We start from the raw sequence: 57,402 nt of genomic DNA, 5'->3' as shown, positions 1-57,402 counted from the left end.
CCCTGTGTTGTCACTTCTCGAAAGGTACCTACATTACGTCAAAGTAACGCCTTGTGTGATACGTTTTCTGAAAAGACTGAGAAGAGGTGACTTAATCGCAGGCTCCCTAGGCACATACCACCAGCGTCAAAATAATTTACCTTGATGGTTAACACTGCTTCTTGCTTTTTAATCACTGTTTTAGGGTTAATTAGATCACATAGTATTTTATTATTTTGACTATCAAATTGATTAGCTAATAGCTGAGTCATTTCAAAATCATGGGGTTGGGTAGAAAAGCTAACCCCTTGGTTACGACAATCAATACAAAAGTCACCATCAAGATAACTTAGCCTACCAGCAAAGATATCATACGACTCAAGAGCGGCCTCTAACGCGAATTTGAGCTCTTCTGTTTTTAGACTTTTTTTATAAAAAAAAGCGACCGAAACAGGCACTTCACGTAATACTTCATCAAAAACATTACAGTAAATAACCCTAGGTGTATGCTGGTGGACCTTCACCAAGCGAATAGAATGTGTGTTTTGCATTAGAAGCCTCTCCTATTTACTAAATTGACAAATCAATTGCCGTTCATATCTTGTAAACAAGAGAGTAACTGGACTTTCTTATGGGGCGCTTAAATCGCTTGTTAGAGCTTGGTTTTAATTAACCAATAGACAAAGGTATTAACTGGACGGGTTTCATATTGACTAACTGAGCATTTTTTAGGCTCTGAAGTATCTGCGGGTATCAAGGGTGTTTGCGTCGTCGAGACACCAGGTTCAGCAATTACAGGTACAACTTCTTTTGGTTTCTGGTAACCATGGACATGTGTTTCAAGAGCAAAACCTTGGGTTGAACCAACACCATTTTTCTCACCATTTCTCGCCCCTACTCTGTTATCTAGACTCCCTTTATGACGTTCGCCCTCATCCACACCTCGTAAAAACTCTCCCCTTAAATCCGGTAGATTAAATCTTTGTCCACTACCACCATAACGATAACCTAGCGCAGAAAATAGTTCAGGGTACTGAGCAATCTCTAAGCTTGATCCATCACACTTAAGCCAGTTAAACATAGGTAAATTCGTTTCATGAGGCCTATCACCTGAAGTACGTATTTCCCCAGCAAAAGCGATGACAGAGCCAACCGGCATAGCATCTCTCATAATAGCAGGTGGCACTAATTCAGGCAGTTCAGGATGTTGAGCGCTGGGGGCGTGTTGTGAGTACTCGTGTTTCTTCTCCATGCTAACTTACTCCTTTAGCTTTCATGCCTAACGATTGTTATCTAAATGGCTCGCAATATTATCTAAGCTTGTATCTTCGTCTATCACAGACATCACAGTCGGTAAGCACACCTGCCAATCTTTCACTCGCTTCTCTCCCTCTAAATGATTACGTAACCCTTTATAATCATTAATCAAGGCTAAAGCGCCCTGATTAATCGGTACTAAACTCTCTTGTCCATGCCAAATTCGCCCGGTTTCATAGAAGTACATAAAACGTTTTTCAAAACCTGGTTTCACAGGAATAAGAAGCTTGGCTTCTTGTGCTTTGATAAAACGATATAAATAGAGCTCTGAATCTAACTCAGCTAAAACAGGTAAACTTTGTGTTTCTAGCGCCTTTTCATGAGAAATATCACTCTGAGCCTTCTCTTTTAAAGAAGGTGCCACACTTGTAGTAGAAGATGTCTGTGATGCAGAAACGGAAGAATCTGCCGTAGAAATGTCGCGCTTAGAAGTATTTACGTCACTGGTTTCATTTGTTTCAGAATCAGGAGTATTGCATGCTTGATCGTTTATCAACTTACAATAAAGTTGATCCCATTCTAAGATGTAATCAAAGTATTGCTGATAAGCAAACAAGTCCTTGGGCTCACCTGCAACCCCTTGTACAAAGACCATACTGTGATCAAATAAAGTTTTAATACTCATCTTAATCAGCTCACGGTTAATCAAACTCAGAGTGACTTTATTATCCTCTTCTTTTAACTTGCCTTTTAACGTCTCTAAAGACACTTTATATTCAGCACATTGCAACCGATACGCTTGCTGGCATGCCTCATAAACTTTAAGTTGCCATTGATTTAAGCGCTCTTGTGTTAAGGCCAGCTCCAAGTTCATGCTAATGACTTGTGTATGGGCACTGATACTAACGGCTTGTTTACCACTACAATTTTGCTTTGCACCTGTATTTGGACAAACGCCTGTTTCAAGATTTGCTAAGAATGAAACCTCGATCGCGTCTTCAATCTCTCCTTCTAATACAATGGTTTGATTAGTCTGTCCGTTTGATAAATGCATTGGATAAACCTTACCCAATAACAGAATAGTTAGCCCTGTTACAGAATCTGCCACCAAAGCACTCACTGTTAGCTTCTTAGCAGAATACCCCTTAGGGATAGTGAATATTTGTGAAGAGGATGCTAACTGGGAGCGAATACTCTTATTAAGGGAAGGCTTTAACCTTGGGGCAGGTTCAATACAGTCTAAGTTATATGCTTGATAAAGATTTAAATAATAAGCTGAGGATAAATCCGCATAGTTCTCGCCCTTATCATCAAGACTGGTATCAAGGTTATTATTAACATTATGAGACGTATTATTCGCGCTTTCTTGAGGATGTGTCTGCACATTCGAAGTATCAGGAAGTTCAATCAAGATATCTGAATATTGATTAACCCCATGCTCGCTTAAACTCATTGGTTTAGCCTGATCTAACTGAACTAGTTTTTTCAATTCTCGCTGTAACTCATCACCACCAAGGTCTAAGTTTATCTCTATCATCAAACGTTTTTGAGATTCTAAAGCCTGTACCCGATAACGCTTATTTAGCCAGTAGTAAAAACCATTAAGGGGTCGATCTTTGTCATTATGAAAACGCTGACTTTCCTTATTAACTTGCTCATAACTAAGTTGTACCTGTTTTACTTGGCTAACATGACGAGACACTCTCTGTTCGGTTTTAGCCAATACATCTTTAATAAAGTCCGCTGACGCTTGGTTATCGCCCCCTCTAGGTTTTTCATCAATCGTCCAACTTCCTGATGTGCTGGCGTTCGCTGATGTGGCGATATATTGGGTGGCATACTTATCTAGCGTATTAGTAACCTGCTTGTCAGCAAGCGTATGTTGTACATGGGCTAATAAATCTTGCTCTTTATGGGACGCCAGTGTTTTATCTAAAGCTTGCTTCTCTTGCGACATACTCAACTGAGAGTCAGACTTAAACGTGAAATCCAATTGGCTCTCTCGTGATTCACCGGATAAAACAGATTCTACTTTTTGCAACTCTCCTAGTTCGTAGCCAATTAACTTGTACTCTATTCTGTGTAACGTCCCTATGGCATAAGGTCTTACGCCCGATGCAGGCAGGCTTGAAGATATGGACGTGTCAGCTTTGACTTCTACTGTACTTTTCTCCTCATCTGTTATTCCAGAACAAGGTAAAGGGAAGACACTAAGAGGCAGTAAAAGATCAGCATTCAACCAAAGTTCAGTATTAAATTCTGACCAAGTCTGATTATTCTTAATCAAGCCCAAGGCTTTATCTATGAAGTTTAATCTTTTTAAGATACGAATTAACTGATCAAGCCAGTTGATTTCATAGTCCAGAATAATAATGAGAGAAAAACAACTTAGCCAAATACGAGTAAGGCTTTCTTGAAAATCAGGGGAGGCAAGAAGCTCAACTAAGTTATCCGAAGAGGAAAAGTACCGATCAATTACACTAATTAGATCCTCACGACTTTGTAATCGAGAAAAGTCTTCATCTAATAATTTAATTAAAGGCAAAGATAATTGCTGAGGGTATCGAATAAAGTTTGCGCTATTAATGTAACTCACAGCAGAGGCTTGAGCCTGAGCCCTATCCCCAGCCGTTTTCGCTTTTACCCATTGCTGGAATGTAACATTTTCATTAAGACTATCCGGGCAGGTAAAAAAGCTATTATCCAGTTCTAACTGAGTAATTTTAGGGCCATTCTCTAACTCTAGATAAGGAAAAAGCAGTTGATAGTAGTTTGATCTTTCTTTCACACTCAGATCGATTGAAGATGAATTAACTGGCATAGTGTTAATTGATGATGCATTAGACATAAGATGAACCTTCTAAGAATGAGTTCACTTACCTTAAGGTCATACCTAATTAACGACTTGGCGCAAATTCTGGCTTTTTGCCCCAAATCCAGCAGAGTGAGTTTGGGGCCTACCTCTTATAACGCTATTTATTTTAGCGCGATTAATTTCATACTAATTGTTAGTGCTATTTACCATAGCGATAGTCACTCACCGTTCGATGCTCCAGTCCATTTAAGTAAGCATGCCCTGCATGGTTGTTCCAAATCGCTCGCTTGCTATCCCATGAATAGCCACCTGTTTTAGCATCAAGTTTGTTGGTATACACACGTATGTTACCAAAAGGTGCAATATGGCTACCTTCAGAAAAGACAAAATCATCTGCATGCCCACCTCCTAAAACCCAACTTGAGATATCCACCCAAGCAGGGCTCAAATTAGTGATCTCAACATACTCGTCACCTTCTGAATATCTATCATTGCCATCAAATGCAATATGAGAAATATACACATCCTGCTCTGCTTCACGGCCATACCACCACTGACTAATCAAGCTTGCATCTTGATCGTATAATTTGGCTTTATCTCCGCGGTTATTCCAAATCGCTTGATGACTTTTAAATGAGAACTCTCCCTTATCAAACGTATAAATGCGAATGGTTTGACCACTTGCTATCATGGTCTTTTCTTTAAATGTCATCGTTTGATTAGGGCCAGCTTCAATAGACCAACCACCTAGATCAAGAATGGCCGGACCTTGGTTGGTTATTTCAATATATTCATTTTCCTCTGGCTGGCTCTGATTTGCGCTTGACCCATTAAAATTTACATCCGTTATCATCATCTGTTGATTAGCATAAAGACGATAATTAGCCTGCCACCAAGCAACAAAAGCACTCGGACTTATCTCATCCGCATTATCCTTTAAAATTTGTTCGGCAAGCTTTAAGCTCACGTCAGAAAAAACAGACAAAGCGCGATCCTGCTCTAGGCTGAATTGATGCTTATAGATGGTTTGTTTAAGCTTATTAATGGTATTTGATTCCATCACTAGATTCCCTCTTCTTCCCATAGTTAATAGTGTAATTAATTGCAATGTTTCCCCATAAACATCTCACTCAAGCACAAAATTTACTCGTTCAAACGCATTATTTTTGCAGGCTATTCTTACAAATTTAAGGCAGTTTTGCTCACGCCTTTATCTCTTGATCTGCAAAAAACGCCCTCAACTAAAGCCCTATAAATATGCAGAAGAAAGAAATAAAAAGACCTTTTTTTCACAGCTTTTGTCATTTTTCTTGCCGCGTTATCTCAACGTCTTCTGGTTAATATTTTCACACAACTTAAAAACCCAAAAGACACTACGAATAAACAATCTCACCTTAGGGCGAGGGAAAACATCACCAAATATGACTGAGTAAAGGTGATTTATTCGTGGGCCCTATAACCAAAAAAAGAGTTTGCCATGATTAAATTTAAAGCCTTAATGAACGCTATACACCAAAGTATTCACAGTGCAGCACAAGCTGTAGAAGCAGAAGGTGTTAAGCACATAGAAACCTTCTTTGATGCAATAAAGCACGAAGAGCTTGATATCGATGACCAAGGTATTGCCCCCGAATCGTATATCACCCACAGACCCAAAATGGTCGCCATGGCGTTTCCAAGCCGGACTGAAAAAGGGGTCGAAACCGTCATGGTGAATGTCCCTTTAATCACCCTTTCTCCTGTCAGCTCACCGAGAATTCAAGAAGTAAAGTTTAAAGCAGAATTAGATGTCACAACCAACGAAGATAATGAGCTTATGGTGGCATTTGCCAACTCTAATAAGCGCGGTTTGTTAACTAACTGCGACCATAAAAGCACTAATACTGCGATCGAAATCACCCTGAAAGGCAATGAACCGCCAGAGGGTCTCCAGCTTGTGATTGAAGGGTATGAAAAGGCCCTAAGATCGCAAATCCCAGGCTAATTAAGCCAAACATTAAAACCTAATAATTGATTCAAGGAGAATCTTATGTCAGCACCTGGACCAGGATTACTATCCATGGCGCAACAGTTCAGTGGTTTACCAATGAAGTCTTTAATTGGTGCTCCACTAAATGCTGCAGCTGAAGCAAATGCGATGATGGGTAAAGCTCAAACAAAATACCTTTTATCAACCTGCTTCACAGAACCAGAGACGGAAGGAGGACCTCGTACTCCCATCATGATAGAAATGAACATCACCCGTTCATTAATCAAAGCTAATGGCGAAAAAGCGAGTCCAGATTCAGTCACAACAACGATGAACTTGCCAATTCTAACCATACTTCCTCTCAACTCATTAGCAGTAGATGACGTTTCTGTCGATTTTGAAATGGAAGTTAAGAGTTCGTTTTCAAATGATAAAGAAACCTCACAAGAATCTGAAGTTGTTGCAGAGGCAGGATTTGAAGCAAAAATTGGTTACGGATGCTTTTCAGCTGAGGTGCATGGTAGTGTGAAATCAACTACAAAATCAGCCTCTTCAGATAAATCTCATTACGAAAAATCAAATAGTGCCAAGTACACGGTTCATGTTCATGCAGGCCAACTACCTTTACCACAGGGTGTAACTACCATCATAGATGCTTACTCAAAAGCAATCGAACCAATAATTCTGAAAGCTGAAGCAACCACTTAAAATATTTATAGCAGGTTTAAGGACCTGCTTTTTAAAAACTTTTAAAAGATAAAAAGGAATTAATAAATGACCAAATCTCAGCAGCTCCCATGTCCAAATTGTGGCTCTATGATACTTTTCGACGCAAAATTATTTGTTACTGGTATGAGCTTTAGTTGCTCAAATCCAACTTGCCACACAAGCGTAAGCATAAGTCCCACAAGCTTAAATCAAGCAAAAGACGTATTCGAAAGCTATGAATCACAAAAGCAAACAATTTTGCAAAAAAGTCACTCGAATTAGCCGATCAATAAATATCCTCATCGCCTACTCGAACAGTGCAAGCCACTGAATTTACAGTGGTTTCCCCCGAGATAGAAAAATTACTCTTCGCCAAACTATAAGCCTAATCCTGAATCCATCAAGCATTTGAGGAAGGTAAAAAGTCGTGTTATTCGCTTAAGAAATTCGTGTTAAGCCATAACAGGAGACAAGACAGATAAAGGCTTTAAAGGAAGAGTAATCATGAATAAGCATTATGAAAAAGATATGGCCGAGCAATACAATCAATACTATCAATCCGGTCTGTATAAAACCCGATACCCAAGTGCGAACCCTAATGTACTTAGCTTTATTCATACTCAGCTAAGCTTGCTCCCTATTAATCCCAAAAGCCAAGTTCTTGATTTTGGCTGTGGACAAGGACGCTATCTTTTAGCATTAGCAAATACCTATAACTTACACTTTATTGGCTACGACATTAGTGAAAGAGCCATTTCAGATTTAGAAGAGTTACTTCTGCTTAACCATAACACCAACAACAAAATTCATTTATTTTGTAAGAAGCAAAAACTCAAAAATTATTTAGAAGATTCCAAACCTATTTCACTTAGTCTCATGATGTTTGGCGTGCTTTCTCACATCACTCAAGCCTCAGAAAGGGTTAAGGTTTTAAAAGAAAACAAAGCACAACTCGCCTCTCAAGAAGGTGCTATTTTGCTGTCAGTACCTAATCGCAGCCGTCGTTTTCTATTTAAACAAGCTTGGAATATTGTCAAAAATATCAGCTTAAAAAACAGTGAATCGATCCAATACCAGCGTAAAGGCAAGATTAAGCTCAACTACCACTTATACACCTTATCTAGCCTAAAGCAGGAACTAGCACTTGCAGGGCTAGAAGCCATCATCAGCCAAGCAGAAAGTATGTTGCCTGAAAAATGGGTGCTCTCTCACCCTCTTTTAGCCAAATTAGACAAGGTTTTATGCCACCTTTTACCCATTCAATTTGCTTACGGTTTTCTCGTATTAGCAAAACCAAAACTTAAAAACCGCACTCAACAAAATAAGGAGGTTAGATGATGTTAAGGACCTTGATTAATCTATTTTTATTCGCCCTTTTATTCGCTATTTCTGGTTTATCTAGCCAGCTATATGCAGATACTTTAAGCCAGATCCAAGATAGGGAAGTCATTAGAATTGGGGTTAAGGTGGATTATCCTCCTTGGGGGATGCTATCACCTGAAGGTGATATTGTTGGTTTTGAGCCAGACCTAGCGGCATTAGTGGCGAAAGAACTAGGGGTAAAAGTTAAACTCAGATCGGTTACCAGTGGCAATCGCTTTCAATTGCTCGAAGAAGGCGAAGTAGACATGCTGATCGCAACCGTTGGAGATACCCAACAAAGACGAGAAAGAGTAAGCATGATAACCCCTCATTACTATCGTAGTGGGGTTACTGCATTAACGGCCAAATCATCCAATATCAAAAACTGGTCAGATTTATCCGGCGAGAAAGTCTGCCTATATGGCGGCTCATATTTTAACAAAACCCTCATTCAAGATTATCAAATCGAGCCCTTAATTCTATTTAATACAAGGGATGCTCAATTAGCCCTACTCACTAAAAAGTGTGTTGCTTGGGCCTATGATAATTCAGCCATCTATCATTTATTAAAATCGGATAGCTGGAAGGACTACCAGGCAGAACTACCAATTATCTATCCTATCTTATGGTCCTTAGTCGTCAATAAAGACCTCGATAGCCTTTCTCTAAAAAGGAAGCTTGAGAGTATCACTGTTAAATGGCAGCGAGATGCAACACTTTATAAATACGCCACTAAATGGCTTTTACCTGATAGAGCCTATCTCGCGGATAGAACAAAATTATGGAATCAAAAAACTGACAAGGGAGATTACTTATGCCGTTTTAATGCGGATTACCATCTCCCTGAAGCTTGTGATCAGTACCCAAAAGACAAACCCGTTGAAAACAACTATTGGTGGCCATTTGATCAACACGATACAAATTGGCTTATCTTGGCTTTCACTCAAACCTTATTATTTACCTTGGCAGTGGTCATACTCACCTTGGTATTTGCCTATATCTTTACCCTCTTTTCTCTGCTTTCTAACCCCTATATACGTAAGACGATTAATAGCATCATCAATGTACAACGCAGCGTTCCACCTATTGTCTTGTTGTATCTACTCTATTTTGGGTTATTTTCTTATCACTATAGCCATCCCTTGATGCTAGACCTTCTTTCTGGAGGAGCAGTAACAACAGCACTGATCGTACTCTCGCTTTATACCGCAGCAGGGATAAGCAGCTTGCTGGAAGATGCCATAGCATCACAAAATAAAAAACGCCAATTAAGCACACTGAATACTGCTTTTCTTGAAGGAAAACACGGCATTATTGCCAACTTGATTAACTTGGTAAAAGCCTCAGCTATGGCAAGCGCCCTTTCTGTACCCAATGCCATTCTTGTCACTACCAGTCTGGTTGCCTCTCAAGGCCATACTCTGTTTTTAATGACGCTACTTATGCTGTTTTACTTCTTCGAGGTCATGCTTTTTAGCAAAACAATAGAGTATTTATTTAGGCTAATTCCCCAAGCGAAGCGCCCTCAATTAGAAAACTAACAACATAGTATTAATTTGTTTAAAGGATGAATCATGACAATTTACTATCTCATCAGTTTATTTCCCGTTTTTATGCAAGCATTTAGCTTAAACATTGTGATTACCTTGTGTGCCATGGCTCTTGGCATAATGACAGGCTTATATATTACTAAACTCTACTTAAGCCGATTTAAGCTGATTCAGCTAATCGCCAAAAGCTTTCTACTTGTGTTTAGAAATGTGCCAAGTTTTGTTTTGCTCTTCTACCTTGCGCTTATTATTCCAACGCAATTTAGTCTGGCTAGCATGCACTTTCAAATCCCCGTCATAGCAAAAGCCATTTTTGCGCTAGGCGCTCCTGTAACCGGCTTTGCTTGCGGTTATTTTTTAGAGGCTCGAACACAAAATAAAGCCTTTCAACTCGCTCCTTGGAGCCAATACTTTATTGTCATCCTGATGGCCTCAACGACCTCATCCATCATAGGCGTAAAAGAAATCATGGCCACAGCAAATGCCACCATTGCGATTTCTGGGGATAGTCAAATGGTCATTCCTATTTATAGCTTGGTTGCACTCTGGTTTATCAGTTGTAGCTTAATCTGTTCTTGGTTAATCAAGCGTTTTGATCAGGTCTTACTCCAGCGCTTTAATAACAAGGCCCAATTGAATGCTCAGGAGGGTGACAAAGAGTGAAGCAGGGAGGACTTAGCCAGGATGGCATCACAACTCACCAAAGATTAAACAAAAGACGGATTAGATACTGGCAGTTCAGTTTATTGCTGGCTGCTACTCTGTTTTTATCTGCTGGTTTGTATATACAGCAAATACAAAAACACACTGTATTAACTCAAGATGCTCTATTAATACAGGCGATTGTAGAGCAAGGAAATAACGCCAGTTTAGAGATTAGCCAACAATTTAATACCATTAAGCAAGCCACTTCAGATATTGCTTATCAGCTTTCTCAAAGCAACTTAAGCGATAACCAAATTAGAGCACTCATTAAAGACAAGGTGCTAGCAACCAAGGGAGCTTTTAGAGGTGGCGTTGTCTTTAAAAAAGATCGCTTTAACCCAGCAGTACCTCTGTACTCTCCGTTTTATCAAAAAGGAGCCAATAACCAGCCAAAACAGGCCTTATCTGATAAGTATGATTATACCCTTGCCGATGATGCTAACTCCGGCAGACCTAGAACCTTTTGGTTTCATCAACCTTTAAAAGAAGGCCCTATGTGGTTAGCCCCCTATTACGGCACTTCTGCTAAAAGTTGGATTGCAGAGTTTATACGGCCATTTTCATCAAACTATGACAACAAGGCTGACAATGGCTATGACGGTATTATTTTCCTTAATTTATCATTGTCTGGCCTTAGTCAGATCGTTTCACAATTAGACCTCGCACAAAGTGGCTTTGGCTTTATTCTAACGGTCAATGACGAACTCATTTCTTACCCTGTAGCAGATTATCTAGGGCAGGATATTCATAAACTTAAACAGGATGATAGTTTTTTTAAAACCATTCTCGCCCAAAGAGAAAAAGGCCCTATTACCTCCTTCATCCACCCCATAAATAAAAAAGAATGCTGGTTATTTTTTAGTGAAGTATCAGGCACTAAAGACACTCTAGGCATACTGGTTTGGGCAGATGAGTTAAGAGCCGAACAAGCCCTGAGTAATGGTTTGTCATCGCTACATAAACTGCCTCAACTCTTATTTCTAATCTCTGGCATCTTGTTACTCAGTTGCCTCAAGTTTCCCCATAAACTCATTAATCTAGGGTATCGTTTTTCTATTCTTATCAGCTTTGTCATGTTCATAAGCTTAATTAATATGTGGGGGGATAAACTGAATAATGAACTTAGTTTAGTCACAGCGAACCAAGTCTTTGAAAAAGTAAATGTGAATAATTTCATCTTAAAACACGCCCCAGATCCAAGCTTAAAAAGGCCTTCTCTTTCACAAACTGAAGTCGGCTTTAATATCAATGCAATCACTCAGCTAGATCCAGGTACGATTCAAGTATTGGGAGATATCAGCTTATCTAAACTAGATAATGAGTATGAAGAACCGCCCGTCTTTTTCCCGCTTGCCATAGACACACAATGGGAGAAGCTAGCAAGCAAAGAAAATCTGCAGAAATGGAAGTTTACCTCTGAGATAAGGCAACCTTTCAATTACGCCTCTTTCCCCTTTGATATGGAAGAAATCAAAATCCAAATTGAAGGAAAAAACCAAATAGCCAAACATATATTAGTACCAAAATTTAGCATGTATCAGAGCATGAAACCTGAAGATTTACCTGGCATTAATCAAAATGGTTTAGAGCTTAGCGGATGGCAAATAAAGCAAAGTTACTTTAGCTATCAGGATCTTAATGAAGACTTAGATCAAAAAGCATTACTCTCTTTCAACCTTGTGATTAAAAGAGTCATTACAGGCCCCGTTATCACCCACCTACTCCCGCTTATCATGGTTAGTTGCTTGGCTTTTTGCACCTTACTCTTATGGACTAAAAACGAAGCCAAAATCACGCTTTGGGGCTTTAGCAGCTCAACGGTACTTGAGCAGTGTGCCGCTTTGTTTTTTATACTGGTCATTTCGCATGTTTCATTAAGGGACGAGCTAGAAGCAAAAGACATGATTTTTCTTGAGTATTTCTATTTCGGAACCTATGCACAAATTGTCTTCGTAGCTGTCGCTGCCATTCTTTATACCTCAGATATACAAAGTCGAATTCTCGACTTTAAAGAAGGACTCATTTTAAAGATGCTCTATTGGCCTATTTGCTTCGCTTTTTGCATCGCAATCACGCTCATCAACCTACAATAACCCTTTGCTTACAAAGGTTATAATTGAATTCATATTTAAAACGCTATTGTTCAGGTTTTGTTATTAAGTTGATGGGGCTGCGATTTTAGTGGCACGAAGTTATTCTTTATCTTAATTCTTTCGAATATTTCGTTACGAGATGCATTAGAGGCCAAAGGAATTATCTTTTTAGAGTTCTATTATTTACCCAGTTACAGCTTGCTTATATGTGTCACTATTTCGTCAATGCTTTATCTTTCTAATAGCAGAAACTATCTCATTGATTATCAAGATGGCCTACTATTAAAAGTCTTGTATTGGCCCTACTTCTTATTATTTTGCATTATGACAACGCTTATTCAATAGCAATAAAGTAATATATAAATTAAGAGCTATTTTTAACTAATTGATATAATAGAAAAAACCACCGAATATGTGGTTTTTTCTTTAAGCCTATAAACATTTAATAGCTAATTAATCGATGTACGCCACTTTCCATCTTTAAAGGCAGATAAGAGTTTTTTGGCTCTGCCTTCATCCAACTCTACAAAGGTATTGTTAGTTTGGAAGAAGTCATTTAACCCATCAATACTTTGCAAATCACTTCTTGAGGCGCCAGAATATCCCATAGTCCACTCTGAAAAATCCCTTTCCTCTATATCTTCGTAAATAATTTTGACGACTTTATCATGCCTTTTGTCATTTTGGATTGTTTTTAGAAGTCGTGCTACAACTTGCGGGTCACCTTCTAGTACTTGGAAAAATGATCCTTCGTCATATAACAACATACCCGAAACACCTAATTTATCATTGTTTCTTCTAGCCTTTTCAAGCAGCTCGGTAATGTCTTCTGGTGTAAACTCAATTGTTGATGCACTAGTATAAATACAGTGAACTAAATCTTCTTTTTTTTCTTCTTCAGCTTCCATATAAAACCTCCATCATCACTAAAATCAATTTGGTTTGTTCTCACTCCCGATTAAACCAATAAGCCAACTTATGTCAGTTTAATAAACATGAATTAAAGCAAGAGCTTACTTTAATTCTAAAAAGTATAGTCGATTAAAAATATAAGACTTTAAATTTATGTAAGAAAGCATCAAAGCAGGAAACACTGATTAAGTTGATCGACCTATCATAACGAGGAGCTAACACTCGCAGGCTTTAACTAAAGACTTTTATAAGTTCAAAACACTTTTCCCTCAATAGCTCTCTAAAGATGATTACTGAAGGTGTTACATGTGCCTTATTTGGACAGATCAAATAAAGCTCAACGGGTGGAGACTCATAGCAGGTTAGCAAAGGTTGTAATTGACCTAACTTTAGCTCTTGCGCAATATCAATTTCAGATCGATAAGCAATACCATGGCCAGCAAGCGCCCATCGCTTTACTATATCCGTATCATTACAAACTCGGTTACCTGATACTTTTACTTTATAGTTTGAAGCTGACTGACTATATTCCCAATGGTCAAATAATCGATCATTTATTCGGTACAACAAACAAGCATGGTCTCTAAGCTCCTCTGGATGCTTTGGCTCACCATAAGTGGCTAGATAATCAGGAGAAGCGCAGGTTATTCGTTTTAAAGTTGCTATATGAAACGCGACTAAGTTCGAGTCCTGAGGCTTGCCATATCTAAGAGCTAGATCGACCTTATCCTCAAAAAAGTTTGAAAGGGTATCACTTACAGTTAAATCAATTGCCAAAGCAGGATATTGCCCTAATATCTCATCTATCCATGGCATCAAGATATTTCTACCTAAATCAGATGATACAGACAACCTTAAATTCCCCGCTATGCTTCCCATAGACTCATTGGCATTCACAACACCTAGCTCTAAAGAAGCTAGCGCCTGCTGGCAATGAAACAGGAATTTTTCACCTGCAAGCGTGATACGTAACTGCCTAGTACTACGAATAAAAAGCTGCACCCCAAGCTGTTGCTCCAAACGTTTAAGCGCAGAGCTTGCTGCTGCTGTTGTAATACCAGCCTGCTTGGCCGAAGCCGTAATACTGCCAGATTGAGCTATTTGCACAAACAATGTGAGATCAGATGTATTCATTATCAACTTATTTTTAACAGTCTATTAATCATTACCCTGTTTTTAGTTTATCTAAAAATATCAATAATAGCGCTATGAAACTATTTGGCTCCCACATACAGCAAAGGGCAAAGCAATGGATAGAATACACACCTTACTTGAGCAACCTCTTACCCTACCCTGCGGTGCGGTATTAAAAAATAGATTGGCAAAATCAGCTATGTCTGACTCATTAGGCGACGGTCAAGCCAATCCAACACAAGCTCAGATAAGGCTTTATGAAAGATGGGCACAAGGCGGTATCGGTTTATCCATCATAGGAGAAGTGCAAATTGACCCAAGATACCCTGAAAAGCCAGGTAACCTCAGTCTCACAAAACATTCGGATAAAGAAGCATTAAGGCGACTCACTCAAAGGGCAAGTATTACAGGCGCACATATATGGCCACAACTTGGCCATGCTGGAGCCTTATCTCACGCGCCTATCAGTCAAGCTAAAGGCCCATCTGCACTAGATGTAGGGACACTTCACTGCGAAGGTATGACGATAGAAGAGATAGAGAGCTTACCTGCAAGTTATGCCAAGGCTGCCAGCATTGCCAAAGAGGTCGGATTTACTGGCGTACAAATTCATGCAGGCCATGGCTTTTTATTAAGCCAATTCATTTCCCCTTTGTTTAACCTAAGGGACGACAAATACGGCGGTAGTATCAAAAATCGCTGTCGTATTATATTAGCTATTATTGAGGCTATTCGCCTCAAAGTCGGGCCCAACTATCCCATTGGTATCAAAATTAATGCATCGGATTTACTTGAAGGCGGCTTAACAGAAGAAGATGCCTTGGCACATGTTAGCTTGTTAGAGAAAACCAGTTTGGACCTGATTGAAATTAGCGGAGGCACCTATTTTCCTGGTGCAAAGTCTAGCTCAGATAGCTCAAGCAAAGGGGTTTATTACAAGACCTTTGCTAAAAGAGCAAAAAACCTTACCTCTATTCCCCTCATGGCGACAGGTGGCGTCAAGTCTTTATCCGATGCCAGCACCCTGTTGCAAGATAAGAGTGCAGACCTAGTAGGCTTGGCCCGCGCTATGGTGCTCAACCCGAACCTCCCTAACGATTGGTTTGCTGGCATCCATCAAACACTGAATTTTCCTCGTTTTGATTCACCACCAACAGAAGGTATTACTGCTTGGTACACAATGCGAATCAATGCGATCGCCATGGACGAAGAGCAAAACTTTTCTCCACCTTTAGCTCTCGCACTAAAGCAGTATTTAGAAAGAGATGAACTTAGAAGCATTAGCTGGAATGCGTTTTTTAATCCATCAAATTAAATCGGCTTAAAAATCTTCACGACCTTTTAACTCACTGTAATCACTCATAATCCAAGCTTTATAGGCCGGTCTTTTGCTTAATTTGTCAAACCATTTTTGAGTATTTGAGGGTAATGAGATAGAAAGCCCCTGTGTCGTCAAACGATACAGGACTGCTCCAACACAAATATCGGCAAGAGACATTGATGATCCTGCAAGATAATGCGTTTCTTTTAATTGAGCTTCAATTTGTTCAAGGCATTGTTTACATTTAGCTAGATTTGACTCAACTGTTTTCATATCTCTTTTAGCTGATGGCATTCGATAGAAGCCCCAAAAAGTTGCCATAAAAGCAGGTTGAAATGTCACCTGAGACCAGTCCATCCAACGCTCATATAAAGACTGGCTATAAGGGCTTCCCTGACACCATAGCTGTGGTGAGTATTCAGCGATAAGGTATCTCATTATGGTATGAGACTCCCAGATATGCCTTTCACCATCAATTAAAACTGGAACCTTCTTCATAGGATTTAATTGCTGAAAATCCTCAGTATCCAGCCCACCAAAACGCCCACCTAATTCCACGAGTTCATAATTTATGCCAAGCTCTTCAAGTAACCAGAGCACTTTTTGAACATTAAAAGAGGTGATTCTTCCAAACAGTTCCATGCAAATCCCTTTTTATAAAAACCTTCACACTGAATTGTCAGTATGAACTAAACAAGACTGCTGGCCACATAATGCTATTGACCACGTAACCCAATCAAGTTACCAAAAGGGTCCTCGATTTGGCACATTCTAAGCCCTTCTTCTATCGCTATAGGCCCGCGATATAGCTTTGCACCAAGAGATTCAAAGTGTTCTAAGGCGTCATTAACCGACTTAACCAGCCAATATAAAACACTCCCCGCTTTTCCTGATCCAACCTTAGCGTCAGCTTTGACTATCTCGATCATGAATCCATTAATATCCAGTAGCTTCATGTCAAACGCTTCCAAATACCTTTCCTTCGCATTAGGAAAAGCTTTTTTATACCAATCAAGACCTTGGTCTACATCAGGGACATGAATTAATACACTTACTGGTTTCATATAAGCACTTCTACAAAAAAAGTATCAGTTGCAGCAAAGAGACAAGCTTTAACTCACTCGACCGCCAATTGATAACTGATAAATTTATTACCATATAGTTCGGTTTTTTGGACGGATTTAGCTATTTTCTTTAAGAATTTGTACTCGGGGCGAGTATGTAAAAAATGAATGTAGACCTCTTCATGTTTGAACTCTCTTGCCCACTGCATCATATCTTTAAACACGCGCTTTCCTAGACCCCAATGGCTGTCATCAATAATAATAGCGATTTCATACTGACCCTCTTCGTATTGGATCGCGCACCAACCAGCCAGTTTTCCATCACACAAAATCCCTCTCGCTTTACAGCCAGCTTCGCTATCAAGTGCACGTTTCGTTGCCATCCATTGGGTTAATGTCTCGGGCGTAAAAAGAGCATGTTCCATCAGATGCTTTCTCACCCTCTGACTATTTACTAAGGGGAGGAATGCTTCCTGATCAATGTCATCGAATTTAATATATTCTATTTTTTTCTTCATAGATTTCCCCCTAATAAACAAACTTTGCTTTATCTATTTTTAAACCAAGCCAATGCCTCTGCTTCGTGCTTAACAACAAAGTCGTTTTTATGCTCACAGTATTGATCAATACTATGGGAGTATAAGGTCGCACCTTCTTTTTTGATTCTTGCATAGGCCTTTGCAACCTCAGGAAAAGCCGTTAAATAATCACGGAATGCAAGGTGTCGAATACCATGGTCTGACCCCTTTAGAAACGCATGTATTTGATGCGTGCGCTCCGTTTCACCTCGTTGAAAATAGCGACGCCCCTTAATGCCATATTCACCTTTTACTTGATAACCAATTGCAGCAAGTTTGTCTGAATCAAGATCAAGCGATTCCAAGCTTTCTACTTCTAATAGAATATCAATAATAGGTTTAGCGCTAAGCCCTACAACAGAGGTACTACCAATATGGAGTATATTAAAGGGTTGAGAGTACACTTGGACGCCTTCACCCGAAAACTGAGATAAGATCAGCGCCTTTTCCTTTTCAAACTCATTTACCCAGTTCGGGTTGTAATCCACCACTTCGATAATACGCAAGGCCATTCATCCTTCTTTAAAACCTGTTTAATTAGACTTTTCAGACACTAAGCCTTTCTAGCCACTAGATTTTTTGCTTCGCCATTTGCAAAGGCTAAAACATTTTCAAATGCTATTTTGAAATACAACTCATAGCTCTTCTGCTCTACATAACCTAAATGCGGTAAAGCGGTGACATTTTCTAATCCAATTAATGGCTCGTTTTCAAGATTTGCGGGTTCATTTTCATAAACATCAATAGCCGCTTTCTTTGACGGATTCTGACTGAGCTCTCGATATAAAGCTTCCTTTTCAACCAGTTCTGCACGGCTAATATTGACGAATAGGGAGTCTGACTTCATCTTGGCAAGATCAGCAGAAGTAACACATTCTCTGGTTACCTCGTTTAAACGCAGATGCAAGGTTAAAATATCCGCGCTTTCAAAAAGCTCACCTTTTGACTCTGTTGCATCAAAACCATCTTCAATCGCAGCTTGGCGTGAGCTTTCACTCCCCCACACTAGCACCTTCATATCAAATACTTTGGCATACTGGGCAATACGTTTACCGATTTTACCGTACCCCCAAATACCTAAGGTTAATCCGTTTAAAGATCGACCCAACCCCAGGTTTCCCGAATCTTGCCATTGGTTATTTGTTAAATTCGCACTATAAGCAGGAATATGACGAGACGCTGTCATAATCAAGGCCCAACACAACTCTGAAGGGGCAACCGGAGAGCCAACTCCTTCTGCCACTTCAACCCCATACTGATGACAAACACTCGGGATAATATGATTACTAACCTTGCCGGTTTGGCTAATCAATTTCAAATTAGGCAAGCGAGATAAGAGAGATTCAGTCATCTCAGTACGTTCTCGAATCAAAACTAAGATCTCAACGTCCGCTAGCTTTTGTACTAGCTCATCTTCAGGCAATGATTGCTTAAGCACTAATACTTTGTGCCCTTCTAACATGGAAAAACAGCTAAGTTGCCTAACTACATCTTGATAATCATCTAAAATTGCAATCTTCATTAGTATCCCTATTGTTTAGGTATTTATAAGTATTAAATCAGCCAAGCTAACACTTTAGGCTTTAGCTTGATTAAAGCGCTTGTCTCTTAATAACACTCTAGCGCTAAATCGAAGGTTACAACTCAACAAGGCGATACTCTTTGCCGCTTTCATCCACATAAATAGCACCTTCAATTTGAGTCAGTTTAAGTTCAACTGGCTGACTCTCGGCCTTAACATTTGACTGATTTTGTAATTCATCTTCTAGCTTGTGCTCTGATTTTTTATCTAACTTAGAGAAAATAGGAATCAGCAAACTTACCAGTGCCACTATGATGGCTAAGGTAATTAATAACCTAAAGAAGGCTTCAAAAGCGCTATCATCACGCCATATAAGAAGCAAAATTAGCGATGACATAAGGCCAATTGAGATATTAGCAAGATGGCGCAACCAAAGATGTTTCTTATTGAGAGAGGGTAAATGCAATAAGAGCACATGAGCCAGTGCAAAAGTTATCAGCAAAGAGCTAAAGCAGGTTCGCCAAATACCCTCTCCTTTTACCTCAGTCCAAATTAACACTAAGGTAAGCATTAAACTCACAATGGCTGAGAATATGCCGATACCACCCGCCAGTTGAACCTTAGCCTTTTCAATGTGAGCGCCACATGCCATCGCACACATACTCGCCATTGAAATAGACAGAGTTGTTAACAATACCCTGATTTCAAAGTCCCCAAACTCTCCGAGTAACACTATCCAAATAGAAAATATTGCCGTTAGAATAAGAAAACCAATAGTGACTTTAAGTGCGCTTTTTTTGATTTCCATTCAAATTCCCTTTTAGCGTAAAACATGCATGCCGCTTATCGTTCAAACAATTCGTCAAGGCGATAAAGAGCCAGTTTAGGTCCAGATTGAGAGCTAACTAAGTGCATTTTTGTTGCGACTTGCTTACCTGTAATAGGTCGATAACGTCTAAGTCTAGGAATGAGACATAAGCTAGGTAATAACCAAGAACCTAGCTTTTCAGCCAAACGAAACTCTTTCCTATCACCCATTAGTAGAGAAGGCTGAAAAATACTGATACGTTCAAAATTGAGTAACTTAATCCGCTTTTCCAACTCCCCTTTCATTTTTAAATAAGCGCTAGGGCTTTGATCATTCGCACCACTTGAAGAGACAAGAAGGTAATGAGAAACCCCTTTTTCTGCAGCCAATTCTGCCGCTTTTAATTGATACTGGAAATCTACTTTGCGTTGAGCACCAATCGAACCCGCTTGTTTAAGCGTGGTACCAAGGCAGGAGAACATAAGGTCAGCCTGAAAGAGGGAGGCATGCTGCTCAAGCTGATCAAAATCCACCACATAATTCATAACCTTTACAGAAGCATATTCAATTGGCCTTCGAGTCAGAGTAATGACTTGGCTAATCTCTTCAGCCGCAATCAGTTGCTCAACTAAAGCTTGACCAACCAAACCCGTCGAACCTATTACTAGGGCAATTTTTTCCATAAAAATCTCTTTTTATACTTTTGGTTCATCCGTCTTTAGATACAGGGCTTTTATCTGCTAAAGACAATACCAATGACATGATCTCCTCTGTCATTGCTTCTGGATCAATTGTCTCAGGTGTAAATGAAGATCGATGCAAAGCCAGCGCTGGGGTAAGGTCCGTTAACAAATCCAAATGAGGATGCTCTTCTCCTAATATTCGAGCAATACTCTGTCTAAAGTTTTCTAAGCTAAAGCCTTCTTTAACAGCTAACTCTATTTCGTTGTTTGAACGCATAGCTGAAATGAGCCCTGGTACTAAATCAGGTTTATTTGCAGCGCTTTGACATCTTGGCGCCACTATCGCTCTTAGGTCAGCGACTGGATCATCTGTTTGAAACGTTTTTGGAAGAGGCATGCTCCTGATAGCTTCAGTAATCAAAGCTTCTTTTTTTGGCCAGCGACGATAAATTGCCCCAGTACCAGAGCCAGCTCTTTCTGCCACATCTTGAATCCGAAAATTATCGAACCCTACCTCCAACAATAGATCGGCTGCGGCTTTTAAAATCGCCTCAGTACGGCCTGTATCACGCTTGCGCCCCCTGACATTGTCTGGGCGTCTTGAAGTTTCATTTGTCATAAAGGGCATGCTAACAGAAACCCAATAATACGGAAATTACAAAAACCGGAATGGATAAGCGGTTTAAATCAACGACAAAAATATCGGAAATTTAAATTACCACAAAAATTAACGGAAATATTGATTTCCGGAATTTTAAATTCCATAATGCATTTTCTTAATTTGGCGACCTAACCTAAGCGCTTCAAACAAAGTTACATAAACAATTAACGGAGAAAATCATGTCATTCGAATTAAATTTGCTAAAAGGTACTTATATCGATTTTGCTGTCGGCACTGTCATAAAGGGAAAAGAGATGCAGGTTTTTACTGAATACTTCCCTCTTATCAGACCCGCTCTTGAAGCGTTAAAAATTCAAACTTTGCTACCTTTTATCATCCTTGATACCAATACATCCGGCCCAATACCTGAGCAAGGCGCACTTACTCAGGTATCTAGCCCAGATAACTTTGCTAAATTTCATGAAGACCCAAGGTTTATTCAGGCAAAACCATTACGAGATGAAGCAATGACTTTTCTAAATGATGGGAATTTTTTCCATTCACGTGATTGCAAACTGAGTTTAGAAACCGACACTGATTATGCTTTTATTTTAAGCTCCGAGAGCACAGCTAACATTGAGCCTATTATTAGCTTACAAGCTGCCGAGAATAGCCCTCAAAAGCGTTATGAAGCAAAATCAGTGATGCTGACTTTATGGAGTGATGAAGCAGAACAATTGTTGGCAAATAAACACACAGATGCACTGGTTTTTAAGGTTCGTTTCCCTTCAAATCAGGGATAAGTTAAAACCGCTCTTTCGCTACTAAAAGACATTTATATAACGAAAAAGGAAGAAGCGATGACGCAAAAAAAGAGCAGCAGCCTGACTTAGACCTTGCTGCTCTTAGGCAAATAAAGGTCAAAATTTTGAGGAAAGCTAGCCAGAATCCCCTGTTATCAATGGTTTATACCACTACTTCATTAGCTAAACGTTTTTAATGCAAAGTTTATAAAACTTCTGGTTCTAGGGGTCATATGCTGATCTTGATAATAAATCATAGATAACGGTTTCTTTCCTAATTCCCAATCGGGTAATAACTGGATAAGACGCCCTGCTTTTATATCAGCATCAAGTAATGCTTTTGGTTGAATAACAATGCCTAATCCAGCCAAAGCCGCATTCAAAATCGCATGACTATTGTTAACTTTTACCATAGAAGTGGGTATTACCTGCGCAGTAACATCCTTCTTATAAAAGGTCCAAGATAGCCTCTGGGATGGCGTAAATGTTATCAATTGGTGTGTCGCTAAATCATCAGGGAGGGAAGGTGTTCCAAATTTATCTAGATAATCAGGCGAAGCACATACAATCACCTCATAAGGCATTAAATTTCGCTGAATTAAACGGCTATCGGGTATATCACCAATTCGAAATGCGATATCAAAACCTTCCTCTATCAAATCCAGATTACTATCACTCAAAACAAGATCGATTGAAACAAGAGGCGAAAGGTCACGATAGGACTTTAATGCAGGCATAAGAACTGAAGAACCAAAGGTAATTGGTGCTGTAATTCGTAAATTGCCTCTTGCTTCATAATGCTGTGTTTCTGCTGCCAGTTCAGTTAAAGCAACTCGCTCTAAAATATCCTTACATTGAGCTAAGTAGCTCACACCAAAATCAGTCAAGTGTTGGCGCCTTGTTGTACGGTTAAGCAAACGTGCTTGTAATCTAGACTCTAATGCTGCGATATGTTGCCCAACCATCGCAGGCGATAGATTAAGTTGATTTGCAGCAGCACTCATAGAACCAGACTGTACTGTTGTTACAAAAACCTGCATCGAGCGAAATAAATCCATTTGATAGTCTCACTTTACAATGAATAAAGAATAACAGTATTTAATTACTAATTTCATGAAATTAAGATCTTTTTCACACTAATCAAATGAGGAAAAGGTCATGCAAGCATCACAATTCAAAAACAAAACAATTTTAATTACAGGCGCTGGTTCAGGGATGGGCAAAGAAACAGCAATTAAATTAGCTTCTGAAGGAGCGCAACTAGTATTAGTTGGACGGCAACCAGCACCTCTTGAAACACTGTCTAATGAATTACAAAAACAAGGATTAAAGCCTCTAACTCTGACATGCGATATTAGTATCGAGGAGTCGGTAATTATGATGATAGAAAGGGTTAAAGCACATTTTGGTAAATTAGATGGGGTGTTTGCTAATGCTGGAATACTTGGCGACTTTAAAGCATTAGCAGAAACTGAAACAGATGACTTCATTAGCCTCTTTAATACCAATCTTCTTGGTACCTTTTTTACTGTTAAACATAGCCTTCCTCTGATGGCTCAGGGATCAATCGTCATCAATGCTTCTTGGACTGCGAATGCGGTTATGCCGGGCGCTGGTGCTTATGCGTCTACCAAAGGTGCTATTTTAGCCATGATGAAAACCTTAGCTGTTGAACAAGGTCCTAATAACATTAGAGTCAATGCGATTAACCCAGGAATCATACTCACGCCAATGGCCGAAGAAGTACTTGATCAAGCATTATCTGCACGGCTGGCGCAACAAGCTGCATTAAAACGTAATGGAACTCCAGAAGATGTGGCAGGTACCGTCGCTTGGCTTCTTTCTGATAACTCACCTTTTGTAACAGGGCAAGAAATAACCATAGATGGCGGATACTCAATAGGTGGGGTTCGACTATGAAGTTAGCAAGATTAAAGGTGTAAGCTAGCTTTTCTAATTAGATTGCTTGAACTTAGAAATAGTGCTTTGAGAAGAGAGTTACCCACTTTGATTGTATGGGGTTAAACCAGTATAAAAATCAAACAAGGGAGCTCTCAATTCTCAAATTACTAATTCGTTTATTTAACGTTATCAGTGGTTTATATCACTACGTCGAATAACTCTAATTGAGGTGGCCCTAAATAAATTTCGCGTCGACTACCAGCATTAGCATGGGCTTTTCTAAAAGCTTCGGATTTAGTCCAAGCTTCAAAGTCTGCTTTAGATTCCCAAGTTGCATGAGAAGCAAACAAGGTAAACTCTTCATTCGTCTCAGCTTGTAAGAGGTTAAAGCTCACAAAACCAGGCACGGTTTTTAACAGGCTGTCACGCCCTTTCCAGATAGCTAGAAAGTCTTCTTCAAAGCCAAGTTTGATCTTAAAACGATTCATTGCAATAAACATTTCGACCTCATTAATTGTAATTTAGTAGCAATACTTAGAGAAGGTTATTTAATGCATGCTGCCTGCATCTACATTAATTTGCAAAGTACTTTAGCTATTTCCAAAAGTGATTTACTCATAACCCGCCCCGCCAAAAGCAACCTCAAAAAGTTTGGTTTGATATAGGTATTAATAGGCTATGGTAACTTGCGGATATACTGATTCAAAACTAAGCTTCAGCCTAATAATCATCTAACAAATGAACGAGTTAATCATGTTTCATTGCACTTCCCTCTTTAGCCAATCTTGTTTAACTTATTTATCTCAGCCTTACTTCAATTGCAGAGCTACTTTAGGTTTAGTCTGGAGCCATATCATAAAAACAATCACTCAGACAAAAAGTATAAATAAAGCATTATCATGCTTGTGTAGCACTCTTAAAGCTTTAAGAGCTTCAACAAGAAAACAGCCTAAACTCATCCTTTTACCTTCATTTATTCCATTTAATTTTGCTAAAGCGAAAGCACTATGTCTTTTCGCCTAAAAACCATATTAGGATTAATTCTAATCCAAACGACAGTATTCACTATTTTGTATTTAGTTAGCATGTCTGTTTTACAGAACTCATCTGAAAAAGCCATTCAAAAACGTATTTATACTGTTTCTAACTTATTTTCAGCCATGGCAAAAGACAGTGTTCTTTCTTACGATTTAGCCAGTTTAAAAACATATGTGGATGAGATCATCAAACACCCTGATATGGTTTATGTCAGGGTGTTTGATGATCATACTAACTTACTAGCAGCAGCAAAAAGAGAGAATGAACAGATAAAACCATTCATTCAAGACCAAAATATCCAAGCTGTTAGCGACGGCATATTTGACACCTATACAGAGATAATCGAACAAGAAACTAGTTATGGTAGAGTTGAGTTTGGCTTAGATATAAATTTTGCCAGAAAAGATTCTGCTGAAGCACAAAATATATTGGTTTTAATTTCAATTCTCTCTATAGCTGTCACCGTCTTATTTTCTTTCGTTTTAGGTAAGTATCTTACACGCCAATTAACAGCACTTGCACAAGGCTCTAAAGCATTATCAAAAGGTGATTTAAGTTATCGAGTAAAGGTTTCTTCTGGTAAAGATGAATTAACCAAAACAGCACAATCATTTAATGAGATGGCCGATAAGTTAAATACTTTATATTTTGATGTTCAGCACGAAGCAAGTTTCAATAGAGCCATTTTTTCCACCTCCCCAAGTGGCATCATTATTGTTGATGAGAACGGTACAATTAAACAGCTTAACAAGGCGGCAGAAGCCCTTTTTGGCAATGCCGAAAAGCAAATAATCAATAACAACATAGATACGCTTATCTATAGTGCCAATAAAGAGAATAACTACTTTCTCAATTCTAATATTAAAGAAAATGGCAATCTAATGAATGAAGCAGAGGCGATACGTCAAGACAATAGTCGTTTCCCCATATACCTTGCAATAGGCAAAATGGATGTCACAGAAGAAGCGATGTACATTGTAATTGTCAGTGATTTAACAGAAAAGAAACGGCATGAAAAAGAGCTAGATAAGTATCGTAAAAACCTTGAAAAAACGGTTAAAGAAAGGACTGAGGAGTTAATTCAAGCACGTGATTCAGCCGAAGCAGGCGCACGCACAAAAGCCGCATTTCTTGCGAATATGAGCCATGAAATTCGCACTCCGATGAATTCAATTATTGGTTTTACAGAAATGCTATTGTTAAAGCATTCTCTACCTGAAAAAAGCCGTAAACATTTAAGAACAGTACTTAATTCAGCGCAGTCTTTACTCGTTATCATCAACGATATTCTTGATATATCTAAACTCGAAAGCGGAAAGTTTGTATTAGAGAAAACCTATTTTCATCTACCAAATGCACTTGCACTCACCTTGCAGACAGTTGATCAACAAGCGAAAGAAAAAAATCTCGATATCAAACTAGAAATAGATGCGAACCTACCACACAAATATCTTGGTGATCCTACCCGTTTAAGGCAAGTGGTTTTAAACCTAGTGAGTAATTCAATTAAATTCACACAAGAAGGCCATATCCGCCTTTATGTCAAAATGGATTCTAAGAATAAGTTACATTTCATTGTTCAAGATACTGGCATTGGGATGAGTGAAATACAGGTTAAAAGTGTATTTGATTCATTTGTACAAGCAGATGAATCAACGACTCGTTGCTTTGGTGGAACTGGACTCGGTACAACCATTAGTAAGCAAATCGTTAACATTATGGGTGGTGATATTTGGGTTGAAAGTACATTAGGTGAAGGCTCAGCGTTTCATTTCACTTGTATATTAGATGTTGCAGACGAAGAGTTGGAGCAAGAATGTCTATACGAAAGTGACAATATGGAGGTAAATGAATATAACTCCCCGCGTAAATTTAAAGTGCTGTTAACAGAAGATATAGATGCCAATGCAGAGTTAGTTACCATTCGCCTTGAGCACCAAGGGCACACCGTTGATTGGGCAAAAAATGGGCTTGAAGCGGTTGAAGCGACTCAAAAAACCAATTACGACATTATTCTGATGGATGTAATGATGCCTGTGATGGACGGTTTTGAAGCTAGCCGTGAAATCAGAAAGAATGAAATTGGAAGTGGTCAACATATTCAAATTCTTGCTTTAACAGCAAGTGTAATGAATGAGGACTACCAGAATTGCCTAGATTCTGGCATGGATGCGGTTGAAGCAAAACCTATCAATTTTAATCATCTATTTTCTGCGATGGAAAATATGGTTCCAAGTGAACTAGGCGAAATCAATGACACCAAAGACATAGAATTTTATCAGCAAAACAATATCGATTTTTCACCCTTAAGAGAAATCGCAAACTACACCAAAGCAATTGAAGTGTGGCGATCAAATGACGTATATGCAAAAGCATTAAAAAGCTTTGCCAATGAACGAAACAGTGATGCACTCCAAATAGAGCAGCTTTTACAGCAAAACAAAGATGATATACAGCCAGCGAAAGCCATAGCTCATGCTTTGAAGGGCTTAGCGGGAAACCTATACTTAAGTCAGGTAGCAAAAATCATCACTGAAATTGATGCTGATCTAAAATCAAATGACAGTGAAAACGCAATTTTAAAACTTGATTCGTTAATGCAAGCACTTGATGACGCTTGTGGAGCCATCAGCCAATTAAACCTATCCCACCTCAACCAAACCAATCAACCTAAGCCTCTTGATAAAGAAGCCATGGGACCTCTGCTATTAGAGTTAATTACGGCTTTAAATACTTTAGACCCTGATGTTATAGAACCTTTGTTAGATAACTTAACTCAATCAATTGGTCATAAAAAGTTACATGATATTCAAAGGGAAGTTGATGCATTTAACTTTGAAGGTGCAATACTTAAGACTCAAGAAGTTGCTATTAATCTAGGAATCACGTTGGAGTGCGACTAATGCTGAAAAAAATATTAATTGTTGATGACGAACCTAATAACCTTAATTTATTAAGACAAGTTCTTAAAGGTAAGTTTCAGCTCATTTTTGCCAACTGTGGTTTGAAAGCACTTTCAGCAGCGAAGGAGCATAAACCAGACTTGATCTTACTCGACATAATGATGCCAGACTTAAGTGGCTATGAAGTTTGTGAGAAATTAAAAAAAAATCCACTCACTAGAGATATTCCTGTTATTTTTGTCACAGCCATGAGCGATGCAGAAGACGAAGCTAAGGGCTTTGACGTTGGTGCCGTGGACTATATTCAAAAACCAATATCTGGTGCAATTGTGCTTCGTAGAGTTCAAACTCATTTATCTCTGGTCAAAGTAAATGAATTAGAAAAAGTCCAAAAAGCAGCGGTTTTTATGCTCGGTGAAGCAGGTCATTATAATGACAATGATACGGGGGATCATATTTGGCGCATGGCGGCGTACTCAAGATTACTCGCATCTGCTGCGGGTTGGACAGACGAGATGGCCGGATTAATGGAACTGGCAGCGCCTATGCATGACACAGGTAAAATAGGTATTCCAGATGAGATTTTAAAAGCACCTCGAGAACTCACACCTGAAGAGTGGGTAATAATGAAACAGCATACCCAAATAGGCGCAGATATCTTAAATAAAAGTGACTCTAAACTTATCAATTTAGCGTCTGAAATAGCCCTTTCTCACCATGAAAAATGGGATGGGAGCGGTTATCCAAATAATCTAGTGGGTGAAGCGATTCCTGAATCGGGTCGCATTGTTGCCATAACAGATGTATTCGATGCTTTAAGTATGAAACGACCCTATAAAGATGCCTGGCCGATTGACGATGTCATAGAAGAGATTGTTAAAAATGCAGGGTCTGCATTTGATCCAAGGTTAGTTGATATTTTCCAACAAATTCTCCCTCAAATTTTAGAGGTTAAGCAAACATGGGATAATAAGAATTAGGCTATCAATAGTCTTTTTTGCAAGTTACTTGATCGATTATAAATGTTCTAAACACTTCAAACTTCTCCTAATTTCTCCTTCCTTCTGACAAATATAAAACACATCTTATACAAGCTTAGCCTTAGCTAATAAAAGATAAAAAAGGGTTAGTAAGCTCAGCCTTATAAACCCTTTTCATAGCTCTTTAAATTAGGTACCTTTACTCGTCCACTATGGTTTGAAAACCACCATAGATGAGACGGCTCCCATCGAACGGCATCATAAACTCTTTCATTCGCTCATCTTGCATCATGCCCTCCCAGCCTTTGTCTCGAACCGCTTTAGAAGGCCAATTAACCCAAGAGAACACCACAGTTTCATTATCTTCACACTTAACAGCCATAGGAAAAGACGTCTTCTCCCCTTCTGGAACATCTTCACCCCAGCATTCAACAATACCCAAGGCACCATACTCCTTAAAAAGTAATGCGGCATCCTTAGCATGCTCAATGTACTTTTCCTTATTTTCTGTTGGCACAGCAGCGACAAAACCATCAATAAAATTCATTTTTATCTCCTCAACAAATTCTTATGAGTAAGAAACAATCCTTCGCAAGCCCAAAGAGCCAAAGTTTGACCCTCTTTTGTCATCCCTCTTTAACACTAGCCCTTATCCAGCAAATTTTCTTATCGGATCCCTTTATGAGCAGTTTTCTTATCACCATTCTTTCTGATGCCAGATAGCAAAAACCAAAGTAGTTGACATATATCTACAAAAATAAATAGAATTCAAATAATTGACAAATGTCTACTAAATTAATAATTCTTATCTGGATCAAAAATGAAGATAAAAAAAACTATTAGGATAGAACGCAGTCCACAGGATGTTTGGCACCTAATTGCAGAAGAGTTCGATCAAGCTTATGTTTGGATGAACTTTGTGACCAAGTCTTACCCTCTTAATGAGATAGAGCAAAACCCTAAGTTTCCTGTTGTAGGCCGTGTTTGTGAGTTTAGCGAAGACCCAAACAGCCTAAAGGCCAAAGAGAAAATTCTGACATATTCAGAACAAGACATGCGCTTTTCATTCAATGTTTTTCCCATCAATGCTCCGAGCTTTTTTCCTATTAAGGAAAACCTAGTCACTATGTCAGTTGTTGCCTTATCTGATCAGGAAAGTCAGGTCAGCTGGGAGTCAGAAATACACCTATCCCCTTTAGGGGTCGCGCTTTATCCCATCTTAAAAAGAGGCTTATCAAAGAATTTTTCTGGGGTAATGAAAGATCTGAAAAAGCATTTAGAGCTCACTAACCATGCTGTTTTATCAAACTCGGCTTAATAGCTTAAGGTCTTTTTACCTTCGCTAAACATTGAACTTTAAGCAAACTCATTAATCACTTATGAAAGGAAATTAACCATGGTTCGTCTTGCTAACATAATAGCGTCTTTATTTGTCATCATTTTTTCTGCGGCAGGTATTACTGCCACCTTCTTTCCACAGATTTTAGGTAATACAAGTGGCTTTAATCCCATATCAGATTATGGACTCACTAATATTCGCACTCTAGGTGCACCTCTATTAATGATGGCAGTCATCAGTGCTTATGCCATTTTCGCTAAAAACTGGATATTACTGGCTCCTGCCTGCATTTACTTTTTATTTAATGGTATGACACGTCTCATTTCACTCTTCAATGAAGAATATGATCCTGTCATGTTAAGAGGCATTATTCTGACATTTAGTCTTTTCTTATTAGCAAGTTGGGTCATTAAAACACTAAAAGCATCTCAAGAAGGTGATCCAAAATTAAGCTAAAGCGTTAAAGTTTTCGATACAGAAATAGGGTTACAAGGACGTTTTTAATAAGTGGGAATATGGTGAAGCTAAGGCTCCACCTCATTATTTGTATTACGTAAGTTAGCCAAAAGCAGATTAGATACTTTAAAGAAGGTTTCTAAATCTTCTTCATCAATACCTTGAGTTAGCTGCTCTGAGAATGTCATTTCGACCTTTTCGACATACTCAAAAAAGTCATGCCCTAACTGGGTAAGTAGCAGCAACTTGCTGCGCTTATCATTAGGGTTTGGTTCACGCTTAACTAAACCAAGTTCGTCTAGTTCATCAACTAAGCGCTTTATCTGGCTTTTGTCGCGCTTTAAAGTATTGGATACATCTAACAAGGTGGACTGTCCCATCACTTTTATCATACGCATAGTTCGAATTTGCATCTTGCTAGGTTTTGCTGGTAAACCACCTAACTTAGGTTCCATTCTCATCTGTAAGTCATAGCTTAAAGGGAAGATAGCCTGATGTATTGTTTGCTTAGACTTCATATTATTTGGTCTTACTATATCCTGTTATGGTTTAAATCCAGTCTTGGGCATCTTTAGAAACCGTCATCTCTGTTTCTAATTCTCCCGTATGAGCCGTACTTGCAGGTTCTATCATCATAAAATGTGTGTCCGGTGTCGCTATAGGACAGTGCTCAACACCTTTTGGAACTACGTACATTTCCCCTGCGCCCAGCTCAATATTTTCAGTTCTAAGCTGTAAGGTTAATTGCCCTTTAAAAACGATAAACAATTCGTCTTCATTATCATGTTTATGCCAAACTAGCTCACCACTGCCTTTAGCAATTTTAACTAATTGGCCATTTGATTCTGCAAGTACCTTGGGGGTCCACTCATCCGTAAATAGTGAGAACTTTTCACTAATATTAATCTTACTCATGACATCTCCTAGCTAAAACCAAACAAAGGGAAGTTTGAGCATCCCCAGCTAACATTAGAGCTGTTTCACCATAAAATACTGACAACCCGTTTTTGGATAGTTTTCTTGTACCCATTCTACCTGATAACCCTTTCTCTCATAAAAAGGTTTAGCCTGAAAATGCAGTGTTTCTAAAAAGCACTTTTTACAACCTCTTGCTTTGCCCGCCTCTTCAACTTTGGCTAGAATTTTACTACCGACATCTTGGCCTCTTAATGTTTCAGAGACCCATAAGGTATCCAATAATAGCCAATCACCAAAAGTACGAGCTGCGGCACCAGCGACGACCTCACCAGAGTCATCTTTAATTTGAACGGCAAGAGGAAGTCTTTCACTCACCTCCCAGTTTTGCCAATTCATCTCTTTGATTTTCTTATCCAAGAAATCAATCAAGTCACTATCTGGCTTTTGTAATACTTCAATATTCATCTAGGGTTCCTAAGGAATCTGCGATTAAATCACCTCGTCTCAGTCTTTTCAGAAAAAGTATCACACAAGGCGTTACTTTGAAGTAATGTAAGTACCTTTCGAGAAGTGACAACATAGGGTGTTACTTTTTCTAGAAGACCCGAAGGGCGTGGTCTAAAAGCCCTATCTTTATGTTGAAGCGCTTTTTAATAGAATAACTATTAAGTTTCGCTCATCGCCATAAACCTAGGGGCTTTTATCCACACGCTGAGGCGGGAGGACTTATTCGCAGGTTCCTAATATTCAGCTTTCTAAAACAACACCAATATTCTCTAGTTTAAATCAAACAGAGAACGCTATCCATTAACATAAACAAGGTAAAGGCTAGGTAAAAATTAAGGTATTAATATCAAAAGTTATTCATTTAGTTAGACCAAATCACGCCACTTTTTAGTAAAAGATGACAAAAATAAATGCAGCAAAAAAAACGTATACTCACACAAACAATTATTTTATGATCCTTTCAACCTTATAAATGAACCCTTAAACATCGAGCACTCAAAACAGTTAAATTATTTACGTTATTTTACTTTTTAACACTTTACTTAATACAAATAAAAACAAAATCCGCTCAGTATAAAAGTCGTGATGTAATTTAAGGCACAGTAATGAAAAAGCACTTCATTTTAAAATTCAAAATTGATAGTGGCATCAAGGTTTCATTTTTCTTTATATCTTGTTTAGTCTTATCAATGGCAATCTTGTTGCCTTTTTCCTCTCTCCATTATAAAAACCTCACTCAGGGTTCCGCTCACTACTTAGAGACAGAATTAAGCAATATCAAAACCTCTTTTACCCCTTTCTTAGATACCAAATTCACTCAAAGTAGTTGTGCTTCTTTCATACGTGAGTTCCGGCAGAAAGTATTTAATGAAAAGATAGTCAAAGAGTCTGGTATTTTTAATCAGCAAGACCATTTCTTTTGCTCGACAACACAAGGAGATGTTTCTTTTAACCTATTTAAAAGTATCAGAAAAAGGCTCAATGAGAACCCAGTAAACACCACACTCTCCTACACAAAAACGGCGATAACGGGTGAAAAATCAGTTTTACTAATATTCTCAAAACCCGAAGTTGGCGGCATAAGTAGCTTGATACCACCGCAATACCTAGTTGATATGGTAAAAACAGAGCTAAGTCCTTACGATATAAGCTTCAAGTTAGAAGTGATTAATAGGGAATTAACACAAAATATAGATGATAGATCTTTCGCAAAATACTATTACCAATCAAGCAGATACCCTTTTTCTATTACGGCATATCTAGGCTTATCTTATTATTTAAACTTCCTGCTTAACTACCTTTGGTTTGGTTTCTTGGTTGCAGGAGTAAGTACCAGTTTGCTCGTATTCTACAAACACAAAAAGCTCTCCCAAGGCAGCTTAGGCTTCTCCCTATCAAACGCCCTTGATAAGCAGCAGCTCTACATAAATTACCAACCTATTGTCGAGCAGAGCCACAGCCATTTTGGTTATAAGGTAGTTGGCTGTGAATCCCTATTACGATGGAAAGACCCTCAACTTGGCAATGTTCCGCCAGATGTTTTTATTCCATTGGCGGAGAGATCTGGGTTAATACAAGATTTAACCTACTTTGTTTTACAAGAAGCTCTAGGGCTGCTCAAGACACATAAAAGTACATTTCAAAGCCAATATATCAGTGTCAATATCAGCCGAAAAGTTATTTGTAGAGATGACTTTATTGAGCGAGTTAATGCTATTTTCAAAAATGATAGGCATTTCTTTAATCAAATCATGTTTGAAATAACTGAGAACACAGAATGTAGTGAAGCCGAACTTGAGGTTATCAAAGAAAACCTTAAAACCTTCTCAGACCTAGGTGTAAAAGTAGCAATTGATGACTTTGGAACAGGTTATTCTGGTTTAGATTTTATCCGTAAATTCCCTTTCCATGTTTTAAAAATTGACAAGGTATTTGTTAAAAATATATCAGACGAATCCAGCTATGCCATCCCATTAATTGAGTCAATTATTCAGATTTCAAATAGCCTAAAAACAAAAATTATTGTTGAAGGTGTGGAAAATACAGCACAACTTTCTACCTTAAATAATTTAGGAATTAACTGTATTCAAGGCTTTCACTTTTACAAACCTGTTCCGAAAAAAGATTTAATTAATATCTTGCGAAGGCAGAAGCTCATTAAGAAATAATCAACATTATCACCAATATAATTTGATCGTTTTTTATACTGACTTGTTTTATTTCTCAAACAGTAAATATTGAGTATTAAGGAACCTGCGAATATGTCCTCCCGCCTCAGCGTGTGGATAAAAGCCGCTAGATTTATGGCGAGGAGCGCAACTTAATAGTGATTCTATTGATAAGCTCTTCAACGTAAACATAGGGCTTTTAGACCACGCCCTTAGGGTCTTTGAAGAATACCTAAGCGGCATTTCAGAAAAAAGTATCACCCTGTGTTGTCACTTATCGAAAGGTACCGACATTACGTCAAAGTAACGCCTTGTGTGATACTTTTTCTGAAAAGACTGAGAAGAGGTGACTTAATCGCAGGTTCCTTAAGCTTCAACAGCAACTAAATTGGCATTGTCTAGTAGAAAGTCAATCAGTACTCTTACCCTTCTCGCTTTTTGGCTATTCTGACTGAAATACAAGTACAAACCAGGATACGCATGCCAGTAGGGTTTAAGAATCGGTATTAAGTCCCCCTTTTCAAAATATCGTTTCATAAAAGGGTCTAGAAAGCGTCCTATGCCAACGCCTGCAAGTGCTGCATCAATAATCAAATCCGTATCATTAACTACCATGGCTGTGGGCATATCTAGCGTGACTGTACTTCCATCTTGCTCTAAGTAGGTAGGCGCTAAGCGGTTCGAGGTGGTAAACCTATATTGAATCAGTTTATGGCCTTCTAGCTCTTTGAGGGACTCTGGCATACCAAATTTTTCTAAATACTCTGAGGAGGCAAAAACAGCCTCTAGCAAGGGTGGTGTTAACTTTCGCGCAACCAAACCTTCCTCGACTCTATCCCCAAAGCGAATACCTACATCTATCCCTTCTTTAATTATATTTACAGACGCATCTGAGATAGAAATTTCTAACTCTATATTTGGATATCGACGGCAGAATTCAGGGAAGATAGGACGAATAACATTCTGATAAACAAAGCGAGGCAGAGTTATGCTCACTTTTCCTGAAGGTGCATGGCTCAGATCATGCACTCCTTCTAAAGCATAATCGAGTTGAGAAATCGCATCAGTCGTATTATCCAGTAGATACTTGCCAGCATCCGTCAGGCTCATTTGCCGTGTTGTTCGACTAAATAAAGGAAGGCCCAACTTAGTTTCTAACAACTTAAGAGATTGGCTAATAGAAGGGGGTGCCATTTCTAACTTACGGGCAGCAGCTCTAATACTCCCTTCTTTTGCAATTGCATGAAAAATCACAATTTGGTTATAACTGGCTCCAGACCCTTTCATATCACAAACAACCTTCATCTTCTGTTAGGAAAAACCTAACAGTTTAATAAGAATTTATCATCTAGAAATTAACAATAAGAAATCTAAAATAATCATATTCACTAATTGAAAACGTCGCCTTGGAGTAAATATGAGCAAAGTTTTAGTCATTTCTGGCCATCCTAATTTGGAAGACTCTTGGACAAATAAAGTCATCCTGAAGCAGTTATCACAAAAAGTTGAGTCGATAGAAATACGCCGTCTTGATCAACTTTATTCAGACTACAAAATAGATATTGAAGCAGAACAAAATGCCCTTTTGGAAGCCGATATTCTGATTTTACAATTTCCTTTTTATTGGTATTCCCTACCTGGTTTGCTAAAAAAATGGGTTGATGATGTCTTTGCGTTCAACTTCGCTTATGGCCCAGAAGGAAATAAATTAAAAGATAAGCCGTTTATATTGTCTTTTACTGTGGGTGGTCCAAAGGACTCTTACGATCCTTTAGGTTATAACCACTTCACCATAGAAGAGTTAATTCGCCCACTCCAACAAGTTTGCTACCTGAGTGGCATGGTATATCAAGACCCTATTTACACCCATCAAATGGTGTATATCCCTAACATTTACAACACTCAAGAAGATGTCGAACGAAGAGCCAAACATCACGCCGATCGTCTAATAGATAAAATTGGAGTGCTCACTGGAGAGTTAAGCTCCAAATTCAAAGCATTTGTACATGAATGGTTTAAAAACTTTGATGAACTACCTGAAGACAATCACTATTTTTTAAAACACCTATCTGAAAAATTCGAACTGGATGCCGCAGGCGATATTTTCAAAGGCAAAGCAGGCTTTAATGACTGGTACAAGAGCTTACTAGGAATGTTTAAACCAGGGGTGGATCACTTAATCGAAGAAGTCACACTAGCGCAAATTGAAGACAATCTATTTGAGTCCAAAATTAGTGTGCGCTTAATAGGAGAGCTTACCAATGGCGAATCAATCAATGCACTGTTTCATGAGAATTGGCAGGTATCTGTCAATAGTAATGATGGTTTCATGATTCATCGTTATCAGGTTCTACCTTCATAACCTACTACCTAAACTTAGAGAGACTCCTTATGAAAGCACTCATAATATCCGTATTCTTAGGCTTTATTTCAAGCACACTGTTTGCCGACACAATGATTAAGAACCCAAAAGCAGCGTTAGATGCAATCGAAATAAACCAACCCTCTTTATGGCCAAAGCCAGAAAACCCTGTTGCAGCAGGCTCAGAAAAAAGTGCCGCATTACACGTTGTCCAAGGCTTTTTTGGTGCCTACAGCAAAGGTGATATGGAAGCCATCAAACAATTTGTAGATAAGGACGTTGAATGGCACATACCAGGACAACATATTCTTGCAGGTACAAAACGTGGTTTAGATGAGTTCGTTTCTTTTTTCGGGCAGCTAGGTAAAGCGGGGTTTGCAGCCGAAGTCATGATTCTAGCGGCAAACGATACCTATGTCATCGATGCCCATCGCGGCTGGAGCACGAAAGCACAAGACAATATAGATTTAAACTGGATACTACTTTATCAAATAGAAGATGGAAAAATTAAGCGAGTACAAAACTTTTCCGGTGATCTTTACCTATCTGATCAGTTCTTTAATCAAATATTAGAAGTAAAGAGCCAAAAATAACTGCCAGCAAACATCTGGCTAATTACAAATAGCTAAAAAGCTTAGGCCCCTATTTTGTCTATCAAACGCACTAATAGGGGCAATCTTTAAAAAGAGAAAGTTTAACTTAGCTGGCTAAAGGCTTACCTTTTAGTGAAGACTTACGCAAGAATAATTCGGCTCCAATAAATGCGAAAGGAACAATAGAAGCGATAAATAACCCACCTCTTGCCTGTTTCGACCACCCTTCTTTCTCAGAAACTAGGGCCAGCAATACTAGGTAGATCATAAATAAAATACCATGGGTCATACCTATCATAGAGACATAGTCTCGGCTTAACAGCCCCATACTAATTGAAAGAATCATGACATACGAAACACCCTCAGCAAAACTGAGTGCTCGAAACAAACTGAGCATAACCAAAACCTTCTTTTAAACTTTTCTCTATGAATAACGCCCTATTAAAGGGCAACTGATGTTATCAAACTTAAGATGAAGGTGAAATGAATCAGTGTTCAGGAATATGTTTTAACGCACTTTTATCAATAAAAGCAGCGATAACTAAACCACATATAGGTCAAAACCCTATTTAAAAAACTCATAAGAAGTACCCATATCAGTAAAATAGAGCGTTTATCAGGCAGGTTTAAACGCTCTTTAGAGGCTATAAATGAGTGTGCATTAGGGTGAGAAGAGGAATGTTTACCTCTCTTTCTGCCGCCTCACCCTGGGCTCTTTTTTCAACATCGTCAGGGTGTAAGGAAGGCACTTTAAAAGACACCATTTTGGGGCGCCCTTCTTCATCAAACCATTCATTAATATTGTCTAGCGTTTGCTGTTCGATTTGATCTTGAGCATCCGCAATTGAATTCATAATGGCTTCTACAAGATTTTGCAGTGTCAAATTAGACCCAGACATTATGTCCCCTTTCTGTATCAAGTTATTTGTTTTAGTTAAGTAAGTGTTTAAACCATAACGAGGAAATCAATCAGAAACGCGGCTTAATCTGTGTATAAAATTTATTCTAGAAATAGCCTGTAGAAAGCGGCGAGCACAAAAAAAGCAGCGCATAGGCGCTGCTTTTCAAACCATACTTAATCTGGCTTAAAGCCTTTCAGGTTGGTTTCTTAAGGCTATATTTCAGGATTAGATACCCCACTATTCCTGAGGTTAACGACCCCATAATAATACCCAGCCTTTCATCAAAAATAAGGTTAATGCCTGTGGCCTCAAAGGCTAAGGAGCCGACAAACAAGCTCATGGTAAAGCCAATGCCGCACAAGGTTGCTGTACCGTATAAAGCGCTCCAACTCATGCCATTAGGTAAGCTTGCAAACTTCATTTTGATGGTTAAGTAACAGATCACAAATATCCCAATTTGCTTGCCAAAGAAAAGGCCTAAAGCAATACCTAAAGGCACATTGTGGAATACTTGATCTGAGTTAACACCGGTTAGATTGAGACCCGCATTTGAGAAAGCAAAGATGGGTAAAATGACAAAAGCAACAACAGCATGGAAGTCATGCTCCATTACTCTAAGGGGGGAAACATGGCTGCCCTTAACATTTAATGGAATGAACATAGCAAGAATTACCCCAGTTAAAGTGGCATGAACGCCAGACTTCAACATGGCTACCCACATAATAATACCGATAAAAATATAAGGACTATTAGTAATTACATTGTAGCGATTGAGCAAGTACAAAACAGGAATGCACAAGGCCACTATGATTAATGCGGTTGAAGAAATTTTTGCTGTATAAAAAAATGCGATGATCAGAATAGCCCCAAGATCATCGAATATTGCCAAAGAGGTTAAAAAGATTTTAATGGAAATGGGGACGCGAGAGCCTAGTAAAGCTAATACACCTAAAGCAAAGGCAATATCTGTTGCCGCAGGAATCGCCCAACCTTTTTCAGCAAGGGGATCACCATAGTTGAAATACAAGTAAATCAGAGCAGGTGCCGCCATCCCCCCAATCGCACCAACCGCTGGCAAGATAACATTCTCTTTATTGGATAACTCACCTTCTAACAGTTCACGCTTCAGCTCTAATCCCACTAAAAAGAAGAAGACGGCCATTAAGCCATCATTAATCCAGAGCAAAAGAGGTTTAGCAATTTCGAGTGCGCCAATACGTACTTCTACTGGGGTTGATAGGAGCAGCTGGTAAAAGGGCTCTAAACGAGTATTAGCAAATACAATAGCAAGAACTGCCGCTAACATTAACAAGATGCCAGCTGAAGATTCCATCTTAAAAAACGTATGAATAAGCGATAAAAGGACCTTGTTCATGACTCTCCATCCTAAAATAGAAAAGCTAGACGGTTGTTTTTCTCCCTCTTATTTAGCTCTTACATCACGCTTAGATAAGCTTCTCAACTTACATTAAGTTTTAGCTTTGCGTTGGGTGTTTACCAGATTTCCTAATAACATAACCCCAGCTCCTAGAATTAAACTTAGCTCAAATGCCTCTTGATACAAGAAAACCCCAATTAAGGCGACCAGCGGCAAGCGTAAAAAGTCCAGCGTGACTATCACTGTCACTTCGGCATGGCCCATCGCTTTGGTAATGCAATAATGCGCTGTTAAAGCCGTCATTCCAATTAAGCTTAACCAAATCCATTGAGCTCCCTCAGGCCAAACCCAATGATCAATTGATCCAATAAAACCAATAGGTAACTGTAAAAGGCACATATAAAACAAGATGCTAAAAGGCGCCTCGGTGGTCATTAAGGCTTTAGTGGTGGTATAAGCAACGGCATAACACATAGCCGCCCCGATGACGATTAAGGAAGCAAGCTCAAAAATGCCATAGCCTGGTTTCACTATGATGAGAACCCCCATCAGACCAAGGCAAATCGCAATTATTTTTTTCTGCGTTAAGGTTTCTTTTAAAAAGAAGGCGGCAATAAGGGCCGTCCAAACAGGGACAGTAAATTCTAATGCAAACACATTTGCCAATGGTAATAAGCTGATTCCCATAAACCAGCCATACTGCCCTGCAAAGTGGACAAAATTACGTAAAGAATGCAGTTTTAATCGATTGGTACTCAGTTGTGGTTTTTCTTTGATCCCAAGATAGACCAGGCTCAAACAAATAAGGCCAATGGAACTGCGAAAAAAGAGAGCTTGGAAGATAGACAATTCACCAGCTAATTCTCTTGCCGCTACCGCCATTAGACAAAATGACACCAAACTGCCTGTCATCCATATGATTGCAATCATCTTTACCCTTCAACTTAAATCTTCAACGTAAACCTAAGTTTTAAACCTAGGTGCTTGCCCTAATAACGTAAGAAAAAGAGTTTAACAGCAATCACTTTAAGAGGCTTGCTTTAGTGGCTGGACTACCGCTTTGGAGAAATGAGAACCTGTCTGTTGTGGCTTACTTTCTTGTTTAGGGGCAGGATGACGAATCGCTAACGCTATCATCACCAATAACATGGCCGTGATATCCAATCGAGTTAAACTTTGATCTAGCAATAAAGCACAAGACAACATGGCCACCACCAGCTCAGCAGAACCAAAAATCGCAATGATTTCTGGCTTGGTTTTAATGGCTCCCATCACAAATAAAAGTTGAGGAATAGCCGCCGCAATAAAAGCTAATCCGATTAAAGCCCACCACCCGCTCGCTTCTACAGGAAATATCATTTGTGGAGCACAATAAATGGCTAAGGGAATCAACACAATCAGGTGCCCAAGCGTGCCCCATGCCATCCTTCTTGGTGCCGTTAAACTTTGTTTAGGCTTAGCCAAATATTGAATTTGAAAAGCAAATACCAAAGGTGCAAGGAAGCAACCTATTAAAGCAAATTTAGATTCCATCGATAAAGCAGCGGGATCTATCACTAATGATGCCGCAATCAACACTAAAGCAGCGGATAAAACCGCATTCGTATTCACACTGCGTTTAAAAATAAGTACGCCAAGCAGTAAGGAGAAAAAAGGATAAGTGTAATAAATCAGAATCGCCGTCGCCGAAGCTAAAGTTTGTAAAGCATAAAAGTAGGCAAAAATACCTATCCCATTTGCAAACCCTAGCATTAGCATTCTGCTCACTTCTGGCCATAGTGAAGCAGGGGTTGGCAAATAAAATGACAGGAGAATACCAGGTAAGATAAAACGATAAAGCGTCACCATTTCAGCCGACATACCTTGTGCAAACAGTATTTGAGCAAAGAGTGGATTAAATCCAAAGCCAATCGCAGCTAACAGCATCATTATTGGGCCACTTGCTTGTGTGCTCACACTTTGTATCTCTTTGATTTGGTTAGAACTCATTCAGTTTTGTCCTTATTAGCCTTAGATTCCAGTAACGCTTCAATAGGCTAGACAATAGTTGAAACTAGATTAATATATAAGTGAATTAATCATTATATATATGCAAAACTTGCATGTATTAACCAACAATACAGGCTCAATAATGAAGCTCGAAATTAGACACTGGCAAATGCTTAAAGCTATCTCAGAATTAGGTAATGTGGCACAAGCTGCAGATGCTCTCGGCATTAGCCAATCGGCTTTGAGTCACAGAATCGCCGAGGCAGAACGCCGCATGGGAGGCAAGTTTTTTGAGAAAGAAGGCAGGCGCTTAAAACTCACACCTGCTGGCAGTTTAATCACTCAAGCGGCATTGCACTCGCTACCTGTGCTTGAAAGAGCTGAAAATGACTTTGAACAAAATGCCAGTGATCAAAACCAAATAGTACGGCTTGGTGTCGCCTCTTATTCTTGCTATCACTGGTTACCTGAATTTATTCAATACGCTAGCCAAAAAGCGCCTAAGCTCAAATTACAATTAGTCGCCTCAGCAACACAAAACCCGATTACCAGTTTGCAACATGGGTCAGTGGATATCGTCATTGCACCGGGTTATCTCGCAACCCCTGGTATTATTCCCATTCCACTGTTTGAAGACGAGCTAGTATTGGTTACCCCTCACGACCACCCTCTCAGCCATAAACCCTATATCGAAGCGCAAGATCTTAGCCAAGAGCAGTATTACACCTATAGCCAAAATGTCTTACCTGGGTTTGAATATGAACGCTTTATTCGTCCCTCTGCTGTTATTCCTCAACAGGTGGAAGTGGTAGAAATGACAGATGCCATCATAGAATTAATTAGCGCAGGATTAGGTATGAGTATTCTGTCTAAATGGGCAGTAGATGCAGCATTACAATCACAAAGATTAAGCTATACGAAGCTCGGCGAAAAAGGCCTAGACCTAGCTTGGTCAGCCTTAATAAGAGAAAGTGAAAAACGAAATAGCGCCAGTAAAGAACTCAGCAAACTATTAGCTCGCTGGTATCAAAAATAAAAATATATTTATAAGCTGAGTTAAAAGTAGTTTAAATCATTATCAAATCTTTACAGCATTTTTGTTTCATTCAAATTACTGATATAGCGAATCACGTCAGATTTTAGCTTTTACTAATATAAATACCTTATTGCTTTCAAAACACTACAAAATCAAAACATAAGCAAACGTTATAACTGGCTTTCATAGTGCATGATTAAGATTAAGGAGGGCTTCCCTATGATTTCTGTTGCCTATATAAGTAAAGCCGAAAAAAAATTCTCCACCCCTGAACTAATCAAAATGCTAGATAGCTTTCGTAAAAATAATGAAAAAGACACTATCTCTGGTGTCCTACTTTATAACGGGGCAGGTACATTTATCCAAGTACTTGAGGGCAGTGAAGCAAGCGTTGATACTCTCTACGAAAAAATTAAGCAAGACACCCGCCACTCAAAAGTAACCTGTTTAAGACGCGCTAAAATAACGAACCGTAGTTTTTCAGAGTGGCGTATGGGGTTTCGTAAACTTTCTAACGATGAACTGGTAGATGTCAGTAAAATGACTATATTTATGGACGATGACAAGCTAGAACATTTTGTCTCAGATGATGCTGACTTTGCGCTAAAGATTTTAACTAATTTTAAAAATAAAACGAAAGAACTTATCTTTGAATAAAAAGCTTCGAATAAAAAGTTTTGGATAAAAAGCTTCGAAAATAAGCTTCGAATAACTGTTACGAATAAATCGTTATCTGATTTGGAGAGCTAAATGTTAAGTTCCATAAAAATTTCTCAGAAGTTTATATTAATGAGTACTATTCAATTAGTTCTCATTACTACATTGGGCTGGTTTGCGCTTGCTCAAATGGCAAAAATTGGCCATGAAATAAAAGAAATATCCAGAGACCACCTCCCCCTCACAGAAACATTAACGCTAATCACAGAGCACCAGTTACAACAGGCCATAGCGTTAGAGAAAGTGATATCTCACTCCTTGCTTGATGTAGTAAATGGCAAGGGGCAATCCAAAGAAACGGACAAACTGATTTCAGATCTACAGAAGTCCATAAAGAAATTACATGACGAAATCGTTGAAGCTGAGGCCTTTTTAATACAACTTGAACAAGAAGTCGAACTACCAGCATCCAAATTAGAATATAAAAAACTTCATGCCGAATACATTAAAATAGAAGACGAGTTCTTTTTATTAGAAAAGGAAACAGAAACCTTCCTCAATACAATTTCAAGTGAAGGAATACAAAGTGCACTAGACCAAATTAAAAAAGTTGAGGACTTAAACCACTCTCTAGATGAACAATTAATTGCAGTCTTAAATGAAGTTCAACAATTCTCTACAGGAGCGGCTGAGCAAGCTTATCAAGATGAGCAACACGCGATTAAAATCATTTCTATCTGTCTTGTCATTGCCTTGATCCTTGGAGTCTTCATTCCTTATGTTATAGGGAGATCTGTCGTACTGCCCTTAAAAGAACTACTAGTCAGACTTGAAGACCTTGTCAGTGGTGAAGGTGATTTAACCATTAGACTTAACTTTAAGTCCAAAGATGAATTAGGTGTTGTTGCTAATAAGCTCGACCAATTCATGGAAAAATTAAACCGTATTATCTCAAGTGTTTCGAACTCTTCAGACCACCTAAATGCGAGTTCAGAAGCGGCTGTTGATGTGATTCAAAACACCCTTAATAGTGTAGAGAGACAAAAAGTAGAAACAGCTGAAGTGGCTCAAGCAGTTGATGAAATGGGCAAGGCAACCAGTGAAGTAGCAAGAAGCACAATAGAGGCATCCGAAGTTGCTAACAATGTACGTGAAATGGTTTCTAAAGGTAAGAAAGCAGCTGAAGAAAACCAAAAAATCACCTCTCAACTGGCTAAAGATGTACAGGAAACTTCAGACAGCATCAGTAACCTAGCTGAAGAAACAAACAATATTGGAACAGTACTGGATACCATCCAAGGCATTGCAGAGCAAACGAATCTCTTAGCACTTAATGCTGCTATCGAGGCTGCCAGAGCAGGTGAAACAGGCCGAGGCTTTGCCGTTGTTGCAGATGAAGTTCGATCTCTTGCACAAAGGACGCAAACATCGACTGTAGATATTCAAAAGCTAGTTGAAAACCTTCAACGTGGTGCTGAAGATGCCATGAGCCGAATGAGCAAAGGCTTAAGTATTACACAACAGTGCTCTGAAATTGGTGAACAAACAGCAAACAGTTTTGAAGATACCGTTAAAGCGGTAAATGATATCGCTGAGCTTAATAGCCAAATCGCCACTGCAGCAGATGAGCAAGCTTCCGTTGCTGATCAAGTACAACGAAACATTGATAATATCAACCGAATTGCACAAGACACAGGAGCTGATGCGAATCGTGTTGCCCAAGCAAATGAAGATATCGCTATGAGTGTGGTTAGCCTGAATGCAGACCTCAACCAGTTCAAAGTTTAAATCTAGTCGATAATTTAAAACGTAAACGCCCTCTTAATAGAGGGCGTTTTTTTATGCTCTAAACGAATCTGATATTAGATAATACCTCATTGTTAATAAGCGAAAAAACCTAGAGACATTCAAAGCATATACCTAACCTTTAAGCTCACTTATTAGCATTAAGGAAAGCATATGACAGGTGTCGAACTCGTTCTCTTTTCTAGCCTTATAAACTTACTCGTTAGTTACTTTGCAACACCAAGCCCTGAGCCTATTTGCTCACTCAAAACCTATATTAGCTATGAAGAACAAGTTACCGAAGTTCAACACCCTGTATATTGCAAAGACATAGGCCTTTAGAGTTTAATCAACTAATTAAAAGCAACGACTGATGTTAAAGAGAATCAGTCGGTCTAAAAGTACAACGAACAGATAAGGCCGCTAGAGCAATGTTATGCACCATCTCATCCACCGTTGTACAAGCATCCGCCAAGATTGAAACCTGATACTCTTCTGCTGTTTTTGATAGCGCCGTATGGGTGATACAGTTTTGCGTCATCATGCCGCAAAGCACTAGATCTTCGATGCCTTCTGCTTTGAGTAAGCGATTTAATTCAGTTTGCTCAAAGCTGTCGGCATACGTTTTTTGCACTACCTTAGCATCAGGGGCTTCTTTTTTAAGCGCGGCGATAATATCTGCGCCTTCACTGCCCTTTTGGAAAAATGGACCATCTTCTGGAGCGATATGCTGTACAAAGTAAATCGACATGCCTTTTGCTTTAGCTCTATCCATCGCCTCAATAATTTGCTTAATGCTAGTTTCCATATTCCAAAGAGGATACTTCCCCCCTGGTAAGTAATCATTTTGTGGATCAATAATAATTAACGCGGATTTGTTGTTTGAGGATTGGCTCATTTTTTCTACCTTTTATTAAACTCAATTCATTGAAAGCGCTTATTCAGGCTCTCAGCTAACAACCGCCCTTTAATTGCTAGGCGATAGCTTGATAGACATTATGCGAGTTAAAAGCTTGACCCATAAGCGTCTAATTAGACACAATTAATGCAAAATCAGACATTTCGTTTTGTTTAGTTAAAATCCATTGTTGAGCCAGTTTTATGATTAAGATTGCCATCGTAAATTACCCTAATGCACTGAAATCAGCCCTTTATGGCCTTGAAGAGCTCTTCTTACTCGCCAATGGCATTCGTTCTCCACAATTATTACCAAGTCTAAATTTGGCTCAAAATCCACTAGAACCAAATGATGAATTAGCAAGTTCAGCATCCGGGTCCAGTAGTGAAGATACCGCAAAGCCAATCTTTGACGTGAGCTTAATTGACTGGTCTAGTAAGACAGCATCCAAGCCCTTCGGCCAAGTATTTGATGCCATTATTCTCCCGCCTAGTTTGGGGTCTGACTTTTATTTAGCGAATGAAACAGCGTCATTCAACACGTTAAATTTGTGGCTGATAGAACAACACAAGCAAGGTGCAATTTTAAGCTCAGCCTGTGCAGGCGCTTTTCTGCTCGCCAATACCAGACTATTAGACAACAGGCCTGTTACCACTCATTGGCAATTAAGCCAAAAGCTAAAGACACATTGCCCTAAAGCGAAAATAGAAGATGATAAGATTCTGATTAATGATAAAGATATCATTACTGCTGGTGGCTTGATGGCTTGGCTAGATCTTGGTTTAGAGCTAGTGTCTGTACTCACCTGCCCAAGCTTAATGCGACAATTAGGCAAACAACTCGTTGTCGACACAGGGCATAGAGAGCAAGCCTACTATCAAGTATTTAAACCCAATAAACACTCAGACCAAAGTGTGCTTGCCTGCCAACACTATATTCAACAACATCATGCAAAACCGATTAAAGTCGGTGATTTAACCCAGCTAACTCATTTAACCGAGCGCACTTTATTACGGCGTTTTCAAAAACACCTTCAGCTCTCACCCAGTGAATATATTCAAAACACCCGCATCCAAAGTGCTTGCGACCTTTTAGAATCTTCTAATTTGAGTGTGGAATCCATCGCCTTGAAGGTGGGCTATCTAGACACAAGCGCCTATCGCAAAGCGTTTAACCAAAAGATGGGACTGAGCCCATCTCAATTCAGGCAAAGGTTTGCGAGCAAAGATTAATAACCTTTAACCTATCGTTTTATGACAGTTGCAACATAACTTTTCGGGTCTCGCCATCCATTTTCTCAATAGCATAACGTAATGTAGGCCTTGTAAAGCGATTGATATTTTCTTTAATAAAGCGGATAACTTCAGCTTGGTGCTCTATTGCCGTTACTTTTAATAGCCAACCCACCCCTTTTTGTACAAACTCATTCTTATCTTCAAGCAATAAGTTGCACTGTTTAAAAACCAAAGCCGTATTTAGGAAATAGGTTTGCTTGCCCATTTTACGCTTAATAAACTTTACCCAGACAACACAGGAGGCTCGCCGACACCAAGGGTTTTTCGATAATGCCCAATGCTGCATTGACTCAATTAAATGAGGGCGCGCCATTAAGAAATTAAATATAGATTTAAGACATAAATCATCCACCAAGGACCAATTATCCGCATAGTGCTCTAACCAATATTCAAAACGTGCTAATAAGGTATCTTCATAATGGCGTTTTACAAACTTGTTTATCAGTGCAAAGGCTAATAAGAACTCTTCGTTATATTTGGCTTCTTTGAGAAAGGCTTCGGTTAACTCTAAAGTTTGTTCAGCGTTAAGATCAGCATACTCAGTTTGAAACCTTTTCAGTATCTGTTTGATATCCGCTGCATTGACTCCAAGACATTCAAACCCTTCGGGAAAATAACGACGGCTAGATTCCGCTTTTTCAAGCGTACTGACTTGCCTAAGCTCTGTTTTGAGGTGATGAATATAAAATGACATGTCTCGCATAAAACAATGACCACCAGCTTGGATATTTAGAGAGCTCAACCTTAACTCTAATACTCACTCACCTCAAACCCTTAAGCAGAAGCACTTAGGCCAAGGCTTTCGATGGCTTTTATGGCGATAAATTCATCTCGATCTGAGCTTGCGCCCGATACCCCTATGGCGCCGATAATCTCGCCCGCCTCCAGTATTAAAACACCACCGGGTAAGGGGATAAAATTGCCACCCGTTGCGCCATTAATGGTTGTAGCAAACATTTCTGGCAATACATTTTTATTCACTAGGTTATAAAACTGCCTTGTGCCAAAACCTAACCCTAAAGCCGCAGCAGCTTTACCTTTAGCAATATCGAATCTTGCTGTGCCTGAGTTATTTTGACTGGCCGAAGCTTTAATATGGCCACCAGTATCAAGTACAACTAACGTCAAGGGCGCTGAGTTTTGTTTCTCAGCCTCCTCTAGTCCCTGCTCTATGATATTAAGCGCTACCTTTAATTTTATCCCTCGCATTTGCTAGCTCCTCTTCTTGTCATACTAAGATGTGCCTTGCCAAAGAAAGCTCGTCATTGAGATAGAGTGATGCTGTATAGGGCTGGTTAGCTGGCTAAACTCATCCTCTTTGGTTGTCGCTCCCATCGCAATTAACAAAGGTAAATAGTGCTCTGGCGTCGGGTGTGACGGTTTAAAATCTGGATTCTTCACAGACGCATTTTGCAAAGCTTTTAGATTACGTTTTTGCGCCTGTTCGGTTACCCATAACTCAAACCTTGCTGCATAGTCAGCGACTTTTTGATGCTTCATTTGGATATCGTACAAGTTATGGGTTAACCCGCCGGAAGCAATAATCGCAACACCTTGCTCGCGCAATGAATACAAGTGAGAGCCTAAATCAACCAAGTCCTCTGGTGTAGCATCCACATTAAGCGAAACTTGCACAATGGGAATATCCGCCTCTGGCCTTAAATGCAGTAAGGGTATCCAGACCCCATGATCGAAACTTCGCCTTGGATCTAAATGGACTTGTACACCTTTTTGTGCAAGCAAGGTTTGAATGGTTTGAGCAAGTTCCGGCTGACCCATAGCAGGATAAGTCAGCTCATATAAAGCTTTCGGAAAGCCGCCAAAATCATGCAAAATGCCAGGCTCACGACTATGCGTAATAGCATTTCCTCGTGTCATCCAATGGGGTGAGATAACGACAATTGCTGAACTTTGGTCAAACAAACCTGAGATTTCATTTAATTGCTGCCCAGCAATGCCGGGAGCAAGACCATACATGGGCGAGCCATGGCTAATAAACATCACAGGAGCGAGAGACATTAGGCAACCTCCTCGGCTGGCTTTTGAGTTTGAAATTGCCCAGCCTTTAGGTATTTAAACCATGGTAATTCAGGGCCTTGTGGCACAATTCCCGATGGGTTTAAGGCTTTCACTGAGTAATAACCTGCTTTGATATGGTCGACTCGTGTGTTCTCACTAAAGGCTTTGATACTTAATAAACGATCAAGATACGCAGACAAATTAGGATAATCAGAAATGCGGCGTAAGTTGGTTTTAAACAAGCAGAAATAGGCAGGATCAAAACGTACCAAGGTCACAAATAAACGAATATCACTTTCAGTTATTTGCTCTCCCACCGCATAGTTTACCTGCTCGAAATGCACTTCAAGTTCATCTAAGCAATTAAAAACATCGGCGAAAGCTTCATCATAAGCAAGTTGGCTTGAGGCAAAACCAGCACGATAAACCCCATTATTAAGTGAGTGATAAATCCTGTCATTAAAAGCATCTATTTTCGTTTGTAATGCACTCGGGTATAGGTCGATATCAGACTTATGAATCGGTCTTAAATCTTCATTTAATACTCTTAAAATATCAGAAGATTCATTATTCATAATGCGGCTTTCTGAAAGGTTCCAAAGCACAGGGACAGTAGCACGACCCGAATAGTCTGGGTCTGTTAGCGTATAAAGTTGATGCGCAAATTCCACATCCCTTATCGCACTTGTTGTTGCGCCAGGAAAATCACCAAACTTCCAACCAAAGTCTGTTAATACAGGCTCTACTACCTTCACATCTATTTGCTCTTCTAAACCTAATAAGGAGCGGGCAATCAAGGTTCGCGTTGCCCAAGGGCAAATGTAGGCAACATACAATCTTAGGCCTTCTTTAACGGCTTTTGCGGGGTCAGTGATACGCTCTCTAAACACACTGTCTTGGCGAATAAATCGACCTTGAGCATCTTTCTTTTGTACTGGATCCCAATTTTTCTGCCATACACCATTTACTAACATAATTTTTTCCTCTTAAGCTTTTAAGCTGTCTCTGAGACGCTATTTCAAAACAAAACTTTCGAACTGAGTCTCTAACTGACTCTCTTATGGGAGGTGGTTTATTTCTTCATTCACCACCTTTGATAGTTTTATTATCTAAAATCTAATATATTTAACAATTACCCATATTTTGAAATCACTGTTTAGGAAAATTTTACAATCAACAAATTAAAATTGATGGAAGCCTTTATCACAGTGTTTGAAGAAGGCTCTTACACTGCAGCGGCTAAACGCTTGGGTCGAACTAAGGCCATGGTAAGTACACAGGTTTCTCAGCTTGAGGCTCACTTGCAGATTCGTTTAATGACACGCTCTACTCGCTCGATACAGGCAACAGTCATGGGGCGAACCTATTATGAGCAGGCCAAACTTCTGCTTGAGGATTTAGATAACTTAGAGTCTCAATTAACTCAGTCATCTCAAAATGTGGCGGGTAAACTCAGAATTGCTGTACCGACAACGTATGGTGAGCAGGTTGTCATGCCCTTTGTGGCAAAGCTTATAGAAACCTATCCAGAATTAGAGATTGATATTCTATTAAGCGATCGATATGTGGATTTGATAAACGAAGGGGTTGATGCAGCCATTCGCATTGGTAGATTAGAAGATTCATCCTTAATCGCCAACCATATTGGTAAGGTGAACATGATGCTATGCGCCTCTCAGGCCTTTTTAGAGAGCTACCCAACACCTAAACAATTTAGTGATTTAAGCGACTTGCCTTGTGTACTTGATGACAACTCCCGTGAAAATCATTGGTCGTTCGAAGCCATTGAAAACCAAGATGCTATGGAAGGAAATAACACGAAAGGTAGAATAGAAAGCAGAGTTAAAGTAACGCCAAATTATAAGGTACGGGTGAATAGTGCCTCAGCAGCGGTTCAGCTAGCACGCCATGGAAAATTCATTTGTTATACCCCAGCATTTGCCGCCCAAGATCTCATCAATCAAGGGCAGTTAGTTCCTATTTTAGCGAAGGCTCATCAAACTCATTTTCCCATACAGATAGTCTACCCACATAGAAAACATACTTCGGCGAGATTGACCCAGTTTATTGCGGAATTTAAGGCTTATCTCACGGAACAAAAAGTGAAATAAAAACTAGGGAACCTGCGAATAAGTCCTCCCGCTTCAGCGTGTGGATAAAAGCCGCTAGATTTATGGCGAGGAGCGTAACTTAATAGTGATTCTATTGATAAGGTCCTCAACATAGAGATAGGGCTTTTAGACCACGCCCTTCGGGTCTTTGAAGAATGCCTAAACGGCATTTCAGAAAAAGTAACACCCTGTGTTGTCACTTCTCGAAAGGTACCTACAGCTCTTTTCAGAAAAAAGCGGCAAAGTGACGCCTTGATTGATACTTTTTCTGATAAGACTGAGAAGAGGTAACTTAATCGCAGGTTCCCTAGCGTTCCTGAAACGCTAGCTTCACTCCTAAACCACAATAGATGCTGCCAACCGCCTTATTTTGTCGGCGCATGAGAATAGGATTACGACGTAAAAATGCGCCTATTCTGCCGGCACTTAACGCCACAACAAAAGTACTAAAAAGCCCAATTCCCACAAATAGAAGCCCTAGTGTCATCATTTGCAAAGCCACCATGCCTTGTTCTGGCGCTACAAACTGAGGTAAGAAAGCTAAAAAGAACATGGCAGATTTAGGGTTAAGCACTTCTAATAAAACCCCTTGTCGAAAGGCATCTTTAGCTGAGATGACACTCATTTGTTTAGGTAAACTCAGGTCACTTTTAACAAACAGCGCCTTAATACCAAGGTAAATAAGATAAGCAGCCCCTAGGTACTTCACTATGCTAAACATCAAGGCTGACGCAAGAATAATCGCAGAGATACCCAATACCGCTAACAAGGTATGAATTAAGTCCCCAACCGCAATCCCAAACCCAGTGAAAAGACCCACACGTACACCTGATTGGCTTGATCTTGCTAGGGTTAGCAAGGTGGCAGGACCTGGGGTGAAGGCAAAACCTATCAAGATAGCAAGATAAGTAATGAGGGTTTCTAGGGTTAACATTTCGACCTCGTTTTAAGCTAGATGTTTTGGTTAAAGGCGCTTTGATTAAAGTTTAAGATTACTTACAGCCAATATATTAAATTGAGCAGATCATTACCATGAGAATTAATACATGATTGATCTTTATTTTCTCTTCTCTGTCTTCTCTCATTTCAATTATTCACTTACTCTTTCACTCAACCATTCACTTAACATAAGGTTAAGTGAAAGCAGCATAAAGATCGTTTGTCGCCCTCTTTTTCCTACGCCACCATGAGTCTCATCACAAAATAACAAGATGGGAGTAAGCCAATGCGTTTCGAAAATAAAGTCTGTGTCATAACAGGGGGAACAGGTGGTGTGGGCCGTACCTTGGTGACGCTTTTTGCCAGTGAAGGGGCTAAGGTCATGATAGCGGATAGAGAGGAAGAGACCTGTGCTCAACTCGTCCAAGAGATCACCTCAACCGGTGGCCAAGCCGCTTTTTATGCCGGTGATTTACGCAGTAAAGACTATTGTGAGAGCCTGATTAAAGCAACGGTTGAAACCTTTGGTGGGCTTGATATTTTGCTTAATAATGCGGGCATCATCCCCCGTGGCACAGTCGAAGAAACCAGTGATGAGATGTGGTCGCAGGCCATGGACGTTAATCTCAATGCTGTCTTCTTTTTATGTCGAGCTGGCATTCCTCATATGAAGCAAAATGGTGGTGCTATCGTCAATACATCCTCTGTTTGGGGCACTCACCCAGGCCCTGCCCATGTGGCTTATTGCACCAGTAAAGGTGCTGTAGCAGCACTAACAAAAAACCTAGGCCGTGATTGTGCGCCCTTTAATATTCGCGTGAATGCCGTTTGTCCTCATGAAATCAATACTCCCATGATACGTACAGGTTTTGAACGCCGTGGCCTTGACCCAGACAAAGCAGTGGAAGAGCTGAATAAAACCGTGCCTTTAGGCCGCATCGCCGAACCTGAAGACATTGCCGATGTGATCGCCTTTTTAGCATCAGATCAGTCCCGCTATATTGCTGGAGAAACTATCGAAGTCACTGGCGCTAAGCCAGTATCAGGTTGAGGATTTAAAATGAATGCTACCCATATACAAACAAGCAATACTTTGACTAACAAACTGGCCCTAGTGACAGGTGGCGGCCGTGGTATTGGTCGCGGTATTACCGAATGCCTATTAGCCGCTGGCGCTAAGGTACTGATAGCTCAACGCCAAGAATTAGATCAAGCATTAGCCGATGATTCCCGTGTCTTTTATATAAAAGCAGACTTAAGTGAACGCCAAGCACCCTATGATATTGCCTCTTTTGCCGACACATTAGGTGGCGTCGATATCTTGGTTAACAATGCGGGCTTTATGTTCGAACAGCATATACAAGATATGGATGAAGCAAGCTGGGATAAGATGATGATAGTCAATTTGCGAGCACCGGTTTTTCTCGCCAAAGCCCTTCTCCCCCAACTAAAAGCTAAGAGCAATACTAAGAGCAAAACTCAGCATGGCGCCAGTATCATTAACATTGGCTCAATCGAAGGCATAGGGGCTAACCCCTATCACACCGCCTATTGTGGTTCTAAAGCCGGTGTTCATGGGGCAACTCAAGCTTTGGCGATTGATCTTGGCAAGGATGGTATACGCTGTAACGCCATCGCCCCTGGTTGGATTAACTCAGATTTAAGTAATAACTATATTAATGACCAAGCAGATCCCGCCCAAGCACACATAGACCTGATTGCCATGCACCCTGTGGGACGCACGGGTGAACCTGAAGATATTGGTAATATGGTGGTGTTTCTTGCTTCGGAACAAGCAAGTTTCATTGCAGGACAAACCTTCGTGGTTGATGGCGGCAGAACAGCCAAATTGCCGCTGCCTTTTTAATCAGCATTTATTCACTATTTATTAGCTAATGTCTAAAGATGGCCGTTTGCGAGAGTAACCAGTCTCGCAAATGGACCATTTCTGGCTTATCCACAAGATCTTTTCGACAAACAAAATAATGCTTACGCTCAATCGCCTTAAAACTGTCTGGCACAGGCCGTACCAAACGACCATCATCCAACATATCCTGTACTAAGTGCTGCCATCCAAGGCCAATTCCGACTCCTTGTAAAACAGCATCTAATAACATGGGAAAATGGCTGAACATCATATCGGGCGTTACGCCTTTAAGTGCTTTTTTAGGCTCATCCTGTTCTGATTGATCTAGCTGAAGAAGCCAAGTGGCCCAGTCCACAGGCTGCCACCATTTTGCCTGCCAAAATTTTGAATCCAATTCCAAAAGTGAATGCTGAATGAGGCAATCAAGGTTTACGATATCTGGATTTTCCGCTAACAATTGCGGCGTACACACAGGAAAGATAACTTCAGAAAAAAGAAAATCTGATTCGTAAAGCTCACTCTTTTCTAACCCTAAGGTAATGCCTGCCTCAAACTTATCCGCCATATTAGGGTTTTGCTCTAAGCTGGTAAGTTGCAAATGTATATCTGGATGTAACTTGCGTAATTGTGGCAATCTGGGCACTAACCACAAGCGGCTAAAAGAGCTTGTGGCATATAGATTAAGATAGTTTGGCAAAGACTCTGATTGGATTTCTTGGCTAGTTTTAGCAATATCAGCAAAGGCATTATGGGTACTTAAATACAGTTTTTTGCCTGCTGGGGTGAGACTGACTTTTCTATGACCACGCAGAAAAAGGTCAACAGCAAAACCCTCTTCAAGTTGTCTTATCTGACGACTCACCGCAGCTTGCGTCACACATAACTCATCCGCTGCTAGTTTGAAACTGCCATGCCTTGCTGCCACTTCAAAGACACGCAACCCAGTTAAAGAAGGGAGGTGTCGCATCGTTTTTTCTCAAATAGAAAGTCTGTCATCGAGTTAGCAGTCTCTTTATTCATAAGCACTTTTATCCATAAGCCACTTTTTACCCATAAGCTCTTAGTAGCCAAAGGCACAACATACCTCCTACTACTGGCCAAAAAACGCTACTGCTGTACTTAGCAATAAGGATAGTGACTAAGGCAGCAAGAATTTGTAAAGGGTCTATCTGATACTCATTCGTAGGTCTGGTAAAGACGATTCCTGGCATACAAAGCGCGGCTAAAATACCCGGTGGCAACAGAGCTAAAATAGGCTTACTTCGCTCAATCAAAGCCGCTGAGCTTGCATGTAATTGAATAAAAGAAAGGCGAATAAAAAAGGTGCCTAATCCTGCGGCAAAAAAGAGTAACCAAAGGCTTAAATTATCCATGTTTTCCTACCCTCTTTTGCAATAAGTTTGGTAACAGCAAACCACAGGAAACACCAGCGACCACAGCCGCAATAAAACCTATGTTGTAGGGTAAAAGCTGAAAGGCGATGGCACACAAAGCAGAAATACAGGCGACTAAAAACAGCCTTCTATTGGTGATTGTGGTGACTAACATGGCAAGAAAAGCCAGTGGAATGGTAAATTCTAACGACCAACTCGCGGGAATACTAGCCCCGAGGGCTACCCCTAAGACCACCGAAATAAACCAGCTTAAAGCCATAGAAATAGCAACGCCCGCTAGATAGAAAACTCTTTCGCCTTTAGATTTAGCTTGCTGCTCTGGCATGGAGCAAAGCCCATACACTTGATCTGACAACATAAAGGTTAAAGGCAGCCGATAACGTTTTTTTAATGGGCCTAACAAAGGCGCGAAGCTTACGCTGTAAATCACAAACCTTAAATTAATGACCAATACTGTAAATACAATAATGATAAAAGGCGCATTATCTTGAATCAGAGAATAAGCGGCTAATTGCGCAGAACCCGCAAAAAATAGTACCGTCATTCCCATGATCATTTCAGGTGTCATTCCCATAGAAACACCTGTGGCACCGGCAATCAGACCAAAAGGTAATACACCTGAAACTAAGGGGAGCAAGTCCCTTACTCCAAACCAAAACGCTTGTCTGTGACTGGCCATTATTAAGCTTCCTTAAGGTCAAACTGGAAAGATCTTGTAACGCCTATTTATCATCCCTTTTAACACTCTCTTATTTTTCACTTTTGAGAGAGTGAAGATGAATGCGCATTATTATTTTTTTGAGTAATAGAGCCTGATTAACCTTGGCACCTTTAACCTTTAATACACTGGCATGCATAGAAAATTGGCATCCTTAGCACACTAACCTATCTATCCAGTCATTGGTATTCTGACCATCAAACATGGCAGATCGGTCTTGTCTTGGTGACATGCCAAAGAAGTCTTTATAGCACTTTGAGAAGTGTGTCGGAGCGGTAAAACCACAGGATAAGGCCACGTCCAAAATTGAATGGCTGGTGTTAATGATCTTATCGCGTGCATGCTTCAACCTAAGCTGTAAATAAAACTTTTTTGGGGAGTTAGCTAAATGCTTTTGAAATAACCTTTCTAACTGTCGCGTGGAAACACCACTATGAAAGGCTATTTCTTGCATTTCAAGGGGCTCACTCAAGTTAGACTCCATCAACTCAATCGCATTGATTAAGCTTTTACCTAACCCAGAAAACTGCTTTTTGAGCGCGCCTTTCTGGGTAGCGTCACCTGTGCGTGGTTTATCAACAACCAGTTGAGCATAGAGTCTTTGCGAGATAACAGGTGTTATTCTGTCGATCAAATCTAGCATCATATCGGCGGTTGCTAGACCACCTGCACAGGTATAAATACCATGACTAAAGCTAAAGATATTGGTGTTAAAGTGCAGCCTAGGATATTGCTCAGATAGGTCTTTTAGGTAATTCGCATGACAGCTTACAGGTTTATTTTTTAATAAGCCTAAACTGGCCAATCTATGAACACCGGTTTCCAACGCAACTAACCATGCCCCCTTTAAATAATGATGTCGAATAAATGCATCTGGGCCTTGGGACGCTTGTTGCTGATGCTGGTTTCCACCTAACACCACAATAAGATCAAAGCCTTCTCCTTGGGCTAGGACTGACAGTGGTTTAACCGCTTCATTTTGATAAACAATTTTTGAATGGCTTAGATGAGAGTCATCGAACACAAGTACATAGCTGTATAACTTTTCTGGTAAAAAGTCATTTGCTTGTTTGAGTGTTTCCAGCATCAAAGCCAAAGATAAATGAGAGAATCCCTGTTCCAATAAAAAACAGAACTTAAAAGATTGAAGTTTATTAAAATTCATCGACAACAACCTCCTAAGCTTGATGGTCTGATTTCTTGGTTGAAAAAGAAATAGCTCTCACCTTAACCATTACCAGGGGTCTAGGGAGCCTACGAATAAGTCCTCCCGCCTCAGCGTGTGGATAAAAGTCACTAGATTTATGGCGAGGAGCGCAACTTAATAGTGATTCTATTGATAAGGTTCTCAACATAAAGATAAGGCTTTTAGACCACGCCCTTC

60 protein-coding genes are annotated in these 57,402 nt (G+C 39.6%); 24 read left to right on the top strand and 36 right to left on the bottom strand.

What is annotated here, in order from left to right; genetic code table 11:
• Positions 1-38: 38 nt before the first annotated feature.
• From TW85_RS23410 to TW85_RS25770, 4 genes are all read right to left on the bottom strand, one after another.
• Positions 39-530, bottom strand: coding sequence for an acyltransferase (locus TW85_RS23410; RefSeq protein WP_046019579.1), 492 nt, complete (start codon positions 528-530; stop codon positions 39-41).
• 101 nt (positions 531-631) lie between these two features.
• Positions 632-1,231 (bottom strand): tail fiber protein, encoded by a 600-nt coding sequence (locus TW85_RS25775; RefSeq protein WP_052702391.1) that lies wholly within the window; start codon positions 1,229-1,231, stop codon positions 632-634.
• 27 nt (positions 1,232-1,258) lie between these two features.
• Positions 1,259-4,084 (bottom strand): hypothetical protein, encoded by a 2,826-nt coding sequence (locus TW85_RS23400; protein WP_046019578.1) that lies wholly within the window; start codon positions 4,082-4,084, stop codon positions 1,259-1,261.
• Positions 4,085-4,250: 166 nt separating this feature from the next.
• Positions 4,251-5,159 (bottom strand): lamin tail domain-containing protein, encoded by a 909-nt coding sequence (locus TW85_RS25770; protein WP_157197014.1) that lies wholly within the window; start codon positions 5,157-5,159, stop codon positions 4,251-4,253.
• Positions 5,160-5,528: 369 nt separating this feature from the next.
• Between TW85_RS25770 and TW85_RS23390 the strand changes: the two genes are divergently transcribed.
• The 6 genes from TW85_RS23390 to TW85_RS23360 all read left to right on the top strand — a co-directional run bounded on the left by TW85_RS23390 (position 5,529) and on the right by TW85_RS23360 (position 12,438).
• Positions 5,529-6,035: a DUF2589 domain-containing protein gene (locus TW85_RS23390; protein WP_046019577.1), complete on the top strand. Its 507-nt coding sequence runs from the start codon at positions 5,529-5,531 to the stop codon at positions 6,033-6,035.
• A gap of 45 nt (positions 6,036-6,080) precedes the next feature.
• A complete protein-coding gene (locus TW85_RS23385) occupies positions 6,081-6,728 on the top strand; it encodes a DUF2589 domain-containing protein (RefSeq protein WP_046019576.1) in 648 nt (215 codons plus the stop codon).
• A 504-nt stretch (positions 6,729-7,232) separates the two neighbouring features.
• Positions 7,233-8,066: a methyltransferase domain-containing protein gene (locus TW85_RS23375; RefSeq protein WP_046019574.1), complete on the top strand. Its 834-nt coding sequence runs from the start codon at positions 7,233-7,235 to the stop codon at positions 8,064-8,066.
• On the top strand, positions 8,063-9,631 hold the full coding sequence (locus TW85_RS23370; RefSeq protein ID WP_052702389.1) for a transporter substrate-binding domain-containing protein: 1,569 nt from the start codon (positions 8,063-8,065) through the stop codon (positions 9,629-9,631). The genes TW85_RS23375 and TW85_RS23370 overlap by 4 nt, the downstream gene beginning before the upstream one ends.
• A gap of 33 nt (positions 9,632-9,664) precedes the next feature.
• Entirely contained in the window at positions 9,665-10,303 is a 639-nt protein-coding gene (locus TW85_RS23365) for a hypothetical protein (RefSeq protein WP_046019573.1), read from the top strand.
• A complete protein-coding gene (locus tag TW85_RS23360) occupies positions 10,300-12,438 on the top strand; it encodes a hypothetical protein (RefSeq protein WP_046019572.1) in 2,139 nt (712 codons plus the stop codon). The genes TW85_RS23365 and TW85_RS23360 overlap by 4 nt, the downstream gene beginning before the upstream one ends.
• Positions 12,439-12,887: 449 nt before the next feature.
• Here TW85_RS23360 and TW85_RS23355 read toward each other — a convergent pair whose 3' ends face one another.
• Complete coding sequence (locus TW85_RS23355) at positions 12,888-13,346, bottom strand: BLUF domain-containing protein (protein WP_046019571.1); 459 nt, start codon at positions 13,344-13,346, stop codon at positions 12,888-12,890.
• Between the two features lie 235 nt (positions 13,347-13,581).
• Positions 13,582-14,484, bottom strand: coding sequence for a LysR family transcriptional regulator (locus TW85_RS23350; protein ID WP_046019570.1), 903 nt, complete (start codon positions 14,482-14,484; stop codon positions 13,582-13,584).
• 115 nt (positions 14,485-14,599) lie between these two features.
• Here TW85_RS23350 and TW85_RS23345 point away from each other — a divergent pair, with 115 nt between their 5' ends.
• Entirely contained in the window at positions 14,600-15,799 is a 1,200-nt protein-coding gene (locus TW85_RS23345) for an NADH:flavin oxidoreductase/NADH oxidase family protein (protein WP_046019569.1), read from the top strand.
• A 6-nt stretch (positions 15,800-15,805) separates the two neighbouring features.
• Here the strand turns inward: TW85_RS23345 and TW85_RS23340 are convergent, their stop codons facing one another.
• The 8 genes from TW85_RS23340 to TW85_RS25765 form a co-directional block, all read right to left on the bottom strand.
• On the bottom strand, positions 15,806-16,447 hold the full coding sequence (locus TW85_RS23340; protein ID WP_046019568.1) for a glutathione S-transferase family protein: 642 nt from the start codon (positions 16,445-16,447) through the stop codon (positions 15,806-15,808).
• A 74-nt stretch (positions 16,448-16,521) separates the two neighbouring features.
• Entirely contained in the window at positions 16,522-16,869 is a 348-nt protein-coding gene (locus TW85_RS23335) for a VOC family protein (RefSeq protein ID WP_046019567.1), read from the bottom strand.
• Positions 16,870-16,922: 53 nt separating this feature from the next.
• Positions 16,923-17,387 carry a GNAT family N-acetyltransferase gene (locus tag TW85_RS23330; RefSeq protein ID WP_046019566.1) on the bottom strand — a complete coding sequence of 155 codons (465 nt, stop codon included), beginning with the start codon at positions 17,385-17,387 and terminating at the stop codon, positions 16,923-16,925.
• 29 nt (positions 17,388-17,416) lie between these two features.
• Positions 17,417-17,959, bottom strand: a complete 543-nt coding sequence (locus tag TW85_RS23325) for a GrpB family protein (protein ID WP_046019565.1) — start codon at positions 17,957-17,959, stop codon at positions 17,417-17,419.
• A 41-nt stretch (positions 17,960-18,000) separates the two neighbouring features.
• On the bottom strand, positions 18,001-18,969 hold the full coding sequence (locus TW85_RS23320) for a D-2-hydroxyacid dehydrogenase family protein (protein ID WP_046019564.1): 969 nt from the start codon (positions 18,967-18,969) through the stop codon (positions 18,001-18,003).
• 115 nt (positions 18,970-19,084) lie between these two features.
• Positions 19,085-19,777 (bottom strand): hypothetical protein, encoded by a 693-nt coding sequence (locus tag TW85_RS23315; RefSeq protein ID WP_046019563.1) that lies wholly within the window; start codon positions 19,775-19,777, stop codon positions 19,085-19,087.
• A 35-nt stretch (positions 19,778-19,812) separates the two neighbouring features.
• A complete protein-coding gene (locus TW85_RS23310; protein WP_046019562.1) occupies positions 19,813-20,460 on the bottom strand; it encodes an NAD(P)H-binding protein in 648 nt (215 codons plus the stop codon).
• A gap of 25 nt (positions 20,461-20,485) precedes the next feature.
• Entirely contained in the window at positions 20,486-21,079 is a 594-nt protein-coding gene (locus tag TW85_RS25765) for a TetR/AcrR family transcriptional regulator (protein WP_162197518.1), read from the bottom strand.
• Between the two features lie 221 nt (positions 21,080-21,300).
• Here TW85_RS25765 and TW85_RS23300 point away from each other — a divergent pair, with 221 nt between their 5' ends.
• On the top strand, positions 21,301-21,864 hold the full coding sequence (locus tag TW85_RS23300; protein WP_046019561.1) for a hypothetical protein: 564 nt from the start codon (positions 21,301-21,303) through the stop codon (positions 21,862-21,864).
• A 179-nt stretch (positions 21,865-22,043) separates the two neighbouring features.
• Here TW85_RS23300 and TW85_RS23295 read toward each other — a convergent pair whose 3' ends face one another.
• On the bottom strand, positions 22,044-22,922 hold the full coding sequence (locus TW85_RS23295) for a LysR family transcriptional regulator (RefSeq protein ID WP_046019560.1): 879 nt from the start codon (positions 22,920-22,922) through the stop codon (positions 22,044-22,046).
• A gap of 100 nt (positions 22,923-23,022) precedes the next feature.
• On the opposite strand from TW85_RS23295, the gene TW85_RS23290 reads away from it, so the two are divergent.
• On the top strand, positions 23,023-23,784 hold the full coding sequence (locus TW85_RS23290) for an SDR family NAD(P)-dependent oxidoreductase (protein ID WP_046019559.1): 762 nt from the start codon (positions 23,023-23,025) through the stop codon (positions 23,782-23,784).
• A gap of 179 nt (positions 23,785-23,963) precedes the next feature.
• Here the strand turns inward: TW85_RS23290 and TW85_RS23285 are convergent, their stop codons facing one another.
• Positions 23,964-24,266, bottom strand: coding sequence for an antibiotic biosynthesis monooxygenase (locus tag TW85_RS23285; RefSeq protein ID WP_046019558.1), 303 nt, complete (start codon positions 24,264-24,266; stop codon positions 23,964-23,966).
• A gap of 507 nt (positions 24,267-24,773) precedes the next feature.
• Here TW85_RS23285 and TW85_RS23280 point away from each other — a divergent pair.
• Both TW85_RS23280 and TW85_RS23275 read left to right on the top strand, forming a co-directional pair.
• On the top strand, positions 24,774-27,707 hold the full coding sequence (locus TW85_RS23280; RefSeq protein WP_046019557.1) for an ATP-binding protein: 2,934 nt from the start codon (positions 24,774-24,776) through the stop codon (positions 27,705-27,707).
• Entirely contained in the window at positions 27,707-28,687 is a 981-nt protein-coding gene (locus TW85_RS23275) for an HD domain-containing phosphohydrolase (RefSeq protein ID WP_046019556.1), read from the top strand. Before TW85_RS23280 ends, TW85_RS23275 begins: the two co-directional genes overlap by 1 nt.
• 199 nt (positions 28,688-28,886) lie before the next feature.
• Here TW85_RS23275 and TW85_RS23270 read toward each other — a convergent pair whose 3' ends face one another.
• Positions 28,887-29,234, bottom strand: a complete 348-nt coding sequence (locus TW85_RS23270) for a DUF1428 domain-containing protein (protein WP_046019555.1) — start codon at positions 29,232-29,234, stop codon at positions 28,887-28,889.
• Positions 29,235-29,507: 273 nt separating this feature from the next.
• On the opposite strand from TW85_RS23270, the gene TW85_RS23265 reads away from it, so the two are divergent.
• Together TW85_RS23265 and TW85_RS23260 are read left to right on the top strand one after the other, a co-directional pair.
• Positions 29,508-30,005, top strand: a complete 498-nt coding sequence (locus TW85_RS23265; protein WP_046019554.1) for an SRPBCC family protein — start codon at positions 29,508-29,510, stop codon at positions 30,003-30,005.
• 78 nt (positions 30,006-30,083) lie between these two features.
• A complete protein-coding gene (locus TW85_RS23260; RefSeq protein WP_046019553.1) occupies positions 30,084-30,482 on the top strand; it encodes a hypothetical protein in 399 nt (132 codons plus the stop codon).
• Positions 30,483-30,550: 68 nt separating this feature from the next.
• On the opposite strand, the gene TW85_RS23255 is transcribed toward TW85_RS23260, so the two are convergent.
• From TW85_RS23255 to TW85_RS23245, 3 genes are read right to left on the bottom strand one after another with little or no spacing between them, the layout of a single operon-like run.
• On the bottom strand, positions 30,551-31,000 hold the full coding sequence (locus TW85_RS23255) for a MarR family transcriptional regulator (RefSeq protein ID WP_046019552.1): 450 nt from the start codon (positions 30,998-31,000) through the stop codon (positions 30,551-30,553).
• A 31-nt stretch (positions 31,001-31,031) separates the two neighbouring features.
• Positions 31,032-31,397: a cupin domain-containing protein gene (locus TW85_RS23250; RefSeq protein WP_046019551.1), complete on the bottom strand. Its 366-nt coding sequence runs from the start codon at positions 31,395-31,397 to the stop codon at positions 31,032-31,034.
• Positions 31,398-31,451: 54 nt separating this feature from the next.
• Positions 31,452-31,865, bottom strand: a complete 414-nt coding sequence (locus tag TW85_RS23245) for a GNAT family N-acetyltransferase (RefSeq protein WP_046019550.1) — start codon at positions 31,863-31,865, stop codon at positions 31,452-31,454.
• 647 nt (positions 31,866-32,512) lie between these two features.
• Between TW85_RS23245 and TW85_RS23240 the strand changes: the two genes are divergently transcribed.
• Positions 32,513-34,075, top strand: a complete 1,563-nt coding sequence (locus TW85_RS23240; protein ID WP_046019549.1) for an EAL domain-containing protein — start codon at positions 32,513-32,515, stop codon at positions 34,073-34,075.
• A gap of 366 nt (positions 34,076-34,441) precedes the next feature.
• On the opposite strand, the gene TW85_RS23235 is transcribed toward TW85_RS23240, so the two are convergent.
• Positions 34,442-35,362, bottom strand: coding sequence for a LysR family transcriptional regulator (locus TW85_RS23235; RefSeq protein WP_046019583.1), 921 nt, complete (start codon positions 35,360-35,362; stop codon positions 34,442-34,444).
• Between the two features lie 130 nt (positions 35,363-35,492).
• On the opposite strand from TW85_RS23235, the gene TW85_RS23230 reads away from it, so the two are divergent.
• On the top strand, positions 35,493-36,437 hold the full coding sequence (locus TW85_RS23230) for an NAD(P)H-dependent oxidoreductase (RefSeq protein WP_046019548.1): 945 nt from the start codon (positions 35,493-35,495) through the stop codon (positions 36,435-36,437).
• A 29-nt stretch (positions 36,438-36,466) separates the two neighbouring features.
• Positions 36,467-37,030 carry a nuclear transport factor 2 family protein gene (locus tag TW85_RS23225; RefSeq protein WP_202904902.1) on the top strand — a complete coding sequence of 188 codons (564 nt, stop codon included), beginning with the start codon at positions 36,467-36,469 and terminating at the stop codon, positions 37,028-37,030.
• Between the two features lie 106 nt (positions 37,031-37,136).
• On the opposite strand, the gene TW85_RS23220 is transcribed toward TW85_RS23225, so the two are convergent.
• From TW85_RS23220 to TW85_RS23200, 5 genes are all read right to left on the bottom strand, one after another.
• Complete coding sequence (locus TW85_RS23220) at positions 37,137-37,427, bottom strand: DUF3817 domain-containing protein (protein WP_046019547.1); 291 nt, start codon at positions 37,425-37,427, stop codon at positions 37,137-37,139.
• Positions 37,428-37,674: 247 nt separating this feature from the next.
• Positions 37,675-37,929, bottom strand: coding sequence for a DUF2589 domain-containing protein (locus TW85_RS23215; protein ID WP_046019546.1), 255 nt, complete (start codon positions 37,927-37,929; stop codon positions 37,675-37,677).
• A gap of 196 nt (positions 37,930-38,125) precedes the next feature.
• Positions 38,126-39,307, bottom strand: coding sequence for a Na+/H+ antiporter NhaA (gene nhaA / locus TW85_RS23210; protein ID WP_046019545.1), 1,182 nt, complete (start codon positions 39,305-39,307; stop codon positions 38,126-38,128).
• 93 nt (positions 39,308-39,400) lie between these two features.
• Positions 39,401-40,240 carry a DMT family transporter gene (locus TW85_RS23205; RefSeq protein ID WP_202904901.1) on the bottom strand — a complete coding sequence of 280 codons (840 nt, stop codon included), beginning with the start codon at positions 40,238-40,240 and terminating at the stop codon, positions 39,401-39,403.
• Positions 40,241-40,336: 96 nt separating this feature from the next.
• Positions 40,337-41,299: a DMT family transporter gene (locus TW85_RS23200; protein ID WP_046019544.1), complete on the bottom strand. Its 963-nt coding sequence runs from the start codon at positions 41,297-41,299 to the stop codon at positions 40,337-40,339.
• A gap of 142 nt (positions 41,300-41,441) precedes the next feature.
• On the opposite strand from TW85_RS23200, the gene TW85_RS23195 reads away from it, so the two are divergent.
• The 4 genes from TW85_RS23195 (at position 41,442) to TW85_RS26220 (ending at position 45,119) form a co-directional block, all read left to right on the top strand.
• Positions 41,442-42,335 (top strand): LysR family transcriptional regulator, encoded by an 894-nt coding sequence (locus tag TW85_RS23195; RefSeq protein WP_046019543.1) that lies wholly within the window; start codon positions 41,442-41,444, stop codon positions 42,333-42,335.
• A 219-nt stretch (positions 42,336-42,554) separates the two neighbouring features.
• Positions 42,555-42,992, top strand: coding sequence for a BLUF domain-containing protein (locus TW85_RS23190; RefSeq protein ID WP_046019542.1), 438 nt, complete (start codon positions 42,555-42,557; stop codon positions 42,990-42,992).
• Between the two features lie 132 nt (positions 42,993-43,124).
• Complete coding sequence (locus TW85_RS23185; RefSeq protein WP_052702393.1) at positions 43,125-44,780, top strand: methyl-accepting chemotaxis protein; 1,656 nt, start codon at positions 43,125-43,127, stop codon at positions 44,778-44,780.
• A gap of 171 nt (positions 44,781-44,951) precedes the next feature.
• Positions 44,952-45,119, top strand: a complete 168-nt coding sequence (locus TW85_RS26220) for a hypothetical protein (RefSeq protein ID WP_157197013.1) — start codon at positions 44,952-44,954, stop codon at positions 45,117-45,119.
• A 34-nt stretch (positions 45,120-45,153) separates the two neighbouring features.
• Here the strand turns inward: TW85_RS26220 and TW85_RS23180 are convergent, their stop codons facing one another.
• A complete protein-coding gene (locus TW85_RS23180; protein ID WP_046019540.1) occupies positions 45,154-45,675 on the bottom strand; it encodes a cysteine hydrolase family protein in 522 nt (173 codons plus the stop codon).
• Between the two features lie 203 nt (positions 45,676-45,878).
• On the opposite strand from TW85_RS23180, the gene TW85_RS23175 reads away from it, so the two are divergent.
• Positions 45,879-46,907, top strand: coding sequence for a helix-turn-helix domain-containing protein (locus tag TW85_RS23175; RefSeq protein ID WP_046019539.1), 1,029 nt, complete (start codon positions 45,879-45,881; stop codon positions 46,905-46,907).
• 19 nt (positions 46,908-46,926) lie between these two features.
• Here the strand turns inward: TW85_RS23175 and TW85_RS23170 are convergent, their stop codons facing one another.
• From TW85_RS23170 to TW85_RS23155, 4 genes are read right to left on the bottom strand one after another with little or no spacing between them, the layout of a single operon-like run.
• Positions 46,927-47,712: a DNA alkylation repair protein gene (locus TW85_RS23170; protein WP_238326286.1), complete on the bottom strand. Its 786-nt coding sequence runs from the start codon at positions 47,710-47,712 to the stop codon at positions 46,927-46,929.
• 32 nt (positions 47,713-47,744) lie between these two features.
• Positions 47,745-48,179, bottom strand: a complete 435-nt coding sequence (locus tag TW85_RS23165; RefSeq protein ID WP_046019538.1) for a heme-binding protein — start codon at positions 48,177-48,179, stop codon at positions 47,745-47,747.
• Positions 48,180-48,203: 24 nt separating this feature from the next.
• Complete coding sequence (locus tag TW85_RS23160; protein WP_046019537.1) at positions 48,204-48,989, bottom strand: class III extradiol ring-cleavage dioxygenase; 786 nt, start codon at positions 48,987-48,989, stop codon at positions 48,204-48,206.
• On the bottom strand, positions 48,989-49,963 hold the full coding sequence (locus tag TW85_RS23155) for a glutathione S-transferase C-terminal domain-containing protein (RefSeq protein ID WP_046019536.1): 975 nt from the start codon (positions 49,961-49,963) through the stop codon (positions 48,989-48,991). Before TW85_RS23155 ends, TW85_RS23160 begins: the two co-directional genes overlap by 1 nt.
• Positions 49,964-50,179: 216 nt before the next feature.
• Here TW85_RS23155 and TW85_RS23150 point away from each other — a divergent pair, with 216 nt between their 5' ends.
• Complete coding sequence (locus TW85_RS23150) at positions 50,180-51,100, top strand: LysR family transcriptional regulator (protein WP_046019535.1); 921 nt, start codon at positions 50,180-50,182, stop codon at positions 51,098-51,100.
• A gap of 307 nt (positions 51,101-51,407) precedes the next feature.
• Here TW85_RS23150 and TW85_RS23145 read toward each other — a convergent pair whose 3' ends face one another.
• On the bottom strand, positions 51,408-52,034 hold the full coding sequence (locus TW85_RS23145; protein WP_046019534.1) for a LysE family translocator: 627 nt from the start codon (positions 52,032-52,034) through the stop codon (positions 51,408-51,410).
• Positions 52,035-52,325: 291 nt separating this feature from the next.
• Between TW85_RS23145 and TW85_RS23140 the strand changes: the two genes are divergently transcribed.
• Complete coding sequence (locus TW85_RS23140; protein WP_046019533.1) at positions 52,326-53,090, top strand: SDR family NAD(P)-dependent oxidoreductase; 765 nt, start codon at positions 52,326-52,328, stop codon at positions 53,088-53,090.
• A 9-nt stretch (positions 53,091-53,099) separates the two neighbouring features.
• The gene (locus tag TW85_RS23135; protein ID WP_046019532.1) at positions 53,100-53,906 is read left to right on the top strand and encodes an SDR family oxidoreductase; all 807 of its coding nucleotides are present in this window, start codon (positions 53,100-53,102) and stop codon (positions 53,904-53,906) included.
• Between the two features lie 25 nt (positions 53,907-53,931).
• Here TW85_RS23135 and TW85_RS23130 read toward each other — a convergent pair whose 3' ends face one another.
• From TW85_RS23130 to TW85_RS23115, 4 genes are all read right to left on the bottom strand, one after another.
• Complete coding sequence (locus tag TW85_RS23130) at positions 53,932-54,873, bottom strand: LysR substrate-binding domain-containing protein (protein WP_046019531.1); 942 nt, start codon at positions 54,871-54,873, stop codon at positions 53,932-53,934.
• Positions 54,874-54,952: 79 nt separating this feature from the next.
• Positions 54,953-55,279, bottom strand: a complete 327-nt coding sequence (locus TW85_RS23125; RefSeq protein WP_046019530.1) for an AzlD domain-containing protein — start codon at positions 55,277-55,279, stop codon at positions 54,953-54,955.
• Positions 55,272-55,979, bottom strand: coding sequence for an AzlC family ABC transporter permease (locus TW85_RS23120; protein WP_046019529.1), 708 nt, complete (start codon positions 55,977-55,979; stop codon positions 55,272-55,274). The genes TW85_RS23125 and TW85_RS23120 overlap by 8 nt, the downstream gene beginning before the upstream one ends.
• A gap of 193 nt (positions 55,980-56,172) precedes the next feature.
• The gene (locus TW85_RS23115; RefSeq protein ID WP_046019528.1) at positions 56,173-57,183 is read right to left on the bottom strand and encodes a helix-turn-helix domain-containing protein; all 1,011 of its coding nucleotides are present in this window, start codon (positions 57,181-57,183) and stop codon (positions 56,173-56,175) included.
• Positions 57,184-57,402: the final 219 nt, after the last annotated feature.

This window comes from Marinomonas sp. S3726, from assembly GCF_000967665.1.
Lineage (GTDB): Bacteria > Pseudomonadota > Gammaproteobacteria > Pseudomonadales > Marinomonadaceae > Marinomonas.
The sequence above is the reverse complement of the archived record's forward strand: the minus strand, read 5'-3'. Positions and strand labels throughout refer to the sequence as shown.

Excerpts from the sequence above, each read along its gene's own strand:
- TW85_RS23155 (WP_046019536.1), bottom strand. The coding sequence starts at position 49,963 with ATGTTAGTAAATGGTGTATGGCAGAAAAATTGGGATCCAGTACAAAAG.
- TW85_RS23220 (WP_046019547.1), bottom strand. The coding sequence starts at position 37,427 with ATGCTCAGTTTGTTTCGAGCACTCAGTTTTGCTGAGGGTGTTTCGTAT.
- TW85_RS23270 (WP_046019555.1), bottom strand. The coding sequence starts at position 29,234 with ATGAATTTTATTGATGGTTTTGTCGCTGCTGTGCCAACAGAAAATAAG.
- TW85_RS23230 (WP_046019548.1), top strand. The coding sequence starts at position 35,493 with ATGAGCAAAGTTTTAGTCATTTCTGGCCATCCTAATTTGGAAGACTCT.
- TW85_RS23200 (WP_046019544.1), bottom strand. The coding sequence starts at position 41,299 with ATGAGTTCTAACCAAATCAAAGAGATACAAAGTGTGAGCACACAAGCA.
- TW85_RS23190 (WP_046019542.1), top strand. The coding sequence starts at position 42,555 with ATGATTTCTGTTGCCTATATAAGTAAAGCCGAAAAAAAATTCTCCACC.
- TW85_RS23345 (WP_046019569.1), top strand. The coding sequence starts at position 14,600 with ATGGATAGAATACACACCTTACTTGAGCAACCTCTTACCCTACCCTGC.
- TW85_RS23225 (WP_202904902.1), top strand. The coding sequence starts at position 36,467 with ATGAAAGCACTCATAATATCCGTATTCTTAGGCTTTATTTCAAGCACA.
- TW85_RS23370 (WP_052702389.1), top strand. The coding sequence starts at position 8,063 with ATGATGTTAAGGACCTTGATTAATCTATTTTTATTCGCCCTTTTATTC.
- TW85_RS23150 (WP_046019535.1), top strand. The coding sequence starts at position 50,180 with ATGGAAGCCTTTATCACAGTGTTTGAAGAAGGCTCTTACACTGCAGCG.
- TW85_RS23205 (WP_202904901.1), bottom strand. The coding sequence starts at position 40,240 with ATGATTGCAATCATATGGATGACAGGCAGTTTGGTGTCATTTTGTCTA.
- TW85_RS23130 (WP_046019531.1), bottom strand. The coding sequence starts at position 54,873 with ATGCGACACCTCCCTTCTTTAACTGGGTTGCGTGTCTTTGAAGTGGCA.
- TW85_RS23325 (WP_046019565.1), bottom strand. The coding sequence starts at position 17,959 with ATGGCCTTGCGTATTATCGAAGTGGTGGATTACAACCCGAACTGGGTA.
- TW85_RS23385 (WP_046019576.1), top strand. The coding sequence starts at position 6,081 with ATGTCAGCACCTGGACCAGGATTACTATCCATGGCGCAACAGTTCAGT.
- TW85_RS23265 (WP_046019554.1), top strand. The coding sequence starts at position 29,508 with ATGAAGATAAAAAAAACTATTAGGATAGAACGCAGTCCACAGGATGTT.
- TW85_RS23175 (WP_046019539.1), top strand. The coding sequence starts at position 45,879 with ATGATTAAGATTGCCATCGTAAATTACCCTAATGCACTGAAATCAGCC.
- TW85_RS23245 (WP_046019550.1), bottom strand. The coding sequence starts at position 31,865 with ATGAATATTGAAGTATTACAAAAGCCAGATAGTGACTTGATTGATTTC.
- TW85_RS23355 (WP_046019571.1), bottom strand. The coding sequence starts at position 13,346 with ATGGAAGCTGAAGAAGAAAAAAAAGAAGATTTAGTTCACTGTATTTAT.
- TW85_RS26220 (WP_157197013.1), top strand. The coding sequence starts at position 44,952 with ATGACAGGTGTCGAACTCGTTCTCTTTTCTAGCCTTATAAACTTACTC.
- TW85_RS23350 (WP_046019570.1), bottom strand. The coding sequence starts at position 14,484 with ATGAATACATCTGATCTCACATTGTTTGTGCAAATAGCTCAATCTGGC.
- TW85_RS23310 (WP_046019562.1), bottom strand. The coding sequence starts at position 20,460 with ATGGAAAAAATTGCCCTAGTAATAGGTTCGACGGGTTTGGTTGGTCAA.
- TW85_RS23115 (WP_046019528.1), bottom strand. The coding sequence starts at position 57,183 with ATGAATTTTAATAAACTTCAATCTTTTAAGTTCTGTTTTTTATTGGAA.
- TW85_RS23340 (WP_046019568.1), bottom strand. The coding sequence starts at position 16,447 with ATGGAACTGTTTGGAAGAATCACCTCTTTTAATGTTCAAAAAGTGCTC.
- TW85_RS23400 (WP_046019578.1), bottom strand. The coding sequence starts at position 4,084 with ATGTCTAATGCATCATCAATTAACACTATGCCAGTTAATTCATCTTCA.
- TW85_RS23140 (WP_046019533.1), top strand. The coding sequence starts at position 52,326 with ATGCGTTTCGAAAATAAAGTCTGTGTCATAACAGGGGGAACAGGTGGT.
- nhaA (WP_046019545.1), bottom strand. The coding sequence starts at position 39,307 with ATGAACAAGGTCCTTTTATCGCTTATTCATACGTTTTTTAAGATGGAA.
- TW85_RS23185 (WP_052702393.1), top strand. The coding sequence starts at position 43,125 with ATGAGTACTATTCAATTAGTTCTCATTACTACATTGGGCTGGTTTGCG.
- TW85_RS23250 (WP_046019551.1), bottom strand. The coding sequence starts at position 31,397 with ATGAGTAAGATTAATATTAGTGAAAAGTTCTCACTATTTACGGATGAG.
- TW85_RS23165 (WP_046019538.1), bottom strand. The coding sequence starts at position 48,179 with ATGCGAGGGATAAAATTAAAGGTAGCGCTTAATATCATAGAGCAGGGA.
- TW85_RS23240 (WP_046019549.1), top strand. The coding sequence starts at position 32,513 with ATGAAAAAGCACTTCATTTTAAAATTCAAAATTGATAGTGGCATCAAG.
- TW85_RS23145 (WP_046019534.1), bottom strand. The coding sequence starts at position 52,034 with ATGTTAACCCTAGAAACCCTCATTACTTATCTTGCTATCTTGATAGGT.
- TW85_RS23390 (WP_046019577.1), top strand. The coding sequence starts at position 5,529 with ATGATTAAATTTAAAGCCTTAATGAACGCTATACACCAAAGTATTCAC.
- TW85_RS23335 (WP_046019567.1), bottom strand. The coding sequence starts at position 16,869 with ATGAAACCAGTAAGTGTATTAATTCATGTCCCTGATGTAGACCAAGGT.
- TW85_RS23365 (WP_046019573.1), top strand. The coding sequence starts at position 9,665 with ATGACAATTTACTATCTCATCAGTTTATTTCCCGTTTTTATGCAAGCA.
- TW85_RS25775 (WP_052702391.1), bottom strand. The coding sequence starts at position 1,231 with ATGGAGAAGAAACACGAGTACTCACAACACGCCCCCAGCGCTCAACAT.
- TW85_RS23255 (WP_046019552.1), bottom strand. The coding sequence starts at position 31,000 with ATGAAGTCTAAGCAAACAATACATCAGGCTATCTTCCCTTTAAGCTAT.
- TW85_RS23290 (WP_046019559.1), top strand. The coding sequence starts at position 23,023 with ATGCAAGCATCACAATTCAAAAACAAAACAATTTTAATTACAGGCGCT.
- TW85_RS23235 (WP_046019583.1), bottom strand. The coding sequence starts at position 35,362 with ATGAAAGGGTCTGGAGCCAGTTATAACCAAATTGTGATTTTTCATGCA.
- TW85_RS25765 (WP_162197518.1), bottom strand. The coding sequence starts at position 21,079 with ATGACAAATGAAACTTCAAGACGCCCAGACAATGTCAGGGGGCGCAAG.
- TW85_RS23260 (WP_046019553.1), top strand. The coding sequence starts at position 30,084 with ATGGTTCGTCTTGCTAACATAATAGCGTCTTTATTTGTCATCATTTTT.
- TW85_RS23120 (WP_046019529.1), bottom strand. The coding sequence starts at position 55,979 with ATGGCCAGTCACAGACAAGCGTTTTGGTTTGGAGTAAGGGACTTGCTC.
- TW85_RS23280 (WP_046019557.1), top strand. The coding sequence starts at position 24,774 with ATGTCTTTTCGCCTAAAAACCATATTAGGATTAATTCTAATCCAAACG.
- TW85_RS23160 (WP_046019537.1), bottom strand. The coding sequence starts at position 48,989 with ATGTCTCTCGCTCCTGTGATGTTTATTAGCCATGGCTCGCCCATGTAT.
- TW85_RS23215 (WP_046019546.1), bottom strand. The coding sequence starts at position 37,929 with ATGTCTGGGTCTAATTTGACACTGCAAAATCTTGTAGAAGCCATTATG.
- TW85_RS23375 (WP_046019574.1), top strand. The coding sequence starts at position 7,233 with ATGAATAAGCATTATGAAAAAGATATGGCCGAGCAATACAATCAATAC.
- TW85_RS23285 (WP_046019558.1), bottom strand. The coding sequence starts at position 24,266 with ATGTTTATTGCAATGAATCGTTTTAAGATCAAACTTGGCTTTGAAGAA.
- TW85_RS23125 (WP_046019530.1), bottom strand. The coding sequence starts at position 55,279 with ATGGATAATTTAAGCCTTTGGTTACTCTTTTTTGCCGCAGGATTAGGC.
- TW85_RS23320 (WP_046019564.1), bottom strand. The coding sequence starts at position 18,969 with ATGAAGATTGCAATTTTAGATGATTATCAAGATGTAGTTAGGCAACTT.
- TW85_RS23275 (WP_046019556.1), top strand. The coding sequence starts at position 27,707 with ATGCTGAAAAAAATATTAATTGTTGATGACGAACCTAATAACCTTAAT.
- TW85_RS23315 (WP_046019563.1), bottom strand. The coding sequence starts at position 19,777 with ATGGAAATCAAAAAAAGCGCACTTAAAGTCACTATTGGTTTTCTTATT.
- TW85_RS23295 (WP_046019560.1), bottom strand. The coding sequence starts at position 22,922 with ATGGATTTATTTCGCTCGATGCAGGTTTTTGTAACAACAGTACAGTCT.
- TW85_RS23180 (WP_046019540.1), bottom strand. The coding sequence starts at position 45,675 with ATGAGCCAATCCTCAAACAACAAATCCGCGTTAATTATTATTGATCCA.
- TW85_RS23330 (WP_046019566.1), bottom strand. The coding sequence starts at position 17,387 with ATGAAGAAAAAAATAGAATATATTAAATTCGATGACATTGATCAGGAA.
- TW85_RS23135 (WP_046019532.1), top strand. The coding sequence starts at position 53,100 with ATGAATGCTACCCATATACAAACAAGCAATACTTTGACTAACAAACTG.
- TW85_RS23410 (WP_046019579.1), bottom strand. The coding sequence starts at position 530 with ATGCAAAACACACATTCTATTCGCTTGGTGAAGGTCCACCAGCATACA.
- TW85_RS23300 (WP_046019561.1), top strand. The coding sequence starts at position 21,301 with ATGTCATTCGAATTAAATTTGCTAAAAGGTACTTATATCGATTTTGCT.
- TW85_RS23195 (WP_046019543.1), top strand. The coding sequence starts at position 41,442 with ATGAAGCTCGAAATTAGACACTGGCAAATGCTTAAAGCTATCTCAGAA.